The sequence below is a fragment of the Pseudomonas sp. ZS1P83 genome (assembly GCF_054897825.1).
The window spans coordinates 5,999,456-6,057,126 of record NZ_CM142706.1 but is presented as its reverse complement, the minus strand read 5'-3'; the positions used below and the strand labels follow the sequence as shown (position 1 = coordinate 6,057,126).

The 57,671-nt window shown below is 59.2% G+C and carries 45 protein-coding genes, 1 tRNA gene and 1 pseudogene (1 of these 47 cut by a window edge); 30 read left to right on the top strand and 17 right to left on the bottom strand.

Annotated elements, in window-relative coordinates:
• From dnaG to ACYZT0_RS28370, 4 genes are all read left to right on the top strand, one after another.
• On the top strand, positions 1-1,126 hold the 3' portion of the coding sequence (gene dnaG / locus ACYZT0_RS28385; protein WP_462043972.1) for a DNA primase. It extends 854 nt beyond the left edge of the window; only the last 1,126 of its 1,980 coding nucleotides appear in the window; the start codon falls outside the window, past its left edge; its stop codon occupies positions 1,124-1,126.
• 67 nt (positions 1,127-1,193) lie between these two features.
• A complete protein-coding gene (gene rpoD, locus ACYZT0_RS28380; protein WP_282381437.1) occupies positions 1,194-3,044 on the top strand; it encodes an RNA polymerase sigma factor RpoD in 1,851 nt (616 codons plus the stop codon).
• Between the two features lie 122 nt (positions 3,045-3,166).
• Positions 3,167-6,913: an EAL domain-containing protein gene (locus ACYZT0_RS28375; RefSeq protein WP_462043971.1), complete on the top strand. Its 3,747-nt coding sequence runs from the start codon at positions 3,167-3,169 to the stop codon at positions 6,911-6,913.
• Positions 6,914-6,928: 15 nt separating this feature from the next.
• Positions 6,929-7,005, top strand: a tRNA-Ile gene (locus tag ACYZT0_RS28370).
• Between the two features lie 437 nt (positions 7,006-7,442).
• Here ACYZT0_RS28370 and ACYZT0_RS28365 read toward each other — a convergent pair.
• Positions 7,443-8,069 (bottom strand): peptidase M41, encoded by a 627-nt coding sequence (locus ACYZT0_RS28365; RefSeq protein WP_462046652.1) that lies wholly within the window; start codon positions 8,067-8,069, stop codon positions 7,443-7,445.
• 287 nt (positions 8,070-8,356) lie between these two features.
• Between ACYZT0_RS28365 and ACYZT0_RS28360 the strand changes: the two genes are divergently transcribed.
• The 10 genes from ACYZT0_RS28360 to ACYZT0_RS28315 all read left to right on the top strand — a co-directional run bounded on the left by ACYZT0_RS28360 (position 8,357) and on the right by ACYZT0_RS28315 (position 19,270).
• Complete coding sequence (locus ACYZT0_RS28360) at positions 8,357-8,818, top strand: Lrp/AsnC family transcriptional regulator (protein ID WP_462043970.1); 462 nt, start codon at positions 8,357-8,359, stop codon at positions 8,816-8,818.
• Between the two features lie 156 nt (positions 8,819-8,974).
• A complete protein-coding gene (locus ACYZT0_RS28355; RefSeq protein ID WP_462043969.1) occupies positions 8,975-10,657 on the top strand; it encodes a flavin monoamine oxidase family protein in 1,683 nt (560 codons plus the stop codon).
• 12 nt (positions 10,658-10,669) lie between these two features.
• Entirely contained in the window at positions 10,670-11,464 is a 795-nt protein-coding gene (locus tag ACYZT0_RS28350) for a carbon-nitrogen hydrolase family protein (RefSeq protein WP_462043968.1), read from the top strand.
• Positions 11,465-11,502: 38 nt separating this feature from the next.
• Positions 11,503-13,935: a pyrroloquinoline quinone biosynthesis protein PqqF gene (pqqF, locus tag ACYZT0_RS28345; protein ID WP_462043967.1), complete on the top strand. Its 2,433-nt coding sequence runs from the start codon at positions 11,503-11,505 to the stop codon at positions 13,933-13,935.
• 155 nt (positions 13,936-14,090) lie between these two features.
• Entirely contained in the window at positions 14,091-14,165 is a 75-nt protein-coding gene (gene pqqA / locus ACYZT0_RS28340; RefSeq protein ID WP_009045898.1) for a pyrroloquinoline quinone precursor peptide PqqA, read from the top strand.
• Positions 14,166-14,251: 86 nt separating this feature from the next.
• Positions 14,252-15,163: a pyrroloquinoline quinone biosynthesis protein PqqB gene (pqqB, locus tag ACYZT0_RS28335; RefSeq protein WP_462043966.1), complete on the top strand. Its 912-nt coding sequence runs from the start codon at positions 14,252-14,254 to the stop codon at positions 15,161-15,163.
• Positions 15,164-15,306: 143 nt separating this feature from the next.
• Positions 15,307-16,059 carry a pyrroloquinoline-quinone synthase PqqC gene (pqqC, locus tag ACYZT0_RS28330; protein ID WP_462043965.1) on the top strand — a complete coding sequence of 251 codons (753 nt, stop codon included), beginning with the start codon at positions 15,307-15,309 and terminating at the stop codon, positions 16,057-16,059.
• Entirely contained in the window at positions 16,056-16,331 is a 276-nt protein-coding gene (pqqD, locus tag ACYZT0_RS28325; RefSeq protein WP_462043964.1) for a pyrroloquinoline quinone biosynthesis peptide chaperone PqqD, read from the top strand. Before pqqC ends, pqqD begins: the two co-directional genes overlap by 4 nt.
• Before the next feature lie 4 nt (positions 16,332-16,335).
• Positions 16,336-17,478: a pyrroloquinoline quinone biosynthesis protein PqqE gene (gene pqqE, locus ACYZT0_RS28320; RefSeq protein ID WP_462046651.1), complete on the top strand. Its 1,143-nt coding sequence runs from the start codon at positions 16,336-16,338 to the stop codon at positions 17,476-17,478.
• The gene (locus ACYZT0_RS28315) at positions 17,444-19,270 is read left to right on the top strand and encodes a S9 family peptidase (RefSeq protein ID WP_462043963.1); all 1,827 of its coding nucleotides are present in this window, start codon (positions 17,444-17,446) and stop codon (positions 19,268-19,270) included. The genes pqqE and ACYZT0_RS28315 overlap by 35 nt, the downstream gene beginning before the upstream one ends.
• Positions 19,271-19,335: 65 nt before the next feature.
• Here ACYZT0_RS28315 and ACYZT0_RS28310 read toward each other — a convergent pair whose 3' ends face one another.
• The 3 genes from ACYZT0_RS28310 to ACYZT0_RS28300 form a co-directional block, all read right to left on the bottom strand.
• Positions 19,336-19,494 carry a YqaE/Pmp3 family membrane protein gene (locus ACYZT0_RS28310; protein ID WP_007904205.1) on the bottom strand — a complete coding sequence of 53 codons (159 nt, stop codon included), beginning with the start codon at positions 19,492-19,494 and terminating at the stop codon, positions 19,336-19,338.
• An 83-nt stretch (positions 19,495-19,577) separates the two neighbouring features.
• Entirely contained in the window at positions 19,578-19,898 is a 321-nt protein-coding gene (locus ACYZT0_RS28305; protein ID WP_309674434.1) for a helix-turn-helix domain-containing protein, read from the bottom strand.
• Positions 19,891-20,247 carry a type II toxin-antitoxin system RelE/ParE family toxin gene (locus ACYZT0_RS28300; protein ID WP_462046650.1) on the bottom strand — a complete coding sequence of 119 codons (357 nt, stop codon included), beginning with the start codon at positions 20,245-20,247 and terminating at the stop codon, positions 19,891-19,893. The genes ACYZT0_RS28305 and ACYZT0_RS28300 overlap by 8 nt, the downstream gene beginning before the upstream one ends.
• A 277-nt stretch (positions 20,248-20,524) precedes the next feature.
• Here ACYZT0_RS28300 and ACYZT0_RS28295 point away from each other — a divergent pair.
• Positions 20,525-20,679: pseudogene (locus ACYZT0_RS28295) on the top strand (LysR family transcriptional regulator); the annotation flags it as partial.
• Positions 20,680-20,906: 227 nt separating this feature from the next.
• On the opposite strand, the gene ACYZT0_RS28290 reads toward ACYZT0_RS28295, so the two are convergent.
• The 4 genes from ACYZT0_RS28290 to ACYZT0_RS28275 all read right to left on the bottom strand — a co-directional run bounded on the left by ACYZT0_RS28290 (position 20,907) and on the right by ACYZT0_RS28275 (position 28,349).
• A complete protein-coding gene (locus ACYZT0_RS28290) occupies positions 20,907-22,685 on the bottom strand; it encodes an acyl-CoA dehydrogenase C-terminal domain-containing protein (RefSeq protein WP_462043962.1) in 1,779 nt (592 codons plus the stop codon).
• A gap of 187 nt (positions 22,686-22,872) precedes the next feature.
• Positions 22,873-24,669 carry an acyl-CoA dehydrogenase C-terminal domain-containing protein gene (locus ACYZT0_RS28285; RefSeq protein WP_462043961.1) on the bottom strand — a complete coding sequence of 599 codons (1,797 nt, stop codon included), beginning with the start codon at positions 24,667-24,669 and terminating at the stop codon, positions 22,873-22,875.
• 90 nt (positions 24,670-24,759) lie between these two features.
• The gene (locus ACYZT0_RS28280; protein ID WP_462043960.1) at positions 24,760-26,049 is read right to left on the bottom strand and encodes a GGDEF domain-containing protein; all 1,290 of its coding nucleotides are present in this window, start codon (positions 26,047-26,049) and stop codon (positions 24,760-24,762) included.
• A gap of 158 nt (positions 26,050-26,207) precedes the next feature.
• Positions 26,208-28,349 carry a cytochrome-c peroxidase gene (locus ACYZT0_RS28275; protein ID WP_462043959.1) on the bottom strand — a complete coding sequence of 714 codons (2,142 nt, stop codon included), beginning with the start codon at positions 28,347-28,349 and terminating at the stop codon, positions 26,208-26,210.
• 1,128 nt (positions 28,350-29,477) lie between these two features.
• Between ACYZT0_RS28275 and ACYZT0_RS28270 the strand changes: the two genes are divergently transcribed.
• Positions 29,478-31,229 (top strand): hypothetical protein, encoded by a 1,752-nt coding sequence (locus tag ACYZT0_RS28270; RefSeq protein ID WP_462043958.1) that lies wholly within the window; start codon positions 29,478-29,480, stop codon positions 31,227-31,229.
• Positions 31,230-31,313: 84 nt separating this feature from the next.
• Here the strand turns inward: ACYZT0_RS28270 and ACYZT0_RS28265 are convergent, their stop codons facing one another.
• From ACYZT0_RS28265 to bioB, 7 genes are all read right to left on the bottom strand, one after another.
• A complete protein-coding gene (locus ACYZT0_RS28265) occupies positions 31,314-33,119 on the bottom strand; it encodes a phenylacyl-CoA dehydrogenase (protein WP_462043957.1) in 1,806 nt (601 codons plus the stop codon).
• A 277-nt stretch (positions 33,120-33,396) separates the two neighbouring features.
• The gene (locus ACYZT0_RS28260) at positions 33,397-33,693 is read right to left on the bottom strand and encodes a pyrroloquinoline quinone biosynthesis protein PqqE (protein WP_462043956.1); all 297 of its coding nucleotides are present in this window, start codon (positions 33,691-33,693) and stop codon (positions 33,397-33,399) included.
• 121 nt (positions 33,694-33,814) lie between these two features.
• A complete protein-coding gene (bioD, locus tag ACYZT0_RS28255) occupies positions 33,815-34,495 on the bottom strand; it encodes a dethiobiotin synthase (RefSeq protein ID WP_462043955.1) in 681 nt (226 codons plus the stop codon).
• Complete coding sequence (gene bioC / locus ACYZT0_RS28250; protein ID WP_462043954.1) at positions 34,495-35,304, bottom strand: malonyl-ACP O-methyltransferase BioC; 810 nt, start codon at positions 35,302-35,304, stop codon at positions 34,495-34,497. Before bioC ends, bioD begins: the two co-directional genes overlap by 1 nt.
• On the bottom strand, positions 35,297-36,028 hold the full coding sequence (locus ACYZT0_RS28245; RefSeq protein WP_462043953.1) for an alpha/beta fold hydrolase: 732 nt from the start codon (positions 36,026-36,028) through the stop codon (positions 35,297-35,299). Before ACYZT0_RS28245 ends, bioC begins: the two co-directional genes overlap by 8 nt.
• Entirely contained in the window at positions 36,021-37,199 is a 1,179-nt protein-coding gene (gene bioF / locus ACYZT0_RS28240) for an 8-amino-7-oxononanoate synthase (RefSeq protein WP_462043952.1), read from the bottom strand. Before bioF ends, ACYZT0_RS28245 begins: the two co-directional genes overlap by 8 nt.
• Before the next feature lie 137 nt (positions 37,200-37,336).
• On the bottom strand, positions 37,337-38,392 hold the full coding sequence (bioB, locus tag ACYZT0_RS28235) for a biotin synthase BioB (RefSeq protein ID WP_462043951.1): 1,056 nt from the start codon (positions 38,390-38,392) through the stop codon (positions 37,337-37,339).
• Between the two features lie 91 nt (positions 38,393-38,483).
• On the opposite strand from bioB, the gene ACYZT0_RS28230 reads away from it, so the two are divergent.
• The 5 genes from ACYZT0_RS28230 (at position 38,484) to rarD (ending at position 44,179) form a co-directional block, all read left to right on the top strand.
• On the top strand, positions 38,484-39,224 hold the full coding sequence (locus tag ACYZT0_RS28230; protein WP_462043950.1) for a double zinc ribbon domain-containing protein: 741 nt from the start codon (positions 38,484-38,486) through the stop codon (positions 39,222-39,224).
• Between the two features lie 63 nt (positions 39,225-39,287).
• On the top strand, positions 39,288-40,052 hold the full coding sequence (locus ACYZT0_RS28225; RefSeq protein ID WP_462043949.1) for a TOBE domain-containing protein: 765 nt from the start codon (positions 39,288-39,290) through the stop codon (positions 40,050-40,052).
• 57 nt (positions 40,053-40,109) lie between these two features.
• Positions 40,110-42,011, top strand: coding sequence for a PhoX family protein (locus tag ACYZT0_RS28220; protein WP_462043948.1), 1,902 nt, complete (start codon positions 40,110-40,112; stop codon positions 42,009-42,011).
• 118 nt (positions 42,012-42,129) lie between these two features.
• Positions 42,130-43,104, top strand: a complete 975-nt coding sequence (locus tag ACYZT0_RS28215; protein ID WP_461974931.1) for a serine/threonine protein kinase — start codon at positions 42,130-42,132, stop codon at positions 43,102-43,104.
• A gap of 187 nt (positions 43,105-43,291) precedes the next feature.
• Positions 43,292-44,179, top strand: a complete 888-nt coding sequence (gene rarD, locus ACYZT0_RS28210) for an EamA family transporter RarD (RefSeq protein WP_462043947.1) — start codon at positions 43,292-43,294, stop codon at positions 44,177-44,179.
• A gap of 214 nt (positions 44,180-44,393) precedes the next feature.
• Here rarD and ACYZT0_RS28205 read toward each other — a convergent pair whose 3' ends face one another.
• Positions 44,394-44,912 carry a glycine cleavage system transcriptional repressor gene (locus ACYZT0_RS28205; RefSeq protein WP_282381376.1) on the bottom strand — a complete coding sequence of 173 codons (519 nt, stop codon included), beginning with the start codon at positions 44,910-44,912 and terminating at the stop codon, positions 44,394-44,396.
• 479 nt (positions 44,913-45,391) lie between these two features.
• Between ACYZT0_RS28205 and ACYZT0_RS28200 the strand changes: the two genes are divergently transcribed.
• Complete coding sequence (locus ACYZT0_RS28200; protein WP_462043946.1) at positions 45,392-47,569, top strand: malate synthase G; 2,178 nt, start codon at positions 45,392-45,394, stop codon at positions 47,567-47,569.
• A 69-nt stretch (positions 47,570-47,638) separates the two neighbouring features.
• Here ACYZT0_RS28200 and ACYZT0_RS28195 read toward each other — a convergent pair whose 3' ends face one another.
• Positions 47,639-48,085, bottom strand: a complete 447-nt coding sequence (locus ACYZT0_RS28195; RefSeq protein WP_462043945.1) for a response regulator — start codon at positions 48,083-48,085, stop codon at positions 47,639-47,641.
• A 259-nt stretch (positions 48,086-48,344) separates the two neighbouring features.
• On the opposite strand from ACYZT0_RS28195, the gene ACYZT0_RS28190 reads away from it, so the two are divergent.
• From ACYZT0_RS28190 to ACYZT0_RS28155, 8 genes are all read left to right on the top strand, one after another.
• Complete coding sequence (locus ACYZT0_RS28190) at positions 48,345-50,279, top strand: putative nucleotidyltransferase substrate binding domain-containing protein (protein ID WP_462043944.1); 1,935 nt, start codon at positions 48,345-48,347, stop codon at positions 50,277-50,279.
• Positions 50,276-50,983, top strand: a complete 708-nt coding sequence (locus ACYZT0_RS28185; RefSeq protein WP_462043943.1) for a 3'-5' exonuclease — start codon at positions 50,276-50,278, stop codon at positions 50,981-50,983. The genes ACYZT0_RS28190 and ACYZT0_RS28185 overlap by 4 nt, the downstream gene beginning before the upstream one ends.
• Positions 50,984-51,182: 199 nt before the next feature.
• A complete protein-coding gene (locus ACYZT0_RS28180) occupies positions 51,183-51,701 on the top strand; it encodes an RNA polymerase sigma factor (RefSeq protein ID WP_462043942.1) in 519 nt (172 codons plus the stop codon).
• Entirely contained in the window at positions 51,698-52,669 is a 972-nt protein-coding gene (locus ACYZT0_RS28175) for a FecR domain-containing protein (protein ID WP_462043941.1), read from the top strand. The genes ACYZT0_RS28180 and ACYZT0_RS28175 overlap by 4 nt, the downstream gene beginning before the upstream one ends.
• A 223-nt stretch (positions 52,670-52,892) precedes the next feature.
• Positions 52,893-55,322, top strand: coding sequence for a TonB-dependent siderophore receptor (locus ACYZT0_RS28170; RefSeq protein WP_462043940.1), 2,430 nt, complete (start codon positions 52,893-52,895; stop codon positions 55,320-55,322).
• 72 nt (positions 55,323-55,394) lie between these two features.
• A complete protein-coding gene (locus ACYZT0_RS28165; RefSeq protein WP_462043939.1) occupies positions 55,395-56,525 on the top strand; it encodes a PepSY-associated TM helix domain-containing protein in 1,131 nt (376 codons plus the stop codon).
• Positions 56,522-56,701, top strand: coding sequence for a hypothetical protein (locus tag ACYZT0_RS28160; RefSeq protein ID WP_462043938.1), 180 nt, complete (start codon positions 56,522-56,524; stop codon positions 56,699-56,701). The genes ACYZT0_RS28165 and ACYZT0_RS28160 overlap by 4 nt, the downstream gene beginning before the upstream one ends.
• A 155-nt stretch (positions 56,702-56,856) precedes the next feature.
• Entirely contained in the window at positions 56,857-57,486 is a 630-nt protein-coding gene (locus tag ACYZT0_RS28155; protein WP_462031113.1) for a glutathione S-transferase, read from the top strand.
• The last annotated feature ends 185 nt before the right edge of the window (positions 57,487-57,671 follow it).

The window sequence follows — 57,671 nt, the reverse complement described above, 5'->3', positions numbered from 1 at the left end:
GACCTTGGGCACCGCCACCAGTGAAGAGCACTTGAAGCGGCTGTTTCGCGTCGTGCCCAACGTGCTGTTCTGTTTCGACGGAGATCAGGCAGGCAGAAATGCCGCCTGGCGGGCATTGGAGGCGGCACTGCCAAGCCTGCAGGATGGGCGGCGCGCACGCTTTCTGTTCCTGCCCGAAGGCGAAGACCCGGACACGCTGGTCCGCTCCGAAGGCACTGACGCCTTCCGTGCACGGATTAACCAGCACGCCCAACCGTTAGCAGATTATTTTTTTCAACAGCTGACCGAGGAATCGGACCCTCGCTCGCTCGAAGGCAAGGCCCATATGGCCACCCTCGCCGCGCCGCTGATCGACAAAGTCCCGGGCGCCAACCTGCGAATCCTGATGCGTCAGCGCCTGACCGAAATTACCGGCCTGAGCGGTGAGGCCGTGAGCCAACTGGTGCACAGCGCGCCTCAGGAAGCGCCACCGGCTTACGATCCGGGTATCAATTACGACGCCATGCCGGATTACAGCGATTACCATCAGCCGCAGGCACAAGAGATGTACGTGCCGCAGCAGGACTGGATGCCGAAGAAACCAGGTGCGGGCGGCAAGAAGTGGGACAAGAAACCGTGGGACAAGAACGGTAAACGCGGCGGTGATCGCGACCAACACAGCGCCCCACGCACACCGATTGCAGTCGAAGCTCCAACGCTAATAGCGCTGCGCACCCTCATTCATCATCCGGAGCTGGCGGGCAAGGTAGAAACCGCCGATCACTTCGCGAATGAGAGCAACACGTACGCGCAACTGCTGGTAGCCCTCATCGGGGCCGTACAGAAAAATCCTAAGCTAAACTCTATCCAGCTAATGGCGCGCTGGCATGGGACTGAACAGGGGCGCCTGCTTAAGGCTTTAGCGGAAAAGGAGTGGCTGATTGAAGGCGACAACCTTGAACAACAGTTTTTAGACACCATTAATAGGTTATCGGCAAGTCAACACACAGATAGCCTGGAAGTACTTATCAGAAAAGCAAGGCAGCCAGGATTGACTGCGGAGGAAGCAATTCAGATCGCAAATCAGATGCGCGACCTATTAAAACGCAATATGGCTGTATCAGACCCGACCTCAACTGGCGCGTGAGGTCATAGCTCAGGTATAATCCTCGGCTTGTTTTTTGCCCGCCAAGACCTTCAGTGGATAGGGTGTTATGTCCGGAAAAGCGCAACAGCAGTCTCGTATCAAAGAGTTGATCACACTTGGTCGTGAGCAGGGCTACCTGACTTACGCGGAGGTCAACGACCACCTGCCGGAGGATATTTCAGATCCGGAACAGGTGGAAGACATCATCCGCATGATCAATGACATGGGGATCAACGTATTCGAGGTTGCGCCAGATAAGGATTCCCTTATGCTGGCCGACGCCGATACCGACGAAGCCGCGGCCGAAGAGGCAGCAGCAGCGTTGGCAGCGGTCGAGACCGACATTGGTCGCACCACCGACCCAGTGCGCATGTACATGCGTGAAATGGGTACGGTAGAGCTCCTCACACGTGAAGGCGAAATCGAAATCGCCAAACGTATTGAAGAGGGCATCCGTGAAGTGATGGGCGCAATCGCGCACTTCCCTGGCACGGTTGACCATATTCTCTCCGAGTACACTCGCGTCACCACCGAAGGTGGCCGCCTGTCCGACGTCCTGAGCGGTTATATCGACCCGGACGACGGCATTGCGCCGCCTGCAGCGGAAGTGCCACCGCCTGTCGATCCGAAAGCCGTGAAAGCGGACGACGACACCGAAGACGATGACGCCGAAGCGACGACTGATGACGAAGAAGAAGCCGAAAGCGGTCCGGATCCGGTCATCGCTGCACAGCGCTTTGGTGCTGTCTCCGATCAGATGGAAGTCACCCGCAAGGCGCTGAAAAAGCACGGTCGTGGCAACAAGCTGGCAATTGCCGAGCTAGTGCTCCTGGCTGAGCTGTTCATGCCGATCAAACTGGTTCCGAAGCAATTCGAAGGCCTGGTCGAGCGTGTTCGCAGTGCCCTGGATCGTCTGCGTCAGCAAGAGCGCGCGATCATGCAACTTTGCGTTCGTGATGCTCGTATGCCGCGTGCCGACTTCCTGCGCCAGTTCCCGGGCAATGAAGTCGACGAAAGCTGGACCGACGCACTGGCCAAAGGCAAAAGCAAATACGCTGAAGCCATTGGTCGCCTGCAACCGGACATCATTCGTTGCCAGCAGAAGCTGACCGCGCTGCAAACCGAAACCGGTTTGACGATCGCCGAGATCAAGGACATCAACCGTCGCATGTCGATCGGTGAGGCCAAGGCCCGCCGCGCGAAGAAAGAGATGGTAGAAGCGAACTTGCGTCTGGTGATCTCCATCGCCAAGAAGTACACCAACCGTGGGCTGCAATTCCTCGATCTGATCCAGGAAGGCAACATCGGCTTGATGAAAGCGGTAGACAAGTTCGAATACCGCCGTGGCTACAAATTCTCGACTTATGCAACCTGGTGGATCCGTCAGGCGATCACTCGCTCGATCGCCGACCAGGCCCGCACCATCCGTATTCCGGTGCACATGATCGAGACGATCAACAAGCTCAACCGCATTTCCCGCCAGATGTTGCAGGAAATGGGTCGCGAACCGACCCCGGAAGAGCTGGGCGAACGCATGGAGATGCCTGAGGACAAAATCCGCAAGGTATTGAAGATCGCTAAAGAGCCGATCTCCATGGAAACCCCGATCGGTGATGACGAAGACTCCCACCTGGGTGACTTCATCGAAGACTCGACCATGCAGTCGCCAATCGATGTCGCCACCGTTGAGAGCCTTAAAGAAGCGACTCGCGAAGTTCTGTCCGGCCTCACTGCCCGTGAAGCCAAGGTTCTGCGCATGCGCTTCGGTATCGACATGAATACCGACCACACCCTCGAGGAGGTTGGTAAGCAGTTCGACGTGACCCGTGAACGGATTCGTCAGATCGAAGCCAAGGCGTTGCGCAAACTGCGCCACCCGACGAGAAGCGAGCATTTGCGCTCCTTCCTCGACGAGTAACAACTAAACCCCCGGCCCAGGCCGGGGGTTTTGCTTTATGCAGATAATATCCCCCGCACTTCGCTCCCGCCGAATTGCCCGTCTACACTCGAACCATTCCCCCGAGCCATAACGAGACCGTTATGCCCAGACTGCCGACCGTGCTTTTTTTGCTGTCGCTACTGACCTGGACCGCAACGGCTGGCGCGCTGACGCTGACCGACGAAGAACGTAGCTGGCTGGCGGCACACCCGGATTTACGCCTTGGAGTCGATGCCTCATGGCCTCCCTTCGAGTTTCGCGACGATCAGGGCCGCTATCAGGGCCTTGCGGCAGACTATATCGACCTGATTCGCCAACGCCTGGCCATCAAGCTGACGCCCATCGAGCCCGTTAGCTGGACAGTCGTCCTGGAACAGGCCAAACAAGCCAAGCTGGACTTGTTGCCGGGCATCATGTCGACCCCGGAGCGCCAGGCTTACCTGTCATTCACCCGCCCCTACCTGGACTTTCCGATTGTCATCCTTGCCCATGTCGGAGGCCGCCAACCACGCAATCTCGAAGACCTGTATGGCCTGAAAGTCGCCGTGGTGGAAAACTACGCCCCCCACGAGCTGTTGCGCACCCACAATCCCGACCTGAATCTGGTGGCGATGCCCAATGTCAGCTCAGCGCTGCAAGCGCTGGCAACCGATGAAGTGGACGCAGTGGTAGGCGATCTCGCCTCCAGCGTCTGGAGCCTGCGCCAGCTCAAGCTCGACGGGCTCTACGTCAGCGGCGAAACCCCCTATCGCTACCAACTGGCTATGGGCGTGCCTCAGGACAACAAAATGCTGGTCGGCATTCTGGATAAAGTCCTGGCCGACATGACCTCGGACGAAATCAATGCCATTCAGGAGCACTGGGTCGGTAACGTCCTCGATCATCGAACCTTCTGGACCGATCTGCTGGTTTACGGTCTACCGGGGTTGCTGGTGCTCATCATCGTGCTGGCGGTGGTTATCCAGATCAACCGCCGACTGAGTTCAGAAATTGCCCGCCGGGTCGATCTTGAACAAGAACTGCGCAGCAGCGAATACCACTACCGCGGGCTGGTGGAGAGCCTTTCGGCCATCGCCTGGGAAGCGCGGATCAGCGATTTCACTTACAGCTATGTGTCACCCCATGCCGAGGATCTACTCGGCTACCCCCTGTCTCATTGGCTGATTCCGGGCTTCTGGCGCAACATTATCCACCCGGCCGACCTGACCCGCGCCCAGACCTTCTGCGATCACGAAGTACTGGCCGGGCGCGATCACAGCCTCGATTACCGGGTCATCACCGCCGATGGCCGCTGCATTTGGGTACGCGATATCGTCAGCCTGATTGAGCATGGGCATGAACCGGTGATGCGCGGGCTGATGATCGACATCAGCGAAGCCAAGCGCACTGAAGAGGCGTTGCGCCTGTCGGAACAGAAGTTCGCCTCGGTGTTCCAGCAATGCCCGGACATTCTGGTCATCGCGCGGCTCTCCGACGGCTGCCTGCTGGAGGTCAACGAAGCGTTCGAAGAACAGATCGGCCTCAAGGCCGAAGACGTCATCGGCCAGACGGCCACCGACCTGAATATCTGGGGCATACCCGGCGTCGGGCCGGGTTTGTTGCAGCGGTTGCAGGCCGGCAGCATCCGTAACCTGGAGATGCCCTTTTGCCGCAACAATGGCCAAGCGTTTACCGGCCTGATCTCCGCGGAACCGTTCGACCTCGATACAACCCCTGCGCTGGTGGTGGTGGTGCGGGACATCAGCCAGCTAAAGGAAACCCAGAAACAGCTGCAGACCTCCGAAGAGAAATTCGCCAAGGCCTTCCATGCTTCCCCCGACGGCTTGCTATTGTCCCGGCAGAGCGACGGTTTACTGCTTGAAGTCAACGAGGGTTTCAGTCGCATTACCGGTTTCAATAGCGCGATGTCCGTGGATCGCTCCGTCCTCGAGCTGGGGATCTGGGTCAATCTCAACGAACGCAAACAGATGCTCGATTTGCTTCACCGGGACGGTTTCGTCCGCGACTTCAGTTGCCATATACGCCGCAGCGACGGGCAGATCCGCCTCTGCGAGGTGTCCAGCCGTCCGCTGCCGATCGGCGATGAAGACTGCATGCTGACCATCGCCCGGGACATCACCGAGCGACACCTGATGCAGGAGAAACTGCAACAGGCCGCCACAGTATTCGAGAGCACCGCCGAGGGTGTATTGATCACCGACACTCAACAGCACATCAGCGCGGTCAATCGTGCGTTTACCGAAATCACCGGCTACAGCGAAAGCGAAGCATTGGGTCACACCCCTCGCCTGCTCGCCTCAGGCCTGCATGACAGCGCGTTCTACGCCGCCATGTGGCATCAGCTGACCGCCGAAGGTCATTGGCAGGGCGAAATTTCGAACCGGCGCAAGAATGGCGAGCTCTACCCGAGCTGGCTGACCATCAGTGCGGTGCGCAACAGGGACAAATTCGTCACCCACTTTGTCGCGGTGTTCGCGGACATTTCCAGCCTCAAACACGCCCAGGCCAAGCTCGATTACCAGGCACACCACGACCCGCTGACCGGCCTGCCGAATCGCACGCTGTTCGAGAGCCGATTGCTGACCGCGCTCAACAACCAGCAGGAAAACGGTGGCCAGGGCGCGGTGCTGTTCCTGGACCTGGACCGTTTCAAACACATCAACGACAGCCTGGGTCACCCGGTCGGCGACCTGCTGCTCAAGGGCATTGCCGTGCGCCTCAAGGAACAGTTGCGTGACATCGACACCGTGGCGCGACTGGGCGGCGACGAATTCATCATCCTGCTGCCGGGGCTGCAGCAATCCAGTGACGCCGACAACATCGCGGCCAAGTTGCTCAATTGTTTCGCCGCACCGTTCCAGGCCGGCGAACATGAGTTTTTTATCAGCGCCAGTATCGGCACCAGCCTGTATCCCAAGGATGGCTGCGACGTCGCCACGCTGGTCAAGAACGCCGATGCGGCGATGTACCGCTCCAAGGCCAAGGGTCGCAACCGGGTCGAAAGCTACACCCGCGACCTCACCGCTCAAGCCAGCGAGCGAGTGGCACTGGAACATGAACTGCGACGCGCGATCGAGCGCAATGAGCTGCACCTTCATTATCAACCGAAGATCAGCTTGGGCGACCATCGCCTGGTCGGCGCAGAAGCGCTCATTCGCTGGCGCCACCCGACCTTCGGCGATGTGCCGCCGGAGCACTTCATTCCGCTGGCCGAAGAAAACGGCATGATCCTGCAAATCGGCGATTGGGTTCTCGAAACCGCCTGCCGGCAGATGTTCGAGTGGAATCGGGTGTACGAACCAGTCGGCCCGCTGTCGGTCAACCTCGCGGGAGCTCAGTTGCGTCAGCCGAACCTGCTTGGCCGGATCGAACAATTGCTCAAGGACAACCGCCTCAAACCCGGTTTCCTGCAACTGGAAATCACCGAAAACTTCATCATGAGCCAGGCTGAAGAAGCACTGGCAGTACTGCACCAACTCAAACACCTGGGTGTGCAACTGGCGATCGACGACTTCGGCACCGGTTACTCGTCCTTGAGTTACCTCAAACGTCTGCCGTTGGACATTCTCAAGATCGACCAGTCTTTCGTCCGTGGCCTGCCAGATGATCCCCACGATGCAGCCATCGTTCGCGCCATCATTGCCCTGGGCCGCAGCATGCAATTCACCATCATTGCCGAAGGCGTCGAAACCCTCGCGCAGCAGCAATTCCTGGCTGCCGAAGGCTGTGAACAGATCCAGGGCTACATCGTCAGCCTGCCCTTGCCACCCGACGAATTTTCCGCGACGTTTCTTCGTATAGCCATTTCAGACTTTTCGGATAGCACAGCGGAGAAACCGTCGCTATAATCCGCGGCCTACTGAGGGCCTATAGCTCAGTTGGTTAGAGCAGAGGACTCATAATCCTTTGGTCCACGGTTCAAGTCCGTGTGGGCCCACCAAACAAAAAAGCCGCGCAATGCGCGGCTTTTTCGTACCTGATGTTTAATTCAGTTTGCTTCGTGCCATGTTGTGCTTTTCTTCGACGGGATATTCTCCGGACGTCGCTGACCATTCAGCGATCGGGCTTGGAAACCCGACGAGCGAATCGCAACAACGCGCCCAACATGACCGCAGACGTTTTACGGCTGCAATCGCTGTGTCATGGCGGCTGTGCGTGGGACGTCTTCGGACGTGCCGGTTTCCTAGGCTCCCGGTTTCCAACCTGCGCACAGCTGCCACCCATTCGCCTGGAAACGAACGTGGCAGCTCCTCAAGCTTAGGAGATACACCATGAGCAAAACAGACTCGTCCCAACTTCAGAACTGAAACCATCGGCTTCACCCCTTTGATTTATCGCTCGAACCAAGCGCTATTCAACGTCCGCGTCGCGCCCCTATCAGCTAGCCTGCACGGGCCACATCCGTTCAAGCATTTCCCCCGTCAACACGACCTCATACGTATCCGCCGCCCTACCCCACTGCTCCACGATGACCATGCCGTCCACCAGTGCTCCTGCCAATCCGGTAATCGTATCGGCCAATTCCTCTACGATTTCTTGAGTCCGAAACCACACGCGATCGGTAATCTCTTTCAGCTCAGCCGTTACGCGGTCAGACGAAGCCGGAACCGTGTCGGGGTAGGCGATATTGCGCAGCAAGTGCCGTAACTCCCTTATTTTTGCGTAGTCCTGTTCTGCCCCCAGCTCTCCTTTCAGGATGGTTGCCGCTTTCGACTTATCGACGCGTTTTTCGGCCGAATGTTTTGAAGGCAATGTCTGCCCCATAGCGCCAGCAAGGAGGACCATCATCCGGGCTTCCAAATGCTCCTTCATCGCGTCTATCGACGAAATGGATCGCGCCAAGGTGATGGAAGCGCCCCCGTTATGTCTTAAGTCCATGGTCACTGTCAGGGTCACGCCGCCCGTTGCAAACCCCAGAGCTCGGGCCATGACGTAATGCCCCATTTCGTGATGCGCAATCTGCATTGCATGGTCCCGTATAGCGGGAGGCATCTTGTTCGTCATTTCCATCACCTCGCATCCCTCGATTTCGCATTCGACTACGAGTGACTGTTGCTGTCCATCCTATCGTCCTGTTGATGGCGTAGCGCTAAGCTATCGCCATGGGAAGTACAGACGGGTCAGTTCGCTCAGCCAAAAAAGTCGCGCAATTGCGCGGCTTTTTCGTACCTGCGTTTCAGACTTTACTTCGGCAACGCGTACGCAATCACGTAGTCACCCCGCCCACGAGCGCTGCGCGGGATGTGCCTGTAACATGCCAACCCATTGATCTGTGCTGCTGGAGACGACCTTTGCCTGACACTCGCCCACCCGTTCTTGACGAAATCGACCGCCAATTGATCGCAGCCCTGCAAATCAATGCCCGGGAGAGCGTGGCCATGCTCGCGCGACAATTGAGCATCGCTCGCACCACCGTCACTTCGCGATTGGCTCGGCTGGAAAAGGCCAAAGTAATCACCGGTTACGGCGTGCGTTTAGGTCAACGTTTCGTGGATGGCGGCTTGCAGGCGTATGTCGGGATCACGGTGCAACCACGCTCGGGCAAGGAAGTGTTGCGACGTCTCAGCGCGATGGCTCAGGTGCAGCAGTTGTGCGCGGTCAGTGGCGAATTTGATTACGTGGCGTGGTTACGCACCGACTCACCTGAGCAACTGGATCAGTTGCTCGATCAAATTGGCAGCGTGGATGGCGTGGAGAAGACCACGACCTCGATCATTCTCAGCAGCAAGATTGATCGCGGCCAGCCGGTTTAATCCAAATTGTTCGTAGTGCTCGTCTAATTGCAGTGTTAACAAGCAAAACGACGACACATTGCGTCTTATTAACGTGTTCTACGCTCTCTAGAATGGCTGCCATCTTTTCCTATACTCAGACGCGCATCCCGCGTCGGGTCGCCAGCAAGGTCAGCCATGAACAAGAACAATCGCCATCCTGCAGACGGTAAAAAACCAGTCACCATCTTTGGTCCGGACTTTCCCTTCGCCTTTGACGACTGGATCGAGCACCCGGCCGGCCTTGGCAGCATCCCTGCGCACAACCATGGCGCCGAGGTAGCGATCGTCGGCGCCGGTATCGCCGGTCTGGTGGCGGCGTACGAATTGATGAAACTGGGCCTCAAACCCGTCGTCTACGAAGCCTCGAAAATGGGCGGCCGTCTGCGCTCCCAGGCATTCAACGGTGCTGAAGGCATCGTCGCCGAGCTCGGCGGCATGCGCTTCCCAGTGTCGTCCACCGCGTTTTATCACTACGTCGACAAGCTGGGCCTGCAAACCAAACCCTTCCCGAACCCGCTGACACCTGCCTCGGGCAGCACGGTGATCGACCTCGAAGGCCAGACCCATTACGCACAGAAACTGGCGGATCTTCCTGCACTGTTCCAGGAAGTCGCCGATGCCTGGGCCGATGCACTGGAAGCCGGTTCGCAGTTCGCTGACATCCAGCAAGCAATCCGCGACCGCGATGTACCGCGCCTCAAAGACCTGTGGAACACCCTCGTTCCGCTGTGGGACGACCGCACCTTCTACGACTTCGTTGCCACTTCCAAAGCCTTCGCCAAGCTCTCTTTTCATCATCGCGAAGTGTTCGGCCAGGTCGGTTTCGGTACCGGCGGCTGGGACTCGGACTTCCCGAACTCGATGCTGGAAATCTTCCGCGTGGTCATGACCAACTGCGACGACCACCAGCACTTGGTGGTCGGCGGCGTGGAACAAGTGCCGCTGGGCATCTGGCGCCATGTGCCGGAGCGTTGCGTGCACTGGCCTGAAGGCACCAGCCTCAGTTCGCTGCACAGCGGCGCACCACGTTCCGGTGTGAAAAAAATCGCCCACGCACCGAACGGCCGTTTTACGGTCACTGACAACTACGGCGACACACGCGAATATGCGGCGGTGCTGACCACCTGCCAGAGCTGGCTGCTGACCACCCAGATCGAATGCGACGAAACCTTGTTCTCGCAAAAGATGTGGATGGCCCTGGACCGCACCCGCTACATGCAATCGTCGAAAACCTTCGTGATGGTCGACCGGCCATTCTGGAAGGACAAGGATCCGGAAACCGGTCGCGACCTGATGAGCATGACCCTCACCGATCGCTTGACCCGCGGCACTTACCTGTTCGACAACGGCGACGACAAGCCCGGCGTGATTTGCCTGTCGTACTCGTGGATGAGCGACGCGTTGAAAATGCTCCCGCACCCGGTGGAAAAGCGCGTGAAGCTGGCACTGGACGCGTTGAAAAAGATCTACCCGAAAGTCGACATCGCCGCGCGGATCATCGGCGATCCAATCACCGTGTCCTGGGAAGCCGACCCGCATTTCCTCGGTGCTTTCAAAGGCGCCCTGCCCGGCCACTACCGCTACAACCAGCGCATGTACGCGCACTTCATGCAGGCCGACATGCCGGCCGAGCAACGCGGCATCTTCATCGCCGGCGACGACGTTTCGTGGACGCCAGCCTGGGTCGAAGGCGCGGTGCAGACCTCGCTCAATGCGGTGTGGGGCATCATGAAACACTTCGGCGGTGAAACTCACGCCGAGAACCTGGGTCCAGGAGATGTGTTCAACGAGATCGGTCCGATCGCCTTGCCCGAGTAAGAGGAATCCGAAATGCGCGTAGCCCTTTACCAATGTCCACCGCTACCCCTGGAGGTTGCTGGCAACCTGCAACGCCTGCATCAATTGGCGCTGGAAGCCAAGGGTGCAGACTTGCTGGTGCTGCCGGAGATGTTCCTGACCGGCTACAACATCGGCCTCGACGCGGTCAGCGTGCTGGCGGAGGTGTACAACGGTGAGTCGGCGCAACAGATCGCGCGCATTGCCAAGACGGCCGGGATCGCCATTTTGTATGGCTACCCCGAGCGCGCCGAGGACGGGCAGATCTACAACGCCGTGCAGTTGATCGATGCCAATGGTGAGCGCTTGTGCAACTACCGCAAGACTCACCTGTTCGGCGACCTCGATCACTCTATGTTCAGCGCCGGAGGGGATGATTTCCCGCTGGTCGAGCTCAATGGCTGGAAGCTCGGTTTCCTGATCTGTTACGACATGGAGTTCCCGGAAAACGCCCGACGCCTGGCCCTGGCCGGTGCCGAGCTGATTTTGGTGCCGACGGCGAACATGATTCCCTTCGATTTTGTTGCCGATGTCACCGTCCGTGCCCGGGCCTTCGAAAACCAATGTTATGTGGCTTACGCCAACTACTGCGGCCACGAAGGCGACATCCATTACTGCGGCCAAAGCAGCATCGCCGCGCCGGATGGCAGCCGTATCGCCCAGGCCGGGCTGGATGAAGCGTTGATTGTGGGCGAGCTGGATCGACAGTTGATGGTCAATTCCCGCGCTGCCAATCGCTATCTGCTCGATCGCCGCCCCGAGCTTTACAGCGAGCTGAACAAGCGCTGATCCGCTAGCATTAGCGCTTCTCTGTTCTGGAAGTGCTCATGCCTGCGCTGAACCACCCCCATCTTCACACTGAAACCCTGGCCAACGGTCTGCGGGTGACGTTGCGTCATGTGCCCGATTTGAAGCGCAGTGCTGCTGCGTTGCGAGTCGCTGCTGGCAGCCATGACGTGCCACTGGCATGGCCCGGGCTGGCGCACTTTCTCGAACACCTGCTGTTTCTCGGTACAGAGAGCTTTCCCGCTGGCCTTGGGCTGATGGCCTACGTCCAGGGTCATGGCGGTCAGGTGAATGCCAAGACCAGCGAACGCACCACGGACTACTTTTTCGAATTACCGCCTCAGGCGTTTTCCGGGGGACTGGAGCGCCTGTCGGACATGCTCGCTCATCCGCGTATGACTACGGACGATCAGCGGCGGGAACGGGAAGTGCTGCACGCAGAATTTGTCGCATGGTTTCGGGATACGGCCGCTCAGCAGCAATTTGCACTCTTCGATGGCCTTTCAGCGGCGCACCCACTGCGAGGGTTTCACGCCGGCAACCGTGACAGCCTGCCGGTGGGGCAACCGGAGTTTCAGCAATCCCTGCAGGATTTCTATCAGCGGTTTTACCAGACCGGGCAGATGACCTTGAGCCTGGCCGGGCCGCAGAGTCTGGATGAGTTGAAAGGCATGGCCCACGCATTCGCGGCCGTCATTACCGAGGGCAAAACAGTCCCGCAACAAACGCCTACGCCGCTGAGGGAATCTTCGGACAATAGTTATCAACAGTCTGGAGAGCGTCGGTTAGACCTGCTTTTCACTTTTGAAGCGCTACCAGAGGTATCGCCCGAAGCGTTGGCGTTCCTGTGCCATTGGTTGAACGCTGCGAAACCCGGTGGTCTGCTGGCGCAATTGCGTGAGCGCGGGCTGGCTGACAGCCTGAGAGCCGCGCCGCTGTATCAATTCGCCGACCAGGCCTTATTGCACATCGAATTCACGGTGCCTGCCAAGGCGACTCCCACTGGGATCCGCGAGCAACTACTGGATTGGCTTGGATTCTTTGCCTCACAGCAACCCTGGACGGGGTTGCGCGAAGAATACGCCACCCTGCTGCAACGCCAGCAGCACGTCAGCGGTGCCCTGCAACTGGCCCGGCTGGACTGCGAGCAGCGTGAAACAGGGTTATCCGAATCGAGCGTTACAGCGCTCAAGGAAATACTGAAACAAATCGGCGCTGTGGATAACTTCACCGGCCAATGGCAACTGCCAACACCCAATCCGTTTTTGCGCGCCGAGGCTCCGGCCCCGAGCGCCGGACTTATCCGCGGCCAGACCAGCAAACACCGAGGCCTGCGGACCTTTGCCCAGGATCGTTCGCGAGGCCGTCGCGAACGTTCGCCCATGCAGTTCAGTCAGGCGTTGCCGGATAACACTGCCGAAGGTGCCGTTTACCTGCGCTGGCGTCTGGACTCGGCACCTCGTAGCAACCTTCAGGCAAGCCTGGAAAACCGTCTGCAGCCATTGCGTGAAGACGCTCATCAGGCAGGTGTCGACTTTTCCTTCAGCGCATCAGGCAATGAATGGCTGCTGAAAATGACCGGGCTACAGGAGCCGATGCCGGTAATCCTGGAACATGCACTGACAGAGCTGACAAAGCCTGATGCCGGTTTCTCACAAGAAACACCCACGAGCGTTGCGTTGATACCGATTCGACAGCTGCTTAAAGCGCTGCCCGATCACCTCCTTGAGTGCACCGCTGACTCGGACGACCTTACGCAACTTTGGTCAAGTGCGCGCTGGGATGGTCTGGCGACCGGTCTGTCCGCCCAGACACAAGCGGCGATGGGCTTTGCCTTGAGTCGTGTGCCCGGCACTGCGGGCAATCAACTGACGCCACCCTCCCCGATAAGCGCGCGGCGTCTCTGGAGCGCTGTCGATACCGGGTCCAGTGAACACGCGCTGTTACTCTTCTGTCCGACCGCAACCCGGGACATCGCTGACGAAGCCGCCTGGCGCTTGCTCGCTCATCTCTGCCAGACGCCGTTTTACCAACGCCTGCGGGTCGAGCTTCAGCTCGGTTATGCGGTGTTCAGTGCCCTGCGGCAGATCCATGGGCAGACGGGGCTGCTGTTCGGCGTGCAATCGCCCAGTGTCGCCCCTCAGGATCTGCTGGAACACATCGAACATTTCCTGAGCGGATTGGCCGGGATGATCAACGACATTGATGACGTGACCTTCATCGACCAGCGCCAGGCATTGGCCGATCAATTCGATCACGCGGCGCTACCCGATACGCAGGGCGCTGAACTGCTCTGGCAAAGCAAACTGGCTGGCCACTCGTCGGATTACCTGGAGCTTCTGCCTCAGACGATTCTGATGATCGACCGTGAAATGTTACTGGCCGCAGCCCATCGACTGAATCAGGCAGAAGGTGGTTGGCGCTGTCTGGCCAGCGGACCTTGCCCGGCCTCGCCTTGGCAAGCGGCAAAATGATCATTACCAGTGCTGCAATTAGCTTTCTCAAAGATTCCCGGCCAATCGACCTGAAATTTTGAGTAACATAGCCACCTAACTATCTGAACATCTCCAGCTGGAGGTGGACTATATGTATAGATCTAAACTGTCCCATCACCTGAAGGAGCGCTTCTATGTCCTGGTCCAAACCTGCTTACACCGACCTGCGTATCGGCTTTGAAGTCACCATGTATTTCGCAAGCCGCTAAGTTCTGCCGTTTAGGTAGAACGCTTGGTTCAGCGCCTCGGTTTGCCGAGGCGTTTTTGTTTTCAGCGTTGAAATGATGGAGCACCCATGTTCGTCCAGATTCTAGGTTCCGCCGCCGGGGGCGGTTTCCCCCAGTGGAACTGCAACTGTGTGAATTGCGCAGGTTTTCGCAACGGCAGCCTGCGGGCCAAGGCGCGGACCCAGTCGTCCATCGCGATTTCCGATAACGGCGTGAACTGGGTGTTGTGCAACGCATCGCCGGACATCCGCGCCCAGCTCCAGAGCTTCGTCCCGATGCAACCAGGCCGCGCCCTGCGCGATACCGGCATCAACGCGATCATCCTGATGGACAGCCAGATCGACCACACCACCGGCCTGCTCAGTCTGCGCGAGGGTTGCCCGCACCAGGTCTGGTGCACCGACATGGTCCACGAAGACCTGAGCACCGGTTTCCCGCTGTTCACCATGCTGACCCACTGGAACGGCGGGCTGACCTGGAACTGCATCGAACTTGACCAAAGCTTCACCATCCCGGCCTGTCCGAGCCTGCGCTTCACCCCCTTGCCGCTGCGCAGCGCCGCACCGCCGTACTCGCCGCACCGCTTCGACCCACACCCGGGCGACAACATCGGCCTGATCGTCGAAGACCTCAATACCGGTGGCAAACTGTTCTACGCACCGGGCCTGGGCAAGGTCGACGCACCGCTGCTGGAGATCATGGCCAGCAGCGATTGCCTACTGGTGGACGGCACGATGTGGGATGACGATGAAATGCAGCGTCGTGGCGTTGGCACTCGCACCGGTAGGGAAATGGGCCACTTGGCACAGAACGGCCCCGGCGGCATGCTGGAGGTGCTGGAACAACTGCCCAAGCAGCGCAAAGTGCTTATCCACATCAACAACACCAACCCGATTCTTGATGAGGATTCGCCTGAGCGTGCAGAACTGGCTCGACGCGATGTTGAAGTGGCCTACGACGGCATGAGTATTGTGCTGTAGCGGATGGCCCCTTCGCGGGCAAGTCGGACCGCCGCACCGCTCGCTCCTACAGTTGATCGCATCCCCCTGTAGGAGCAGAGCTTGCTCGCGAAGGCGTCCGAACTGACACCTCAGAAACCACCGGTTGTTCCCGGAGAACCGAAATGACTGACACAGCAATGTCCCCCGCCGAATTCGAAGCGGCCCTGCGAGCCAAGGGCGCCTACTACCACATCCATCACCCGTATCACGTGGCGATGTATGAAGGCCGGGCAACGCGCGAGCAAATCCAGGGCTGGGTCGCCAACCGTTTCTATTATCAGGTGAACATTCCACTCAAGGACGCCGCGATCCTCGCCAACTGCCCGGACCGCGAGATTCGTCGTGAGTGGATTCAACGCTTGCTGGACCATGACGGTGCCCCAGGCGAAGAAGGCGGCATCGAAGCCTGGCTGCGCCTGGGCCAGGCCGTTGGCCTCAACCCGGATCAGCTGCGCTCTCAGGAATTGGTACTGCCCGGCGTGCGTTTTGCCGTGGACGCTTACGTCAACTTCGCCCGCCGGGCCTGTTGGCAAGAAGCCGCCAGCAGCTCATTGACCGAACTGTTCGCGCCGCAGATCCACCAGTCGCGCCTGGACAGCTGGCCGGAGCATTACCCGTGGATCGATCCGGCCGGTTACGAATATTTCCGCACGCGCCTGGGCCAGGCGCGCCGCGACGTGGAACACGGCTTGGCGATCACTTTGCAGCACTACACGACGCGGGTCGGCCAAGAGCGCATGCTGGAAATTCTCCAGTTCAAACTCGACATTCTTTGGAGCATGCTCGATGCCATGAGCATGGCCTACGAATTGAATCGCCCGCCGTACCACAGCGTGACCGAGCAACGGGTTTGGCACAAAGGAATCACCTTATGAGTTTTGATCGCAGCAAGACCCCGATCTGGCGTCAGGGCTACCGCTACCAGTACGAACCGGCGCAAAAAGGTCATGTGCTGCTCTACCCGGAAGGCATGATCAAACTCAACGAAAGCGCTGCGCTTATTGGCGGCTTGATCGATGGCGAGCGTGATGTCGCGGCGATCATCGCCGAACTGGACGCGCAGTTCCCCGGCGTGCCCGAGCTCGGTGACGACATCGAGCAATTCATGGAGGTCGCCCGTGCTCAGCACTGGATCGAACTTGCCTGACGCCTTGTCAGTCAAGTTGCCGCCAAAACCGGAAATCGGCCTGCCGCTGTGGCTACTGGCCGAGCTGACCTATCGCTGCCCGCTGCAATGCCCGTACTGCTCCAATCCGCTGGACTTCGCCGAGCAAGGTAAAGAACTGAGCACCGAGCAGTGGATCAAGGTATTGCGCGAAGCGCGGGAAATGGGCGCAGCCCAGTTGGGCTTTTCCGGTGGTGAACCGCTGGTGCGCCAGGACCTCGCGGAGCTGATTGCCGAGGCGCGCAAGCTGGGTTTCTATACCAACCTGATCACCTCGGGCATCGGCCTGACCGAGCAGAAAATCAGCGACTTCAAGAAGGCCGGCCTGGACCACATTCAGATCAGCTTTCAGGCCAGCGACGAACAAGTGAACAACTTGCTGGCCGGCTCGAAAAAGGCCTTCGCCCAGAAGCTGGAAATGGCTCGCGCGGTGAAAGCCCACGGCTATCCGATGGTGCTGAATTTCGTGACCCATCGGCACAACATCGACAAGATCGACCGGATCATTGAGTTGTGCATCGCCCTTGAGGCGGACTTTGTGGAACTCGCCACTTGCCAGTTTTACGGTTGGGCGCAGCTCAATCGGGTCGGTCTGTTGCCGACCAAGGAACAACTGGTCCGCGCCGAACGCATCACCAACGAATACCGCGCCAAACTGGAATCCGAAGGGCATCCGTGCAAACTGATTTTCGTCACCCCGGACTATTACGAAGAGCGCCCGAAAGCCTGCATGAACGGCTGGGGCAGCATCTTTCTTACCGTCACACCGGACGGAACCGCCCTGCCCTGTCACGGCGCCCGACAGATGCCGGTGCAGTTTCCCAACGTGCGCGACCACAGCATGCAGCACATCTGGTACGACTCATTCGGCTTCAACCGCTTCCGCGGTTACGACTGGATGCCCGAGCCGTGCCGCTCCTGCGACGAGAAAGAAAAAGACTTCGGCGGCTGTCGCTGCCAGGCATTCATGCTCACGGGGGACGCGAGCAATGCCGACCCGGTGTGCAGCAAGTCGGAACATCACGGCGTGATCCTCAAGGCTCGCGAAGAAGCCGAGCACGCGACCCAGACCATCGAACAACTGGCGTTTCGCAATGAACGAAATTCACGACTCATCGCTAAAAGCTGAACCCTTCAGCGCTGCCAGGGCTGTCGCGGCCGGCATCGACTTCGCCGAGTTGCAGGTCGGCCGGCAAGGTTTGTTCTGGAACGAGTACCGACCCGAGGATGCCGCCTGCCGGATCTGGCATTGGCGTGATGGCCAGGCGCATTGCCTGACACCAGTGGGCTTCAGTGCGCGCAGTCGCGTGTACGAATATGGCGGCGGCGCATTCTGTCTGACCGATGACGCAATCGTGTTCGTCAACGAGGCGGACCAACAGCTGTATCGGCAGTCGCTGGCAGGCGAGATGCCTGAGTTACTGAGCTCAGGCGAATGCCGATACGGCGATCTGCAGTTCGCTAATGGGCAGGTATTGGCGGTTGAAGAAAACCGCGATCGGCATCGTCTGGTGGCTATTGATGTGGCTGACGGCGTACGTCATCTGCTGGCCGAAGGCGCCGACTTCTATGCCGCGCCAACGTTGAGTCCCGATGCGCAACGACTGGCGTGGATCGAGTGGAGTCGTCCGGATCAACCATGGACCGCGACTCGCCTGATGGTTGCCGAACGCCAGGACGATGGCAGTTTTACTCTGCCGCGTTGCGTGGCTGGCGAAGACGCTGAGGAATCGCTGCAACAACCGAAGTTCGATGCAAGTAGCCGCCTGTTTTGCCTGACTGATCGCGGCGGCTACTGGCAGCCTTGGGTGGAATCGGCAGACGGCCTGAGACCGCTGCCGAGTGCCGTTGCCGATCATGGACCAGCGCCATGGCAGCTGGGTGGCAGCACCTGGTTGCCGCTGAGCGAAGGCAGCTATCTGGCAAGCTGGACCGAAAACGGGTTTGGCAGACTGGGCCTTTGTGGTGACTCCCGTGAAGATTTCACTGGCGATTACAGCCGGTTCCGCCATCTCGCGCTGGATGAGCGGTTCATTTACTGCATCGCCGCCTCGCCAATCAGTTCGTCGGCAGTCATTGCTATCGACCGCCAAACCCGGCAGGTCAAAACATTGGCTGGCGCAATTGCACCGTTGCCCGCCGAACAGATCAGCGTCCCGCAAACCCTGCGCTACCCGAGCGGTTCGGGCGAGGCACACGGCTTTTTCTATCCAGCGATGACCGGTGAAGCAAAACCGCCGCTGGTGGTGTTTATCCACGGTGGCCCGACTTCGGCCTGCTACCCCATGCTCGATCCGCGCATCCAGTACTGGGCGCAACGCGGCTTCGCCGTGGCCGACCTCAACTACCGCGGCAGCAGTGGCTATGGCCGGGCTTATCGACAAGCGCTGCACTTGAGTTGGGGCGAAGTGGATGTGGAGGATGCCTGCGCAGTCGTCGCTCATCTTGCCGAACGCGGACTGATCGACGGCAACAAGGCGTTTATTCGCGGTGGCAGTGCCGGCGGCTACACCACACTGTGTGCGCTGGCCTTTCACACAGTCTTCCGCGCCGGCGCCAGCCTGTATGGCGTTAGTGATCCGGCGGCACTGGGCCGGACGACCCATAAGTTCGAAGGCGATTATCTGGATTGGCTGATCGGCGACCCGGTGCAGGATGCCGAACGCTACGCTGCACGAACACCGCTACTGCATGCGGGCAACATCAGTGTGCCGGTGATTTTCTTTCAGGGTGAGCTGGACGCTGTGGTGGTTCCTCAACAGACCCGCGACATGGTCACGGCGTTGCAGGACAACGGCATTCTGGTTGAAGCGCATTACTACGCTGACGAACGCCATGGCTTTCGCAAGGCAGGTAATCAGGCCCACGCGCTGGAGCAGGAGTGGTTGTTTTATCGAAGGGTGATGGCGCTGGCGGACTGAAATCGCAGCGCTCCATTCGCGGGCAAGCCTTGCCCGCGAAAGCGATCTATCTGACGCCGAGAAACTCAGCGCTTGGCGATGATGTACACCGCATGCACGATCCCGGGGATGTAACCGCACAACGTCAGCAGGATATTCAGCCAGAACGCGCCGGCGAAACCGACTTGCAGAAACACACCCAGTGGCGGCAACAGAATGGCGATGATGATGCGAATAAAGTCCATGGGGCAGCTCCTGATTTAAAGTTGGCTCGTGTGAGCCTACAGCTAATCGACCTGTACCGTTCGTCAGGGTTCAGTGCGGTTCTTCAGGCCAGTATCTCAAGACCGTGTTTCTGAACGATGCTCAGCAACTTCAGCGCCATGCCGCTGGGGTGCTTGTCTCCCGCTTCCCATTGTTTAACCGTCGAGGCGCTGGTGTTCAGATAACGCGCGAACACCGGTTGGCTGACATTGTTGCGCTCGCGCAGCGCTTTGATCTGCTCAGCGGGGATCGCGTCTGGAACTGTTGCAAGGCACGACTCATCGAATTCGCGCATGGTTGCCTTGCTGATTGCACCGATGGCAAATAAGGCACTGGCCGATTCGTGTATCGATTCAAATACTTCACTTTTGAATTTTTTACTCATGGGATAGCTCCACAAACTCCTTAGCGTCCAGCAAGTGCTGGACTTGCATCTCGGTCAATGCGCCATAAACCTTGGCTAAACCGCGCAATTCTGTCAGCTCCGCAAAATTGATATTGCTCCGATCCTTCTTTGCAAACAGCAACTGATAAATCCAGTAATGCCCACCCCTTGCCAGAACAATCGATCGATGGCGATTGGCATTCAAGCGCTTCTTCCAGACCTCGCCGCCGAGATTGTCCGCCTGGCCATTGAGCATTTCGGTGAATGCCTCCCGAAGCTCATCATCACCGACCCAGGCCTTTCCGGCCTGCATCGCAAAACGCGTTGTCTTGAATAACCTTGGTGGCATCGGCATCCCTTCCAGAAACATACCACTCAGTGGTATAGAACTCAAAGCCAGTTCCACAACAATGTTGTTTCACCGGCACCGGCATTCCTTGCCGGTCCTTTTAAAAAACCATTGATCCCGCTACCGCTCAAGCACTGAAATGCGTTTGGCAAAACGCAGAGACAAAAAAACGCCCCACGCCAAAAGAGTCAGGCATGGGGCGATGCGTTGTACCGCGAGACGGTTCGGGAATTCGTGTAGGACGGGTCTGATCAGACGGCAATCCCTTTGCGGCACTGCCGAGCCGAGGGTGCCGCTGAAAGTCGGATTGGTGTGTCGGGATGTGCAGCGACAACAAGCCTCGCTGGCCTTATGGCGTACGCTGCTGGAAGAAGTGATGAATGGCTCGGAGGGCGTTTGAGCAGCCCGGCAACGCTAGATGAAATGAGCTGAGCACTTTCTGCAGGACAAAAGAAAACCCCGCCGAAGCGGGGCTTTGCAGACTGTTTCCCTGACATCCATTTCACTCCGCCGTCCTGGCAGAATCCTACGTGTCCGTGTTGTTGCTTTGCGCTTCCTGCGCGACGTCCATGTGAAGTAGATTAGCTGTGGATCCAATCTTCATCTATGGGAGAAGAGCAGCACGTCATGTAAGAAAATGCTTACACGACGCTTCATTGTCAGAACTGTCCTGCGTCCAGCAGGAACAACGACTCGCTGCCGGCCTTGACCGACGCGCTCAATGAGTGAATACGCGGCAGCAAGCGTGCGAAATAGAACCGCGCCGTGCCCAGCTTGCTTGCGTAGAAATCGTCCTGCGCTTCTTTGCCCAAGGCAGCCTTGGCCATCAGTGCCCACATGTAGGCGTAGGCCACATAACCGAAGGCTTGCAGGTACTCGACCGAGGCCGCACCGATTTCGTTCGGGTTGTTTTTCGCCCGGTCGAGCAACCAGGCGGTCAGTTCGTCGAGGGTGGTCACCGCATCGTTCAGCGGTTTGGTGAACTCCACCAGGTCTGCGCTGGCGGTCGCGGTGAAATGACGGATCTCGTCAGCGAACAGGTTGTAGAACGCCCCGCCGGTGCCGACGATCTTGCGTCCTACAAGGTCCAGCGCTTGAATGCCGTTGGTACCTTCGTAGATCTGGGTGATGCGCACGTCGCGCACCAGTTGCTCCTGACCCCACTCACGGATGTAACCGTGACCGCCGAAAATCTGCTGTCCATGAATCGTAGTTTCCAGACCGAGGTCGGTGAGGAACGCCTTGGCCACTGGAGTCAGCAGTGCAACCAGATCCTCCGCGCGTTTGCGGGTGGTCGCGTCTTCACTGAATTTGGCGGTGTCCAGTTGCATGGCCACGTAGGTCGAGAAGGCGCGACCGCCTTCGTTCGAGGCTTTCATGGTCAGCAGCATGCGACGCACGTCCGGGTGGACGATGATCGGGTCAGCGACTTTGTCCTTGTTCTGCGCGCCGGTCGGCGAACGGCTTTGCAGACGGTCGCGGGCGTACTCGACGGCGTTCTGGTACGAGCGCTCGCCGGTGGCCAGGCCTTGGATACCAACACCCAGACGCTCGTAGTTCATCATGGTGAACATCGCCGCCAGGCCTTTGTTCGGCTCGCCGACCAGGTAACCCACGGCCTCGTCGAAGTTCATCACGCAGGTCGCGGACGCCTGGATGCCCATCTTGTGCTCGATCGAACCGCAGTTAGCTGGGTTGCGCGCGCCCAGGCTGCCGTCGGCATTGACCATGAACTTCGGCACCAGGAACAACGAGATGCCTTTCGGGCCTGCGGGTGCATCCGGCAGTTTGGCCAGCACCAAATGGATGATGTTTTCGGTCAGATCGTGCTCACCACCCGTGATGAAGATCTTGGTGCCGCTGACTTTGTAGGAACCGTCGGCCTGAGGATCAGCCTTGGTGCGGATGATGCCCAGGTCAGTACCGGCGTGCGGTTCGGTCAGGCACATGGAGCCGGCCCAGACGCCGGCGTACATGTTCGGCAGGTACGCGGCTTTCAGCGCTTCGCTGGCGTGGGCATTGATCGACAGGCAGGCACCCGCGGTCAGCATCGGGTACAGACCGAACGACAGGCTAGCGGAGTTGACCATTTCTTCGACCTGAGCCGAAACAGCCTTGGGCATGCCCATGCCGCCGTAGGTCGGATCGCCACCGACACCGACCCAACCGCCTTCAGCGTAAGTCTGATAAGCCTGTGGGAAACCTGCCGGCGTGGTGACGGCACCGTCCGCCCAATGGCAACCCTCTTCGTCAGCCGCACGGCTCAGGGGCGCGATGCTTTTGCTGGTGACCTTGCCGGCCTCTTCGAGAATGGCTTCGACCGTTTCAGCATCGACAGTCTCGGCGAGCGCAGGCAGTTCGGCCCAGAGTTTGGCGACCTCGAAAACTTCATTGAGGACGAAGCGCATATCGCGCAGGGGCGCTTTGTAGTCAGCCATGGCAAACCTCGCAAGATCTAAACAGGTGATTCGTAGGAGTGATACTTTCGTTGGGTTCGAGTGTAACCCAACAACTTTTACGACACATAGGGTCAGCACGTGACCGTTTTGTTATTTATAGTCACAAACAATCCAACCAATAAAGAAGCCCGCAACCAGGCGGGCTCTTTTCCGACGATTTGAAAAACTATAGCGCAAACAGCTCCGCAGGCAGCTTCATCAGGCAATCGCTGCCCGCCTCGATGGCCGCGCGATGGGCAGCCGTACGTGGCAGCAAACGTTTGAAGTAAAACTCGCTGGTTGCCAGTTTTGCCTGGCAGTAATCGGCATCGCCACTGCCCGAATCGAGCTGAGCCTGAGCGACCAACGCCATGCGCAGCCACAGATAGCCGAGGATGATGTAACCGCTGTACATCAGGTAATCCACCGAAGCCGCGCCCACTTCATCCGGATTATTCATCGCGGCCATACCGACCTTGGTGGTCACCTCTCCCCACTGCTGATTCAGGTCGTTGAGCTGCGCCACGTAGCTGGCGAGTTGCGGATGTCCGGCGTTTGCCGCACAGAACTTGTGGACGATTTTGGTGAAGCCGCGCAGCAATTTCCCTTGGCTGCCGAGGACTTTTCTTCCAAGCAAGTCCAGCGCCTGAATACCGTTGGTGCCTTCATAGATCGGTGCGATCCGGCAGTCACGAACCAACTGCTCCATGCCCCACTCGCGGATGAATCCGTGACCACCAAACACCTGCATGCCGTGGTTGGTCACTTCCAGCCCGGTATCGGTCATGAAGGCTTTGCAGATCGGCGTGAGGAACGCCAGCAGGTCTTCGGCCTCCTGGCGCGCCGTTTCATCCGGGCTCAGATGCGCCGCGTCCAGCAACTGCGCGGTGAAATAAGTCAGCGCCCGGTTGCCTTCGTTGAAGGCCTTCATGGTCAGCAACATCCTGCGCACGTCAGGATGAACAATGATCGGATCGGCGGCTTTTTCGGGCGCTTTCGGGCCGGTCAGCGAGCGCATCTGCAGGCGGTCGTTGGCGTACTTGATCGCGCCCTGAAAGCTTGCCTCCCCCAGACACAATCCCTGCATGCCGGTGCCCAGCCGTGCATGGTTCATCATGGTAAACATGCAGTTCAGGCCCTTGTTCGGCTCACCGATCAAGAAGCCCTTGGCGTCGTCGAAGTTCAGTACGCAGGTGGCTGAAGCCTTGATGCCCATTTTGTGTTCGATCGAGCCGCAGGAAACGCCGTTGCGCTCTCCCGCCTCACCCTCGTCATTAGGTAGGAATTTAGGGACAATAAACAGCGAAATGCCCTTGGTGCCGGCTGGAGCGTCCGGCAGTTTCGCCAGCACCAGGTGAATGATGTTGTCGCTCATGTCGTGCTCGCCGGCGGAGATGAAAATCTTGCTGCCAGAGATCGCGTAACTGCCATCGGCCGCAGGTACCGAGCGGGTTCGGATGATGCCCAAGTCGGTGCCGCAATGGGCTTCGGTCAGGCACATGGTGCCGGTCCATTGGCCGGCGGTGAGTTTGCTCAGGTAAGTCTGTTTTTGTTCTTCAGTGCCATGGGCGTGGATTGCCGACATCGCGCCGTGGGTCAGGCCGGGGTACATGCCCCAGGAGGTGTTGCTGGAGCCGACCATTTCGCTGATGACCAGCCCCAGTGAACTCGGCAAACCCTGGCCACCGTAAACCGGATCAGCCGCCAGGCCATGCCAGCCGCCTTCAACGTATTGTGCGAATGCCTGCTTGAAGCCTGTAGGCGTCGTGACCACGCCATTGTCGAAATGGCAGCCTTCTTCGTCGCCGCTGCGGTTCAGCGGTGCGAGAACGTTCTCACAGAACTTTGCACCTTCTTCGAGAATCGCATTGACCATGTCCGGGCTGGCATCGGTGGCGCCCAGCGCGGCGTAGTTGCTGTGAAAATCGAAGACGTGGTCGATCAAAAAGCGCATGTCGCGCAGGGGGGCTTTGTACTCAGGCATAGTCATTTCTCCGGCAGCAGATTCCCCAAACCTACTGCCGCGCCCCCGCCCTCACAATCACAGTCCAGACGCTGAATGCGTCATCATCACTCAATCACTAGCGGCGTCCATGCGCACCGCGCCGCGACGGTTCTGACCGAACGCCACCACGCAGTTTCGCCCCGCACCCTTGGCGCTGTAGAGCGCCTCGTCAGCGGATTTGAGCACTTTTTCGGGGGTACGCTGCTCCAGTCGTTCGGCGACACCAATACTGACGGTGACCGACACACTTGAGGCGCCCGAACCTGCCCGGCGCTGGCGACCTTGCTGGTCGTCCTGGGGGCGGCTGTCCTGATTGCGCAGCTGAATGTTGTAGGTGGCGATGGATTCGCGGATGACTTCCAGGTGCGGCATGCACTCTTCTAGGGTCTTGCCCGCGAACACCAGGGCGAATTCCTCACCGCCGTAGCGATATGCCCTACCGCCTCCGCCGATTTTCGACAGTTTGCTGGCGACAAGTCGCAGCACCTGGTCGCCGACATCGTGGCCGTGGGTGTCGTTGAATTTCTTGAAGTGATCGACGTCGCTCATCGCCAGCACGTAATTGCGCCCCAACCGCTGCATCCGCTCGTTCAAGGCGCGGCGGCCCGGCAGACCGGTAAGCTCGTCGCGGAAGGCCATTTGATAGGCCTCATGGGCGACCGCTGCGGCAATCATCAACATCACCTGACTGCACATGATGTTCAGGGTGAACGGCAGGATGAACGTTTTCGGCAACATCCAGAACAACCCAAGCAAACCCACCAGTTGGGCAGCATGCAAGGGTCTCGGGTTGCGCCAGTATTGCCAGGCCAGCAGCACGAAAGAGGCGATGAACACGGGATAAGACAACTGGATCAGGCTCATCCAGGCGCCATGCAACGCTGGCCAGCGGATCTCCGACAGCCACATCAACAGCGCCTGTGGGTAACTTTGTTCCAGCCCCAACGCTACGCTACCGAAGGCCATCAATACCGCGAAGCGCGCCACCATGTCCTGGAACAGGTGGGTGCGCTCCTGCCAGGCGGCGAACAAGCCAAAGAGCAGCGGCAGCAACAGGCAACACAGATGGAAGACCACCGCGGCGTCTTCACGGACTTTGCCATTGTCGCGGTAGTAATCAGTCTGGGTGTCGAGCAGGAAGTAGGCGATGTACACCGTGACCATCAGAAACAGCTCACGTTGACGTCGGTAAACCGCGCAGTAAGCACCGCCGAGCAACAAGACCAGCGTTGGCAGTACGTTGAACAGCGAGGTGAAAAAGACGTTCAGATCCTTCACGTACGCAGCCGCAAGCCCCGCAAGCAAAAGCACTAATGACGGCAGGAAATGGCTGAAACGCACAGCGGAAGAACGCGGCAAGGGTAAAGCTCCGACCCGTCATATCAATAGATGGCATTGTGCCAACCTACTGTAACGGCAGAAACGCTGACTTGCTGAGTGATTTGCCAAGGTTTTTTTTGAAGTTGCGTTACTGGCCACAAGCAGGGCGGCCAGTAACACAGGTTAGATTTATCCCATCAAAGGTCGTTGTAGAACGGCTGCAACGGCCCCTCTTCAACTTTGCGACCTTCTGCACCAACGGGTTTGAGCGTAATTAGCGCATCCGCCGCCTGTCGGGTGGTTATCTTCGGACTGACTGGCCGTAACGTCACGGAGTTTTCGTCACCCACCTCGCCTTGTGGAATGACCAGCGATGGATGATCGAACGGCGCCTGCTCCCAGGCGACTCGCGGATCGGTCAACCCGACCTCCATGAACTTGACCAGAGCATCCACTTCATCGGGCGTCAAGTTCAGCGCTGTCATGTCCGGATCGAGGTTCGATGTGTTGTGCTGATTCACACTCGGATGATCGAATCCGCTGGTGTTGTTCGCCTCCGAGCCACGCCGGTCGCCGCCTCGGTTGTAGAACTCCATGACCTGTTTGAGCGTCGCCCGGCTGCCATTGTGGAAATAGGGTCCGGTCAACGCGATGTTGCGCAGAGTCGGTGTCTTGAACGCTCCGTCGATAGCATCGTGGAAGCCGACATTGGGTTTGAGCGTCGGGTCGCAAGGCAATCCCGCGCTCAACAGCACCTCAAAGGTGCACACGTCGACATCCAGCGGGTCAGGCACATTGCCGCCCTGCAGCTGGGTGTTGTATTGACGAGTGAATGACAGCGGATTGCCCCAGGCGTCCGTCCCGCCGAGTGCCAGGTCCTCTGACGTCGGACGCACACCCGTGTTGTAGAAGCCGTTGTCATAAAGCGCGGTCAGGTTGTCAGCCATCAACATACGTTCGATGCGCTCACGGGGATGGAACAGCAATCGGCTGGCGGCGTTGGTCAATTCCGCGCCGCCGTGACAACTGATGCACTTGCCTTTGCCGAGGAACAGGTTCATCCCCTGGACTTGCTGGGCATTCATTGCCTGTTTATTACCCTGCAGGTAGGCATCCAGCGGTGCCTGATCCGAGACCAGGGTGGCTTCGTACATCTGAATCGCCAGCCCGAAGAACAGCGGGAAGTTGGCTTCCATCTGGGTATACGGTGCGCCGCCCAGCGAAACCTGCTGCGTGGCGTTCCACAGCCGTGGGTGAAAGGCTGCCTTGATCAGTTCACGGTAGGTCGGGCGACGCGCACCGGATACCGGGGCCAGCACCGAATCGGTGGATGAAATCCGCTGCTGCTTGAGCATCAACGTGTCGAGCATGCGCCGACCGATGTCCGCGAAGGTGCGCCCGCCGCAGGACATTTCAACCGGGCTGCCGGGTGGTCCCACGGCCTGCGAAGCGGCAGAAGCATCGTTGAGTGCCAGCCGCACCTTGGTCGCCACCCCGCTGCGATCGCTGGTGACGAAAATCCCGGCATCGGGATCGCGATTGCCGAACGGCGAGAAGCCATTGAAGACGTTGTTGGCCCGGCCATCCCAGAAGTTGCGCACGTTGAAAACGGCGTTGATCACCGTCGGTGCGTTGCGCCCGGTACTGCGACGAACATTGATGCCACCCACCTGAAAGATACCGTCCGGCTGCTGTGTGCATTTGTCGAAACGCGGTTGACGCGGCTTGACGAAGTTGGCGTCGAACACGCCTTGCGAGCCGACCACATCGTCGGTCGAATAAAGGATTGGTGAATTGCGATCGAGTGGATCAGCCAGCACATGGGTCGGGAAGTCGGTTTTTTTCAGCGTGTAGTTCGGGCCGCCCTTGCCAGTGGACAGGGTTGCGTAGGAGGCCACGTCCCCCGGAATGCCGGACGCTACAAACGGCTTGTTGAAGATCGACGCGACGTTCGCATTGGTATTCGCCTGACCAGGGTTGATCTGGTTGGTGATCCGGTGATCGACCCCGGCGTGAAAGTGGCACGTCGCGCACGCGGTGGAGCCATCGCTGCCGATCTCCATGTCCCAGAAAAGGGCCTTGCCCAACAGAACCACCGCCCCGCGATTGAGGACGTAGTCGGTCATCAGGTCGACTTTGCGCCCGCCTTCTGTTCCCGAGGGGTCGGGCGGTGTCATGCCATGCAGCGACTGCAGGCTGGGCACATCAAGAGGGGGCGTGACAATCCCTGGCGCTGTAGCGGCAAGAGCACTGTTGCAAGCCAGACTGACTGCGATAAGGTTGCCCGCTATCGCGCAGGCAAAGCGGGAAGTACGAAGGATGCTCAAGGGCTTCACCATGATGACATTCTCGATTCAGTACGGAGTAGCCGGGCTCCGGGATTTTCCTGTTACGAGATGAACTCATGGCCATGAATCGTGCTACTCGCACGGGCCATAACACCAACATGAAGTTAGGTACGACGCGGCGAAGCCGAATTGGCAAAGTTACTCTCTTGGCTCAGGCTTTATTGAAATGCTATTTTGTCCCGTCGTGAGGGCGCTTAATCCAACTCTAGCTGTAACAAGAAATTTCAACAGCCGAAATACAATATTTTTTTATCGTGCTCAGACAGGAGTCGTAGCGACTACACGCAACCCTCAATTCCGGTGTACTTCCCCCCCCACTACTGGGTCCTATTCCCCAACAGGGCCCGTACGCTGCTCATAAAAAAACAGCAGACGCCTGTATTTAAAGGGATTCATTATCTTTTACATAGGTGATCAGAAGGCTGGCAGAGGAATTGCTTATTCATTACATACAGCGGCAGCAGCAGCAGGTAGTTGAAATGCCGTTTAATGATCAAAATAAATAGCTGCAGTCCATCTCATCAATGACAGAAATTAAATCTGTGCGCAGCGCGTACGCGCACACGTTTTTGCCTTTAATTAATATCGGAACTATAAAAATAATGGTAATGCCCTCGACGCACGCCAGCCCGCCTTCTCATTAACAATTAGAGATCCGTAGTGCGTACGCCGTTATTGAGGTCGCGGCACTAGAAAATTACGCTGCCTTCAACTTTTCGCCCCCACCCACGAGTATGGGGATATATCCCCCCCTACATTGGCGCATATGAACTCGCCAGAGTTGTGTGCAACACCATCAACGATAGCGAAGCCAACATTTCTGCGGGCTAGCGGCTGACTGTGCCAATCCGGCACGACAACTGCTTTGCAGGCTTCCAGGCTCAGGGAAATGTCTCTCGCGATTGTGTCCAGAACCGGCCAACACAACGCAGGTTGCAAGCATCTGAAGGGTGAGTGTCGATCTGTACCGACCGTACACGTCACAGCCACTTTCTCCTCCGGATCGAGCCCCAATTCGACGCTCAGGCCTTTGCGTCTCTTTTGCGCGGGATTCAGCGCATCAGCAGGTCTGCGAGTCGATTGGCCGGCAACTGGTCCTGCAAGATTTTGGAGAAAACCATGAGCTTGTCCGTACACGCGAAAACGCTCGCCACACCGCCACTCCACAAACGATTCAACGACGTCTTCAGTCGCCACGCACTGCTCGCCGGTGCCGTTGCCTGCGCACTGGCCGTTGGAGTGGCGAGTCATGCATTTGCCCAAGGCGGGACGGCCAAGCCCGTCAAGGGCGCACCTTCGCCGTTCTCGACACCCACCTTGCCCAATCCGGTATTCACGAACCCGGATGCGATTCATGGCTTCGACGTGACGGGCTTTATCCAGAACATGACCCTGGACCCTACTAACGCAAGCTGCCCTAATACCAGTGACCCCAGCCGCTTTGGGGGGACAGTCCAACTGAACGGCGTGACGATTACAGTCCCTTGTAATACGGTTCTCCAGATGCCGGCCAATACCCTGACCTGGGCCGATTTTGTCAGGGGCGGGACACTGGCGCTCAATAAAGCGCCGTCTTCTTACCCATCGTTTGAGATCCACGTGGTTGGCAATACCGTCACCAACAAGCAAATTGCCGGGCTGATTTTTGTCTCCCAGCAATCAGCCAACGCCGGCAGCGGCTACATCACCAGGATCGACTACACCACGGGCAATATCGAAGTTGACAGCGGCAACCCGGTGCAACCGACGATCCTCCAGATCAATGATCCGAGTGGACGCTTTGGCCGCCCCCAAAGCCCCGACCCTCGCTTCTCCGTTGATGACGCCAACCCAACTATCCACGCCGCCACCGGCTACCCGATGTGCGTGCCTCGCACGGTATCCGGCGACGATGCACTCTGCCCGCAGAAAAACCGGCCAAAAGTGGTGACCCCGACCACCACCAACAACTGCCGGAACTTCAGCCAGGCCGGCGTAACACCTCCGGCCAGCGGAGAGCTTTCCCCCCCAGTTCCGGGTCAAGTCTATTGCAGCCAGTTCGTCATGAAGAGATTCAGTGATGCTGCACGCACGGCGGCGGACCCCGACCCTATGCAACAGGTACCGTTCGAAGTCGGCGACTTCATCAGCTACGCTGGCACACTGTTCAAATCGACGACAGCGGGCACCCCGGACTACATCTCTGCGCACACGATTGAGGCCAACATCGGGATCTACACCCAGCCGGGGTCGCAGCCTAGCTACCTGTCTATCGGGGGATTTGGCATCGGCACCGCCGACCCGGCGGCAACGGCCATCAACGGAGTAGCGCAGGAGACGCAAGATCGGCTGTTCCTTGAAGCATCGACAACCGACGTCAAGACGCCGGTCGACATTTATTTGATAGATGTCAATCCTTCGACGGGCGTACAAACCAATCGCTGGGTTACACCCTATGAGATGACGGGCGAATGCAACCCTGCACAGTCCCTTGCAACGGGTTGCTTTGGTGTCTCGGGTGGCATCACGACCCAGAACATTGGTCCTCAGCCACAACGTGCAAGGATCCGGGCAACCAAGGCACCGACCGGGCTTCTCAGCCAGCCGACGCGTACATTGCGTGTTGTTGCGCGTTCACTTTGCGTTCCACAGATGACCGCTTCCCAGACCGCCGTGGACAGTTGCATTCAAAATGCCAGCCGGCTAACCGTTGCCAATGGCCTGATCGCAGGACAGTACGTGGCACCGGTGTTTGAATTCATATTCCCGGAAGGCGTCAAACCCGGCGATCCAGTCGTGCCGAACGATTTCTGGCACCTGCCGTTCCTGCGCAATGGAGAAGGTGTTAGCACCCCGACCGGTGTTGGCCCTCTAGACCCGACGCCTTGGTAGGTAAAGTCTGAATAGTCTGGGTGGAACAAAAAAAACCGCCGCTCCCGAAGGAGCGGCGGTTTTTTTGAAGTACTGCGCTAAGGCTTAGTAGCCCAGCGCGAAGTGCTCTTCTTTCATGTCCATCAGGTTGTTGGCGCCCGACAACATGGTGACAACATGAGTGCGAGTACGCGGCAGGATGCGCTGGAAGTAGAAGCGCGCAGTCTGCAGTTTAGCGGTGTAGAACGCCTCTTCGGAGGTACCGGCAGCCAGTTTCTCGGCAGCCAGACGCGCCATGTCAGCCCAGAAGTAAGCCAGGCAGGCGTAACCGGAGTACATCAGGTAGTCCACCGACGCCGCCCCGACTTCTTCGCGGTCTTTCATGGCCGCCATCCCAACCTTCATGGTCAGCTCGCCCCACTCTTTGTTCAGCGCAGCCAATGGCTCGACGAACTCTTTGACCGCTTCGTTGCCTTCGTTGGTCTGGCAGAATTTGTGGACGATCTTGGTGAAGCTTTTCAGAGCCTCGCCTTGAGTCATCAGCACTTTACGGCCCAGCAGGTCGAGTGCCTGGATACCGGTGGTGCCTTCGTACAGCATCGAAATGCGGCTGTCGCGAACGTTCTGCTCCATGCCCCACTCGGCGATGAAGCCGTGGCCGCCATAGATTTGTACGCCGTGGTTGGCAGACTCGAAGCCGACTTCAGTCATGAAGGCTTTGGCGATTGGCGTCATGAACGCCAGCAATGCGTCGGCTTTCTTTTTCTCTTCTTCGTCAACGCCATATTTAACGATGTCGACTTGCTTGGCAGTGAAGTAAACCATCGCACGGTTGCCTTCGGCGAAGGCCTTCATGGTCAACAGCATGCGACGTACATCAGGGTGCACGATGATCGGGTCAGCGGCTTTTTCGGGTGCTTTCGGGCCGGTCAGCGAGCGCATTTGCAGACGATCGCGAGCGTATTTCAGGCCGCCCTGGAAGCCGATCTCAGCGTGAGCCAGACCTTGCAGCGCAGTCCCCAGGCGTGCGGTGTTCATGAAGGTGAACATGCAGTTCAGGCCTTTGTTCGCCGGGCCGATGAGGAAACCGGTGGCCGCGTCGAAGTTCATCACGCAGGTGGCGTTACCGTGGATGCCCATCTTGTGTTCCAGAGAGCCACAGGTCACCGCGTTACGAGCGCCGATCGAGCCGTCTGCGTTCGGCATGAACTTGGGAACGATGAACAGCGAAATGCCTTTGGTGCCAGCCGGTGCATCCGGCAGGCGTGCCAGCACGATGTGGACGATGTTGTCGGCCATGTCGTGTTCACCGGCCGAGATGAAGATCTTGGTGCCGGAAACTTTGTAGGAACCGTCGGCCTGAGGTTCAGCCTTGGTGCGCAGCATGCCCAGGTCGGTGCCGCAGTGCGGTTCGGTCAGGCACATGGTGCCGGTCCACTCGCCGGACACCAGTTTGGTCAGGTAAGCCTCTTGCTGCTCAGGCGTGCCGTGCTCGGAAATGGTGTTCATCGCGCCATGGGACAAGCCTGGGTACATGCCCCACGACCAGTTGGCTTCGCCAACCATTTCGCTGACGGCCAGACCGAGAGACTCCGGCAGGCCCTGGCCGCCGTGCTCTACGTCGTGGGCCAAGCTTGGCCAGCCGCCTTCGACGAATTGTTTGTAGGCTTCTTTGAAGCCCGTCGGGGTTTTAACGCCGGACTCGCTCCAGGTGCAGCCTTCGGTGTCACCCACGCGGTTCAGCGGAGCCAGCACCTGCTCACAAAACTTGGCGCCTTCTTCGAGAATGGCGTCAACCATGTCTGGAGTTGCGTCATGGCAAGCCGGAAGGCTCTGATAGTGCGCTTCGTAGCCGAGCAGTTCGTCACGAACGAAGCGAATATCACGCAAGGGGGCCTTGTAGTCAGGCATAGCGATAAACCTCTGCTGATGTAACCGGGAATGAACGACCGCGTTGATTTGTTGTGGCGGTCAAACAGTTGTTTGAAACATACGTTTACGCCTAAATCTTGTCAAGCGCCGATCTTTTGCCATTCGTCATCACGCCATGGAAATACCAGGCACAGCGCAGGGCAACACCGTTGACTGAGCAACACGCTGTGCAGGAAAGATTAGTTGAGCGAGAAAGACTTACGCGGAAAAACGCCGCGAAAAGTCGCGGCGTCGAAGAAGCGGATTGAGCGAGGGATCAGGCGAACGTATCGATCAACGTACCGAGCACTTCGTCGGATGCCTTGGCGACTTTGGCACCCAGCTCAACCTGAAATTTGCCCTGGGACATCTCGACCACGTTACTGGCCAGGTCTGACTGCTGACTGCGATCTACTGAACGCAAACGATCAACCTGAGCCTCGGAAGACTGGCTGGTCACCGAACGCTCGATCGTAGTGTTGGCGATCTGGCCAGAGGCTTGATCGACACGGTTCTGCCCTGTCTGAATAGTGCTCAGACCGGCATAAAAAGCGGTGTTTCCTGAGATTTCCATGGAGAACTTGTCCTTACAAAGGATCAACAGCGGCCATTGAACCAGACCCACCAGCAAAAGGCCCGACAAAAACACTAATGGCACAGTGCCTTGTCATAGTTAAAGCCCCAGCCAAAAAACTTCAGTCCAGCAAATCCAGTTGAAGATGCTCGGCCACCGCCTCAGCGGTAACCAACTTGAGTTTCGGCACCCGACCCAGGCACGGTGCCGGGATTCGCTCGGCCAGGGTCGCAAGGTTTTCTTCCAGGCGTGAAGTCTTCGCATCGATGATATTGGCCACCCACCCCGCCAACTGCAAACCGTCCTGAGCAATCGCCTCGGCCGTCAGCAGCGCATGGTTGATGCAACCCAGGCGCACACCCACCACCAGGATCACCGGCAGATCCAGGGCCATCGCCAAGTCCGACAGATTGTCCTGATCTGCCAATGGCACCCGCCAGCCTCCAGCACCTTCGATCAAGGTGAAATCTGCCTGCATATCGAGAATTTCCCGCATGGGTGCCAACAATGATTGCACCGTCAATGTCACACCGGCCTCCCGTGCCGCCAGATGCGGAGCGATGGCGGGCTCGAACGCCATAGGGTTGACCTGTGCATAAGTCAAAGGCACCGAGCACTCCGCCAGCAACGCCAATGCATCGGCGTTGCGCAAGCCCTTGGGCGTCACATCGCAACCGGAGGCGACCGGCTTGCCCGCCGCCGTACTCAATCCCGCCAATCGCGCGGCATGCAGCAAACCTGCGGCAACCGTGGTCTTGCCAACATCGGTGTCCGTACCGGTGATGAAATACGCTGCGCTCATTAGTGTTTCTCCAAAACGGCGTACACCACTTGATAAGTCGCCGGCAGACCTTCGGCCTGACGAAATTGCTCATAAGCCTCGATCAAGCCGAGGATCCGCGCCCTGCCGGTCAAACCACCCGGCCGACCGGGGTTCAGGTTGTGCGCGCCCAATGCCTTGAGTTCATGGGTCAAGCTGCGCACATCCGGGTAATGCAACACGTGCGGTCGGGTTTCCAGGCTCGCGGCGCTCAAACCGCTGGCCGCGCACAGCTGTTGATAAACCCCGAACTCACGGAAGCGATTAACGTGCACCATGCCATCCACTTGGCGCCAGCTGTCACGCAATTCGTACAACGTGCCCACACACAGACTAGCAAACGCGAAAATTCCGCCCGGTTTCAGTACCCGATGCGCCTCACTGAGCACCGAGGCGAAGTCTGCACACCACTGCACTGCAAGGCTGGAGAAGATCAAATCGCAGGTCGAGTCCTGCAACGGCAACCGCTCTGCGTCACCTGCGATGAAATGCGTTGCACCGCCCAATGGTCGGGCGTGATTGAGCATGCCTTCGGCGATATCCAATGCCAGTCCGTTACTGGCAGGAAATCGCTCGCCCAATGCACGGCTGAAATGCCCGGTGCCGCAGCCCAGATCCAACCAGACACCCGGCACAAAGTCCGCTGGCAAACGACTCGACAATTCACTGCCAACATCGCGCTGCAATTCGGCCACGCTGTCGTAGCTTGCCGCTGCACGAGAAAAGGATGCCGCCACCTGGCGTTTATCGGGCAAACCGCCTGGGAGGTTGCGAAGGGCCAAATCAGTCATCACCGAACTCATGAAAAAAGGCCTGAATCGCCCCCGCCACACCGTGAGGGTCTTCCAGAAGAAACGCGTGGCTGGCCTGTTCAATCAGACCGATTTCGACGTCCGGCAGCAATGCCAGCAGGTCCCCCGCCGCTTCGGCTGGAACCAGCCCGTCGAGGCCGGCAAACAAGTGCAATTGCGGACCGCGGAATGCTTGTAATGCCTCGCGGGTATCCAGTTGTGCGAGCAGTTCCAGGCCGCTCATCAGCACATCGGGCGACGTGTGTGGCGCGCCACCGAGCAACAGCCGCGACAACCCGCGTGGATCTTCAGCGCCCTGGGCACAGAGCAGCGAAAAGCGTTTCAACGTTATGCGCGGATCGGTGTGACAAACCGCCAGAAACGCATCGAAGGTCTCACCGGGCATCGCGCTCGGCCATTCCTCATGGGCGACAAAAGAAGGATTGCTCGCCAGCGTCAGCAAGCCGCAGCAACGATCGCCGCGCCGGGCCGCCAGCTCGGAAGCGAGCATGCCGCCGAGCGACCAGCCGCCGAGCCAGACATCCTGAGGCACCGTCGAATCGAGTTCATCGAGCCATTCTTCAAGCGTGCTCGACACCAACTCTGGCAACGGTTCGATCTCGACCCGCAAGCGTTCATCCAGCCCTTGTAACGCTGCCGCCAAGGGCTCCAGGGGAGAAATTCCGAGGCCCCAGCCAGGCAGCAGAATCAAACGATTACGCATGGCTTGGCTCCGGTCCAAGTTGTTGAAAACAATCGGCCAGTCCATTTAACAATAGCTGAACCTGCGCCTCGCTGTGGGCAGCGGTCAGGGTCACGCGCAGACGAGCGCTGCCGGCGGGAACGGTCGGCGGACGGATCGCGGTCACCATCAGCCCGCGCTCGCGCAGCATTTGCGACAGTCGAACCGCACGCCCGGCATCGCCGATCATGATCGGCTGGATCGGCGTGAAACTGTCCATCAACTCCAGGCCGATCTGCTCGGCACCGTGGCGGAATTGGCGGATCAGCGTTCTCAGATGCTCACGTCGCCAGTGCTCGCTACGTAGCAGCTCAAGGCTTTTCAGCGTCGCGCAGGCCAGCGCCGGCGGCTGACTGGTGGTGTAAATGTAGGGACGGGCGAACTGGATCAAGCTCTCGATCAGTTCCTCGCTGCCAGCCACAAAGGCCCCGGCCGTACCGAACGCCTTGCCGAGGGTGCCGACCAATACCGGCACGTCTTCCTGACTCAGGCCGAAATGCTCGACGATCCCGCCGCCATTGGCCCCCAGCGGACCAAACCCGTGAGCGTCATCGACCATCAACCATGCCCCTTTGGCTTTTGCCTCCCGAGCCAGCGCCGGCAGGTCGGCGATGTCGCCGTCCATGCTGAACACGCCGTCGGTGACGACCAGGGTGTTGCCGGTCGCCTTCTCGAGACGCTTGGCCAGACTCGCCGCGTCGTTGTGCAGGTAGCGATTGAAGCGCGCTCCGGACAACAGACCCGCATCCAGCAAGGACGCGTGATTGAGCCGGTCTTCCAGCACCGTATCGCCCTGCCCGACCAGCGCAGTGACCGCGCCGAGGTTAGCCATGTAACCCGTGGTGAATAGCAACGCACGCGGACGTCCGGTCAGATCAGCCAAAGCTTCTTCCAGCGCGTGATGCGGGCCGCTGTGGCCGATGACCAAGTGCGACGCCCCGCCGCCGACGCCCCAACGGATTGCCCCGGCGCGCCAGGCTTCGATCACTTGCGGGTGATTGGCCAAGCCCAGGTAGTCGTTGTTACAGAACGCCAGCAACGGCTGACCATCAACCACCACTTCCGGGCCTTGAGGGCTTTGGAGCAATGGGCGATGGCGATAAAGATTTTCGGCACGACGGGCAGCAAGGCGTGCGGCGAGATCGAAAGACATACAGGCCTCACGAGTAAGAAAAAACACACGATCCTTGTAGGAGCGAGGCTTGCCCGCGAAGGGATCGCTGCGGTCATTCAGTCAGACCGAGGCGTTCCCTTCGCGGGCAAGCCTCGCTCCTACAGGGCGGGGAGAAATCAAACAGCAGCGTTGTAGAACTGCTCGCTGCTCTTCTGCTCAACCAGCGCTTGTTCGATCGCGGCCTGATGGACTTCGTCAGCGTGCTCTTCGCGCGCTTCCGGCAGGATCCCTAAGCGCCCGAACAGTTGCATGTCCTTGTCGGCCTGCGGGTTGGCGGTGGTCAGCAATTTATCGCCGTAGAAAATCGAGTTGGCACCGGCGAAGAACGCCAGGGCCTGCATCTGCTCGTTCATCGCTTCGCGGCCGGCGGACAGGCGCACGTGGGACTGCGGCATCAGGATGCGGGCGACAGCGAGCATGCGGATGAAGTCGAACGGGTCGATATCGTCGGCGTTTTCAAGCGGCGTACCGGCGACTTTCACCAGCATGTTGATTGGCACCGACTCAGGATGCTCTGGCAGGTTGGCCAGCTGGATCAGCAGATTGGCGCGGTCATCAAGCGACTCGCCCATGCCGAGGATCCCACCGGAGCAGATCTTCATTCCCGAATCACGCACGTAGGCCAGGGTTTGCAGGCGCTCGCTATAAGTACGGGTGGTAATGATGCTGCCGTAGAATTCCGGCGAGGTATCGAGGTTGTGGTTGTAGTAGTCGAGACCAGCCTGAGCCAGGGCGACGGTCTGGTCCTGATCGAGACGACCGAGGGTCATGCAGGTTTCCAGGCCCATGGCTTTCACGCCTTTGACCATTTCCAGCACGTACGGCATGTCTTTGGCCGACGGGTGTTTCCATGCCGCGCCCATGCAGAAACGGGTCGAACCGATGGCCTTGGCGCGAGCGGCCTCTTCGAGGACCTTCTGCACTTCCATCAGTTTTTCTTTTTCCAGACCGGTGTTGTAGTGACCGGACTGCGGACAATATTTGCAATCTTCCGGGCAGGCACCGGTTTTGATCGACAGCAGAGTCGACACCTGAACCCGATTAGCGTCGAAATACGCGCGGTGCACCGTCTGCGCCTGAAACAACAGGTCGTTGAATGGCTGAACGAAGAGTGCTTTGACTTCGGCCAAAGACCAGTCATGACGCAGGGTTGCAGTGGTGCTGGCGCTCATGGGCGTTTCCTTGTTTTATGCATGGCTTGCGGCTGGGGAATGGAATACCCACAGACGCGACACGGATGTTCGGCATATTTAAGGAAGAGTGATGCGCTGTCAACCACGATACGTAGGACCGGTTTACATCTGGTTAAACAATGATCAACGTTGTTTACTCTGCAGCGAAGCAACCGAAGGACCCACGCCCATTTGCATGGCGTGCGAAACCGACCTGCCCTGGCTTGGCGAGCACTGCCAAACCTGCGCTCTGCCGTTGTACGCGGCTGGCCTGATCTGCGGCCAATGTCTTAAACAACCGCCAGCCTTCGAGCGAGTTGCCGCGCCATGGACTTACAGCTTTCCGGTGGACACATTGGTCATGCGCTTCAAACATTCTGCAAAATGGCCGTTTGGCCGCCTGCTCGCCGAACTTCTCGGGCAATACCTACAAAATCGCTTCGATGAGGACCTAGAACGGCCCCACACTCTGGTCCCGGTACCGCTGGCCGCCAGGCGCCTGCGCCAACGGGGTTTCAATCAGGCCGCGATGCTGGCCCGCTGGCTCAGCGCCAGCCTCGACATTCCTTGTGATGAAACGCTGCTGTTGAGGATTCAGGACACCCGCGCGCAACAGGAACTGAATGCCGACGCCCGTAAAAAAAACCTGCGCAATGCCTTCACTCTTACGCCCGATGCGTCCATCAAGGGTCGACATTTGGCAGTGGTCGACGACGTGCTCACCACCGGCGCCACAGCCCAGGCCCTCGCTCGGCTGTTGATGGACGCCGGTGCCGCGCGGGTGGACGTCTATTGCCTGGCCCGCACACCCAAACCCGGCGATGCGCCCTGACTTGACTCCCGGGCCCCAAGCCGCCAACGTCCTTCCCATCGCCACAGCCCAAAGCGTCTTGCCATGTCATTGCCTACGTTGTTGTCCCAGCACATCGTCCGTCGCCCCCAGCGCATCGCGTTACTGCAGCACATCGCCGAACAGGGCTCGATCACCCGCGCCGCCAAAAGCGCGGGCCTGAGTTACAAAGCGGCCTGGGACGCCATCGATGAGTTGAACAACCTCGCGCAAAAGCCTTTGGTGGAGCGCAGTGTTGGCGGCAAGGGTGGCGGCGGCGCCAAACTTTCAAGCGAGGGCGAGCGCGTATTGCGCCTGTATCAAAAGCTGCAAGCCTTGCAGGCTCAGGTGCTGGAAGCCGCCGAAGATGCCAGCGATCTGGACTTGCTCGGTCGGCTGATGCTCAGAACCAGCGCGCGCAATCAATTGCATGGAAAGGTTGTGGCGATCGAAGCCCATGGACGCAACGACTGCATTCGGCTTGAACTGGCTGAAGGCTTGAGCATCGATGCGCAGATCACTCACGACAGCACCTTGCGCCTGGAACTCGAAACCGGCACGGAAGTGGTCGCACTGATCAAGGCCGGTTGGCTTGAGTTGTTGGCCAACGATCAAGCGGCAACACCCGGCAATAATTGCCTGAAGGGCATCATCGAAGAAGTTCTCGACGCCGAGGACGGCCCCAGCGAAGTGCGCATCGGCCTGCCCAACGGCCAGACGTTGTGCGCGCTGGCCGAACCGCTGCACTTGAAAACCCTCGGCCTCGCCGCCGATAAACCGGTGCGGGTGCAGTTCGCGCCGTCCAACATCTTGCTCGGCACACCGCTCTGAAACATTAGTGTCATTAACGCTCATTAAGGTGACTGCAAAACCCGCAGGGAGCCTGATGTGAGCCTATTAGAAGACAACCAATCCACCGACCTCGAGAAGATGGTCGGCCTCAGCCGTCGAGGCTTCATCAGCGCCGGCGCCCTTTGTGGTGCAGCGATGTTCCTGGGTGGCAACCTGTTGAGCCGCAGCGTGCTGGCCGCCAGCGTCAGTGCCGGCTCCAGCAAACTGTTGGGTTTTGACAGTATTCCCGCCGCCACCAGCGACGCCATCAGCCTGCCGCCAGGCTACAAATCTTCGGTGTTGATCAGCTGGGGCCAACCTCTGCAGAAGAACGGCCCGGCGTTCGACCCGAGTGGCAACGGTTCGGCCGAACATCAGGAAGTCCAGTTCGGCGACAACAACGACGGCATGAGCCTGTTCGAATTTCCCGGTGACCACAACCGGGCGCTGATGGCGATCAACAACGAATACACCAACTATCGCTACCTCTACGCTCACGGCGGCATGCCGCAATCGGCTGCGGACGTGCGCAAGGCGTTGGCCTGTGAAGGCGTGTCAGTGATCGAAGTGCAGCGCAAGAACGGCCAGTGGCATTTTGTCCAGGGCTCGCGTTACAACCGGCGCATTCACGGCAACGCGCCGATCAGTCTGAGCGGCCCGGCCGCCGGCCACGAACTGTTGAAAACCAGCTCCGACCCACACGGCAAGAACGTCCTTGGCACCTTCCAGAACTGCGCCAACGGCAAGACGCCGTGGGGCACGTATCTGACCTGCGAAGAAAACTTCACCGACTGTTTCGGCAGCAGCAATGCCGAGCAAACATTCGACGCCGCGCAGAAACGCTACGGCGCGGTGGCGGCCAGCAAAGAGATCAACTGGCACCCGCACGACGAGCGCTTCGACCTGGCGAAAAACCCCAACGAACTCAACCGTCACGGCTGGGTGGTGGAAATCGACCCCTTCGACCCGCAATCGACGCCAGTCAAACGCACCGCGCTGGGTCGTTTCAAACATGAAAACGCCGCCCTTGCCGAAACCAATGACGGTCACGCCGTGGTGTACATGGGCGACGACGAGCGCGGCGAGTTCATCTATAAATTCGTCAGCCGCGACAAGATCAACCACAAAACCCCCAAGGCCAACCGCGACCTGTTGGACCACGGCACCTTGTACGTGGCGCGTTTCGACGCGGGTGACGGCAATGCCGATCACCCAAAAGGCCAGGGCGAGTGGATCGAGCTGAGCTACGGCAAAAACGGCCTTGACGCCAGCAGCGGTTTTGCCAGTCAGGCCGAAGTGCTGATTCACGCGCGCCTCGCGGCCACGGTGGTGAAAGCCACGCGTATGGACCGTCCGGAGTGGATCGTCGTCAGCCCCAAGGATGGCCAGGTGTATTGCACGCTGACCAACAACGCCAAGCGTGGCGAGGATGGCCAGCCGGTGGGCGGACCCAACCCGCGCGAGAAAAACGTCTATGGGCAGATTCTGCGCTGGCGCACCGACCGTGACGATCACGGCGCCAAAAGCTTTTCCTGGGACCTGTTTGTGGTCGCCGGCAACCCGGGCGTCCACGCCGGCACGCCGAAGGGCGGTTCGTCGAACATCACGCCACAGAACATGTTCAACAGCCCGGATGGCTTGGGGTTCGACAAGGCTGGGCGTCTATGGATTCTCACCGATGGGGACTCAAGCAATGCCGGTGATTTCGCGGGCATGGGCAACAATCAGATGCTCTGCGCCGACCCGGTAACCGGGGAAATTCGGCGCTTCATGGTCGGGCCGGTGGGCTGTGAGGTGACGGGGATCAGCTTCTCGCCTGACCAGAAGACCTTGTTTGTCGGGATTCAGCATCCGGGGGAGAACGGCGGGTCGACGTTCCCTGAGCATCTGCCGAATGGCAAGCCGCGGTCTTCGGTGATGGCGATTTCCCGGGAAGATGGCGGGATCGTCGGCGCCTGATCGGCGTTCCCCCTAATGATCGTTCCCACGCTCTGGTGGGAACGATCCCACTAAAGAACCCCCGTCTGCGCTACCATGCTTGGCCGGACGCGGCAGCCTGCTGCGCGCAGGAGTCAGCATGGCCCACCCGTTTGCAACCCTCACCCCAGACCTCGTGCTCGATGCCGTCGAAAGCATCGGCTTTCTCAGCGACGCGCGCATTCTGGCGCTCAACAGCTATGAGAACCGTGTCTATCAGGTCGGCATCGAAGACTCCGAGCCGCTGATCGCCAAGTTCTACCGCCCGCAGCGCTGGACCAACGAAGCGATTCTCGAAGAGCACCAATTCACCTTCGAACTCGCCGAGTGCGACGTGCCGGTGGTCGCGCCGATGATTCACAACGGTGTCAGCCTGCACGAACACGCCGGTTTCCGTTTCACCCTGTTTCCTCGTCGTGGCGGCCGTGCGCCGGAGCCTGGCAATCTCGATCAGCTGTATCGCCTGGGGCAACTGCTCGGTCGCCTGCACGCCGTCGGCGCTACAAAGCCGTTCGAACACCGCGAAGCGCTGGGCGTGAAGAACTTCGGTCATGACTCGCTGACGACATTGCTCGAAGGCAATTTCATACCGCGCAGTTTGCTGCCAGCCTACGAGTCGGTGGCCCGGGACCTGCTCAAGCGTGTGGAAGAGGTTTACAACGTCACGCCGCACAAGAACATCCGCATGCACGGCGACTGCCACCCCGGCAACATGATGTGCCGCGACGAGATGTTCCATATCGTCGACCTGGACGACTGTCGCATGGGCCCGGCGGTGCAGGACATCTGGATGATGCTCGCCGGTGATCGTCAGGAATGTCTCGGTCAGTTGTCGGAATTGATGGACGGCTACAGTGAGTTCCACGACTTCGATCCACGGGAACTGGCGTTGATCGAACCGCTGCGCGCCTTGCGCCTGATGCACTACAGCGCCTGGCTCGCCCGTCGCTGGGACGACCCGGCGTTCCCGCACAGTTTTCCGTGGTTCGGCACGGAGCGGTATTGGGGCGATCAAGTGTTGGCGTTGCGTGAACAACTGGCCGCACTGAATGAAGAACCATTAAAACTTTTCTGACAACCGCATCTCCTGTAGGAGCGAGGGTGATCGCGAAGAACGATAACGCGGACTGCCTGATATACCGCGTTATCCTTCTTCGCGGGCAAGTCGGATCGCCGCCCGCTCGCTCCTACAAGGGATCAGCACATCGCGATAAATCTCCCTACAATCCCCTCTTTGTTAGCTGCCTAAGCAAGGATTCTGCATGCAAGCCGCCAACCCGCGTCGCGGGTACATCCTGGGCCTGAGTGCCTACATCATCTGGGGACTTTTCCCGCTCTACTTCAAAGCCATCGCCAACGTGCCTGCCGTGGAGATCATCATCCACCGAGTGCTCTGGTCCGCGCTGTTCGGCGCCTTGCTGCTGATGGTGTGGAAACATCCGGGCTGGTGGCGCGAGTTGCGTGACAACCCGAAACGCCTGGCGATCCTGGCCCTGAGCGGCACGCTGATTGCGGCCAACTGGCTGACCTACGTCTGGTCGGTGAACAACGGGCGCATGCTCGAGGCCAGCCTCGGTTACTACATCAACCCGCTGGTGAACGTGCTGTTGGGCATGCTGATCCTTGGCGAACGGCTGCGGCGCATGCAATGGCTGGCGGTTGGCCTCGCGGCGGTCGGCGTCGCGCAACAGGTCTGGCACGTCGGCAGCCTGCCGTGGGTATCCTTGGTACTGGCGCTGACCTTCGGTTTCTACGGGTTGATCCGCAAGCAGGCACCGGTCAAAGCGTTACCTGGACTGGTGGTGGAAACCTGGATGCTGGTACCGATTGCCGTCGCGTGGTTGCTGTTCAACCCCACCGCGAGCAGCGCTCAAGCCGAATTCTGGACCACGTCCGAAGCCTGGTGGCTGGTGGCCGCCGGTCCGGTGACGTTGGTGCCGCTGGTGTGTTTTAACGCCGCTGCACGGCATTTGCCCTACACGACGTTGGGATTCCTTCAGTACCTGGCGCCGACCCTAGTGCTGATGCAAGCCGTTCTGCTGTTTGGCGAACATTTGTCATCCAGCACACTGGTCGCGTTCATCTTTATCTGGGCAGGCTTGGCGGTTTACAGCGTCGACGCCTGGGTCAGCCTGCGCCGCCGCCGCTGATCAAAAAACACACAAACCTCTGCAGGCCACGATTCCCGTGGCCTGTACCAATCCTTCCCAAGGTTATCCACAGCGTGATCCCCGGCGCTTGTGCGCAAGCCCCTGAAACTGTTGGTTTTTTGATCAGATTCTGAAGAGCCCCGGCCGACGTGGCCTGGCGGGCTGTCTCTACAGGTTATCCACAGGCAGGTGCACGTATAACTTGGATAACCTTTCAGGATTCACTGCGCAGTACCAATTCGACCATCAAATCGTCCGCCAGGGTTTCCAGTCGCGATTGCAGTACGTCCAGGGACAGCGTCAGCGGCACGGCGAGAATTGCTTCAGCATGGAACAAAGGCTCGCTGCTCATCGGCGCTGGACGTACTTCGGTCACCAGACGCTCCAGGTTCACCCCCTGCTCACTCAGCAGACGCGTGATGTCGCGTACGATCCCAGGGCGGTCATTGCCCACCAATTCCATGGCAATCGGTTTCCAGGTGCACGATTGCTCGATGCCGCTTTCGGCAATCAGCACGCGAATGCCATGGGCGGACAACGCCTGTAGGGCATCCACCAGTTCATCGTAGGCCTCTGCCGGTACGCCCACACGAAGAATCCCGGCGAACTGCCCGGCCATACGTGACATGCGACTTTCCAGCCAGTTACCGCCGTGCTCGGCAATGCACTGGGCGATGCGCTCGACCTGCCCTGGCTTGTCTGGAGCGAATACAGTGAGTACGAGGTGGTCCATGGCGCAGCCCTCTTGTCATGACTTTTGTTATAGAAGACCAAGTATAGGCAAGGGTCGGGAATCGGCTCGGGACCTCGGAAAACCAAAGCTCCATAGCAGTGAACCGAAGATTATGTGTACAAGTTTTTATATTTAACTGGAACAATCTAATGGTTTTTTGAGAACATCCCGCTCCCCAACGTGACCGCAATGCGTCATGGGGTCGCAGTACGACGTAATTGGTCTAATTTTCACAACCGCAATTCATCATGTAGTATGCCGCAGCGCGCACTACATAACGTTGGATCGATGTCTGCCACAGGCACAGTCGCAACCCTGAAAGCCCCGTCAGCAAGGCATCCAAGCCGTTGATTGGACCGAACCCAGCCGCCCGAACGGGCATGTACTGGCAGACGGGTTTGTGGTTTAAATGGCCAGAGGCTTCATTGTCAAAATTGAAGAGCTGAAAAGCGAAATAGCTGAGCAGAGTGAGGCAAGCAATGACTGAACACGTTCAAGTCGGTGGCCTGCAGGTCGCCAAAGTCCTGTTCGACTTCGTGAACAACGAAGCCATTCCCGGTACCGGCCTCACCGCCGATAAGTTCTGGGCCGGTGCCGACAAGGTCATTCATGACCTGGCGCCGAAGAACAAAGCCCTACTCGCCAAACGCGGTGATATCCAGGCTCGTATCGATGGCTGGCACCAATCCCGTGCCGGTCAACCACACGACGCCGTGGCCTATAAAGCCTTTTTGCAAGACATCGGTTATCTGCTGCCAGAAGCGGCTGATTTCCAGGCAACGACGCAAAACGTCGATGACGAAATCGCCCGCATGGCCGGTCCACAGCTCGTGGTTCCGGTGATGAACGCCCGCTTCGCGATTAATGCCTCGAACGCCCGCTGGGGTTCGCTGTATGACGCGCTCTACGGCACCGACGCCATCAGCGAGGCTGACGGCGCGGATAAAGGCAAAGGCTACAACAAGGTTCGCGGTGACAAGGTCATCGCCTTCGCCCGCGCCTTCCTCGATGAAGCGGCGCCATTGGCTGCCGGCACTCACGTCGATTCCATCGGCTACAAGATCGTTGACGGCAAACTGGTGGTCGCCCTTAAAGGCGGCAGCAACACCGGCCTGCGCGACGATGCCCAACTGATCGGTTTCCACGGCGATGCAGCTGCACCGACCGCGATCCTGCTGAAGAACAACGGCCTGCACTTCGAAATCCAGGTCGACGCCAGCACCCCGGTCGGCCAGACCGACGCTGCCGGTGTCAAAGACATCCTGATGGAAGCCGCGCTGACCACCATCATGGACTGCGAAGACTCGGTCGCCGCCGTCGATGCCGATGACAAAGTGGTGATCTACCGCAACTGGCTCGGCCTGATGAAGGGCAATCTGTCGGAAGAAGTCTCCAAGGGCGGTCAGACCTTTACTCGCACCATGAACGCCGACCGCACTTATACCGGTGTCGATGGTAAAGAACTGAGCCTGCACGGTCGTTCGCTGTTGTTCGTGCGTAACGTTGGTCACCTGATGACCATCGATGCGATCCTCGATAAGGAGGGCAACGAAGTGCCGGAAGGCATTCTTGACGGCCTGGTCACCAGCCTGGCAGCGATCCACAGCCTCACCGGCAATAACTCGCGCAAGAACAGCCGCACTGGCTCGGTCTATATCGTGAAGCCAAAGATGCACGGCCCGGAAGAAGCCGCGTTCACCAACGAGCTGTTCGGCCGCATCGAAGAAGTACTCGGTCTGCCGCGCAACACGCTGAAAGTCGGGATCATGGACGAGGAGCGCCGTACCACGATCAACCTCAAGGCCTGCATCAAGGCAGCCAGCGAGCGTGTAGTGTTCATCAACACCGGTTTCCTCGACCGTACCGGCGATGAAATCCACACCTCCATGGAAGCCGGCCCGATGGTGCGCAAGTCGGACATGAAGGCTGAGAAGTGGATCGACGCCTACGAGAACTGGAACGTCGATATCGGTTTGAGTACCGGCCTGCAAGGTCGCGCCCAGATCGGTAAAGGCATGTGGGCCATGCCGGACCTGATGGCAGCGATGCTGGAACAGAAAATCACTCACCCGATGGCCGGCGCCAACACCGCTTGGGTTCCATCGCCGACCGCTGCTGCGCTGCACGCGCTGCACTACCACAAAGTCGACGTGTTCGCCCGTCAGGCCGAACTGGCCAAACGTGCGCGCGCTTCGGTGGATGACATCCTGACCATCCCGTTGGCCGTCAATCCAGACTGGACTGCAGAGCAGATCAAGAACGAACTGGACAACAACGCCCAGGGCATTCTCGGTTACGTGGTGCGCTGGATCGACCAGGGCGTGGGTTGCTCGAAGGTGCCGGACATCAACGACGTCGGCCTGATGGAAGACCGTGCGACGCTGCGGATTTCCAGCCAGCACATCGCCAACTGGCTGCGTCACGGCATCGTCACCGAAGATCAGGTCATGGAAAGCCTTAAGCGCATGGCGCCAGTGGTTGACCGGCAGAACGCCAATGACCCGCTGTATCGTCCGCTGGCACCGAACTTCGACAGCAACATCGCCTTCCAGGCGGCGGTCGAACTGGTGGTCGAAGGCACGCAGCAGCCGAACGGCTACACCGAGCCGGTTCTGCACCGTCGTCGCCGCGAGTTCAAGGCTGCCAATGGCCTGTAACTGAGCGCTGACGCGGGACAAAAAAAGCCCTGATCGAAAGATCAGGGCTTTTTTGTTTCAATTCGATGACTACACATCCATTCCCAACTCATGCTTGACCAGCGCCACCAGCTTGCCGGTATCGACAGGCTTGAGCAGGAAGTCGACCACGCTTAAATGCATCGCAGCGATCGCATCTTTCACGTCCGCGTCACCGGAAACAATGATGATCGGCATTGCCGCCCGAACCGACTCACGCACCTGGCGGATCAGGTCCAGGCCCCCGACAGTTCCCATCCGCAGATCGGTAATCACCAGGCCAATCGATGGCTTCTCGTCCAACATCTTGAGTGCAGTTTCACCACTGGCGGCGGTCATGCAGCGCACCCCGTCCAGCGCCAGAATCTCCGACAGCAACTCACGCGCGTCTTTATCGTCATCGACGATCAGCACCCGCTGCGGCGGCAGGTCAGGTTCCTGCATGACCGCAATCAGCGCCTCGCGCTCGGCGTCACTCAAAATATCGTGGTCGGACATAGCTTTCTCTGCGTTTTCAATTCAATTGCCTATTACTTCCGTGTGACATCACCCAGCAGACCTTCAGGGTGCACTTCGTCGGAAAGTTTTCCTATAACCAATGCAGAGGGTTTTTCCCACAGTTGCGTCAGACATTTCCCAAATGCCGACAGCTTCACTGCCTACCTAGACTTACGTCCAATGGGCACCCTGCACGCAGGGGCCGACCATGAGTGAGTCATCCGACAACAACAATTCAAAAAAGACTGCGGTAATAGTTATGAGTAAAGCGGACGCCTTCACACAGGCAGGGAAAACCGCGGTGTTGCAGAACATCCAGGGCACTTTGCAATTCCTTCAGCGCTTCCCGCCCTTCAATCAAATGGAACACGCCCACCTGGCGTACCTGGTCGAGCAATGTCAGCTGCGTTTTTATGCCCCCGGCGAGAGCATCATCAAGCCCGCCGACGGCCCGGTTGAACATTTCTACATCGTCAAACAAGGCCGGGTCGTGGGTGAACGTCCCCACACGGCCAAGGGCGGGACCGAAACCACCTTCGAAATCACCACCGGAGAGTGTTTCCCCCTCGCCGCGCTGCTGGGGGAGCGTGCAACCCGCACCGAACACCTCGCGGCCGAAGACACCTTTTGCCTACAGCTGAACAAGCTGGCGTTCATCAAATTGTTCGCGCTTTCCAATGCGTTTCGCGACTTTTCCCTACGCGGCGTGAGCAGCCTGCTGGATCAGGTTAACCAGCAAGTCCAGCAAAAAGCCGTGGAAACCCTCGGCACCCAGTACTCGCTTAATACCCGACTGGGCGAATTGGCCATGCGCCACCCGGTGACCTGCAGCCCAGCCACGCCGTTGCGTGAAGCCGTGACCCTGATGCACGAGCAGCAGGTCGGTAGCATCGTGGTCGTCGACGAGCAGAAAGCGCCGCTGGGGATTTTCACCCTGCGCGACCTGCGCCATGTGGTGGCCGACGGCACTAACGACTTCAACGAAGCCATCGAACGGCACATGACCCAGGCGCCGTTTTTCCTGTCGCCGGACCACAGCGCCTTTGATGCGGCGATTGCCATGACCGAGCGGCACATCGCCCACGTCTGCCTGGTGAAGGATCATCGCCTGTGCGGTGTGGTCTCGGAACGTGATTTGTTTTCCCTGCAACGGGTCGACCTGGTGCATCTGGCGCGGACCATCCGCAGCGCCCAGCGCGTAGAAAACCTGGTGGCGATGCGCGGTGAAATCGGCCAACTGGTGGAGCGCATGCTGGCCCACGGCGCGTCGTCGACCCAGATCACCCACATCATCACCCTGCTCAACGACCACACGGTGTGCCGGGTGATCGAACTGACACTCGCCGAGAAAGGCGACCCAGGTGTGCCGTTCAGCTGGCTGTGCTTCGGCAGCGAAGGCCGCCGCGAACAGACACTGCACACCGATCAGGACAACGGCATTCTGTTCGAAGCCCGGGACGCGGCCCATGCCGCCGAGATTCGCGGCAAGTTGTTGCCCATTGCCCAGCAGATCAATCAAAGCCTGGCGCTCTGCGGTTTCACCCTGTGCAAGGGCAACATCATGGCCGGCAACCCTGAGCTGTGTCTGTCCCGGGCCGAATGGTCGCGGCGTTTTGCGGCGTTTATCCGCGAGGCAACGCCAGAGAACCTGCTGGGTTCGAGCATTTATTTCGACTTGCGGGTGGTCTGGGGTGACGAGCAAGGCTGCGAGCAACTGCGCCGGGGCATTCTCGATCAGGTGAATGACAACCGGCTGTTCCAACGGATGATGGCCGAGAACGCCCTGCGCAACCGTCCACCCGTAGGACGTTTCCGTGAGTTCGTACTGGCTCGCAAGAATGGCGAGAAAGCCACCCTGGACTTGAAAGTTCAAGGGCTGACGCCTTTTGTGGACGGTGCCCGACTGCTCGCGTTGGCTCATGGAATCGAGGCAAACAACACGCAGGAGCGCTTTCGCCAACTGGTGGCCAAAGACGTCATCGAGCGGCTGGACGGTGCGGCGTACGAAGAGGCCTATCACTTCATCCAGCAAACCCGCATGCAGCAACATCAGCTACAGACCCGGGAGAACTTGCCCTACTCCAACCGGGTCGACCCTGACAGCCTCAATCATCTTGATCGACGGATCCTGCGTGAGTCCCTGCGCCAGGCACAACGCCTGCAAAGCAGCCTGGCCCTGCGGTATCAGCTATGAGCCTGTTTTCATGGCTGCGCCCGACAGGTCCGAGCCTTCCCGGCGAACTTCAACAACGTTTGCAACGCTTGCCCTTGGCGGCAGAGCTCGGCGAATGCAGCCTGCGCGAACAGCGCTGGGTAGTACTCGACCTGGAAACCACCGGGCTGAACCTGAACAAGGATCGGGTGTTGTCCATCGGCGCGGTGGTGATCGAGGACGGCGCGATCGATTTCAGCCAGCAGTTCGAACGCACGTTGCAATGCGCCGACATGAAGTTGGCGCCCAGCGTGTTGATCCATGGCCTGGGGCCAAGTGCGATTGCCGCTGGCAGCGATCCGGCTCAGGCCCTGGTCGAATTCATGGAGTTCCTCGGCGACAGCCCGGTACTGGCGTTTCATGCGCCGTTCGATCAGCACATGCTCGGGCGCGCGCTGAAAGACCATCTGGGCTACAAGTTGCAGCATCCGTTTCTGGATGTAGCAGACATCGCGCCGCTGCTTTGCCCTCAGGCGCACATTCGCGATGCCGGGCTGGATGAGTGGATCGACTGGTTCAAACTGGAAGTGTTCGAACGCCACAATGCCAGTGCCGATGCGTTGGCCACCGCTGAGCTGGCGTTGATTTTGTTCAGCCGGGCGCGTCAGTTGCAGATTCATAGCCCGTTGAATCTGCAGCAGCGGATGAATCAGTGGAAGCGGCGGCAGCGAGCGCCTTCCTTTTAGATCCGCTGCGCCTGTTCCGGCCCCTTCGCGGGCAAGTCTCGCTCCTACAGGATTTACGCAAGCTCTTTGTAGGAGCGAGGCTTGCCCGCGATGAACGATGACGCGGTCACCCGACCAGCGCCAATTGCTTACCTCCCCCACCTCTGCCACAATCGCGAACAATTCTCGTTAGTTAACACTTCCCAATCGGTGATGCTGCGTGTCGTCAGTCCAAAGCCCTCAAAGTGAGCTCGTTGGTGCGTTATATCGCGACCATCGCGGTTGGCTATTGGCTTGGCTGCGACGCAACGTGGCCTGTCCGCAACGGGCCGAAGACCTGAGTCAGGACACTTTCGTGCGCTTGCTGGGTCGTGAAGAGCTGAAGGAACCACGCGAGCCACGCGCGTTTTTGGTGGCGATTGCCAAGGGTCTGCTGTTCGACTATTTCCGCCGCGCAGCGCTGGAGCAAGCCTACCTCACGGAACTGATGCTGATCCCGGAAGGCGAACAACCGTCGGTGGAGGAACAGCAAATGATCCTCGAAGACCTCAAAGCCATCGACCGTCTGCTCGGCAAGCTCTCAAGCAAGGCCCGGGCGGCGTTTCTCTATAACCGTCTCGACGGCCTCGGCCACTCAGAAATCGCCGAGCGTTTAAGTGTGTCAGTGCCGCGAGTTCGTCAGTACCTGGCCCAGGGCATTCGTCAGTGCTACATCGCTTTGTACGGTGAGCCGATATGAGTCCCGTCAGCTCCAAACCCGTCTCGGCGCAGGTGCTGGATGCCGCGATTGCCTGGCAATTGTCCCTGGACTCCGGCAACCCGGTGGAGCGCGAAGAGTTCGCCAAATGGCATGCCGCCCACGAAGAACATGCGCGGGCATGGCGCCAACTGGGCATGCTCGACCAGCGCTTCAGCGTTGCCAGCGGCCCGGCACGCACCGCGTTACTGCAATCGCGGGAGAGCATCCGCCGTCGAGTGCGCAAACTCGGCAGCGGCGTGGCCAGCACCGTTGCGGTGATCGGGTTGGCGCTGTTCGCCGGTGATCGTTACCTGCCGATCGACTATTGGCTGGCCGACCAGCGCACCGCCACCGGTGAGCAACGCACCTTGCGCCTGACCGACGGCACGCTGATCAACCTCAATACCCACAGTGCCGTTGACGTGCGTTTCGATGAAAAGCAGCGACTGATCATCCTCCAGGAAGGGGAAATCCTCGTCGAAACTGGCCATGGCGACGCCCGGCCGTTTATCGTCGAAACCCACGAAGGCAGCCTGCGCGCACTGGGGACAAGGTTTCTGGTCAAGCGCGAAGAACAAGGTACGCGCTTGAGCGTGCTGAAATCGGCAGTGGCGGCTCATCCCGAGTCGAGTCCTGAAGAACAGGTTCTGCGTGAAGGCCAGCAAGTCCTGATGCGCAGCAATGGCCTCGGGCCGATCGTCGCGCTCAACCTCGGCCCCGATGCCTGGACCCGCGGCATGCTGGTGGTGGACAACGCACGGCTGGAAGACTTGGTCCATGAACTCGGTCGCTATCGCCGCGGGCATTTGGGTGTTGCACCCGAGATTGCCGACCTGCGAATCACCGGCAGCTTCCCGCTGCATGACACCGACAAGGCCCTGAGCGCGCTGTTGCCGACCCTGCCGGTGCAGATCGAACAGCACACGCCGTGGTGGGTGACGGTGACGGCGAAGACTGAGGCTAAATGATCGTTCCCACGCTCTGCGTGGGAATGCAGCCCGTGACGCTCCGCGTCACATGCCGAAGCGGACGCAGAGCGTCCATTGAGGCATTCCCACGCAGAGCGTGGGAACGATCCATCCATCAATATTTGTTTACTGAATCGAAATTATTTTCAATCAGCCCTATCACTTTTGAATTCTCGTTCGGCACCTAGGCAATTGAGAAATATTTCCATTCAGGAACCCCCGTATGTCCCGCTTGCTAGACACCTTGTTGCGCCCCAGTTTGCTGGCAGTCGCCATTGCCCTTTGCGCCCCTCTGGCCAGCAGCCAGCTGATCGCCGCTGAACAGGCGTCCAGCGTTCGCGCCTACAACCTGCCGGCCGCGCCATTGGCCAGCACCCTGAACCAGATCGCCAGCCAGGCCGACCTGGCGCTGTCGTTGAATCCGTCACTGGCGGCGGGTAAGACCTCGGCACCGGTCAAAGGCCCGTTCGACGCAGCCGGCGCCCTGCGCGAAGCCTTGCGCGGCACCGGTCTGCAACTGGAAAAGAGCAGTGCTGGCACCTACAGCCTGGTGGCCGTGCCCGAAGGCGTGATGGCCCTGCCGGAAACCGCCGTGATTGGCGTTGAAAACACCGAAAGTGCCTGGGGCCCGGTGGAGGGTTATTTGGCCACCCGCACCGCCGCCGGTACCAAGACCGATACCGCGCTGGTCGAAGCACCGCGCTCGATTTCGGTCGCCACCCGCGAGCAAATGGACGACCGCAGCGTGCATAGCCTCGATGACGCGGTGCGCTACATGCCCGGCATCGTCGCCAGCAGCTACGGCAGCGACACCCGCGCCGACTGGTTGCGCGTGCGCGGTTTCGAGCCGACTCAATTCCTCGATGGCCTGCCGCTACCAAAAGGCGTGTACGCCAACCCGAAACAGGAAACCTGGAACCTGGACCGCCTCGCCCTGCTGCGCGGCCCGGCCTCGTCGGTTTACGGCCAGACCCCGCCAGGCGGCTTGCTCGACATGGTCAGCCGTCGCCCCAGCGTCGAGTCGAGCAACGAAATACAGGTGCAATACGGCAGCGACAACCATCGCCAGATCAACGTCGCCAGCACCGGCAAGATCGACGACGAAGGCCAGTTCCTCTACGGTCTGAGCGGTGTGGTGCGCGACAGCGGCACGCAAATCGACCACGTCGACAACAAGCGCTACAACATTGCGCCGAGCCTGACCTGGAACATCGACGAAGACACCCGGTTCACCCTGCTCACCCAGTTCACCCGCGACGATACCGGCATCACCAGCCAGTTCTTGCCGGTGCAGGGCACCAAAATCCATTCGCCCCTCGGCAAGATCTCCCACCACAAGAATCTGGGCGACCCGGACTGGGAATTCTACGACCGCACCTACTACGCACTGGGCTACGCCTTTGAACATCGTTTGAACGATGTCTGGCAGTTCAAGCAGAACCTGCGTTACACAAAATCGGACCTGTCCTTCCAGGCCCTCACTCCCGGCGCTTATCCGTTCACCCAGGTCGATGCCGAGGGCAACGTGGGTCGTTCGAGCACCAGTGTCGACGAGGACATCAGCCAGTTCGCCGTGGACAACAACTTCCAGGGCGACTTCGCGACCGGTGACATCCGTCACACCTTGCTGATCGGCCTCGATCACCAGGGCACCAACACCCACTACACCTCGATCTTCGGCGACGGTCTGACCACCAACGTCAACAACCCGATCTATGGCCAACCCATCGTTCGTCCGCCACGCTCGGCGGCGTTCTACGATTACGACCAGAAGACCTACCAGACCGGTCTGTACGTCCAGGACCAGATGGCCCTCGACCAATGGCGCCTGACGCTGGGGGGTCGTGAAGACTGGGTTCACACCAGCACCCAGTTCTTCAACAAGGGCGATGCCACCAACACCGAACGGAACAAGAACTTCAGCGGCAACGCGGCGATCAGCTACGTGTTCGACTCGGGCTTCGTGCCCTACTTGTCCTACGCCGAGTCGTTCCAGCCGAACAGCAACGCCACGGCATCGCCGACCGATTCGTTCAAGCCGACTGAAGGCAAGCAATGGGAACTGGGCATCAAGTACCAACCGCCTGGCAGCGGCACCCTGCTGACTGCTGCGGTCTACGACCTGACCCAGAAAAACGTCTCCGTCGCCACGACCAACTCGAACGGTGTTTCGATCACCAGCCAGACCGGTGAAGTAAAAGTCAAAGGCCTGGAACTGGAAGCCGTCTCCGACGTGACCGAGAACCTCAAGGTCATCGCCGCTTACACCCTGGCCAAATCCGAAGTGCAGAAAGGCGACTTCAAAGGCAATCGCCTGCAACTGATACCCAACCAACAGGCTTCGCTGTGGGCCGACTACACCTGGCACAACGGCGTACTGGATGGTTTCGGCATTGGCGCTGGCGCTCGTTACACCGGCAATACCTACGGCGATCAAGGCAATACCTCGCTCGGCAAGGCTGACGCTTACACCGTGTTCGACGCCGCTGTTCATTACGACCTGGGCCGTCTGGATAACAGTCTGAAAGGCGCCTCCCTGGCACTGAACGCCACCAACCTGTTTGACAAGGATTACATCTCCACCTGTGACAGCTTCTATTGCTACTACGGTGACCAACGCAGCGTCGTCGCCAGTGCTACTTACACGTGGTAATCGCCTGACCTGACATGCCCAATGACCAAGCCGTCCTTAGTGGGCGGCTTTGGTCTTTCTGAAGGCCATGAAATGAAAAGTAAAACAATCCGCCGCTGGTCCTTCGTCCACACCTGGACCAGCCTGATCTGCACGGTCTTTCTGCTGATGCTGGCGCTGACCGGCTTGCCGTTGATCTTCCACCACGAGATCGACCACCTGCTGGGCGATGCCGCTGAATTGAAGGCAATGCCGACGAACACCCCGCAGCTGAATTTGCAGCAGTTGGTGCAGGCGGCTGAACAGCATCGTCCCGGCGACGTCATGCAGTATTTCGGCTTTGACGAAGATGAGCCCAACGCCGCGATCGCAATCATGGCGGCCACCGCCGGTACTGAACCGAACTCGTCTCACACCTTCATGCTCGACGCCCGCACCGGTGAAGCGCTGGAGATGCCGTCAGCCAACGGCGGTTTCATGATGATCATGTTGCGCCTGCACGTGGACATGTTCGCCGGTCTGCCGGGCAAGTTGCTGCTGGCGTTCATGGGCATTCTGTTCGTGGTGGCGATTGTGTCCGGGACGGTGCTGTACCTGCCGTTCATGCGCCGTTTGAAATTCGCCACCGTGCGCCAGAACAAATCCACCCGCCTGCGCTGGCTCGATCTGCACAACTTGATCGGCGTGGTGACCTTGACCTGGGCCTTGGTGGTTGGCGTCACCGGCGTTATCAGCGCGTGCGCCGACCTGTTGATCGCTGCGTGGCGCAACGACAGTCTGAGCGCGATGATCGCGCCTTACCGCGACGCGCCGCCCCTGACACAACTGGCGCCCGCGACCCGTTTACTCGATATCGCCAAGGACGTCGCACCGGGCATGCAGCCGGACTTTATCGCCTTCCCCGGCACACGATTCTCCAGCGAACACCACTACGCGGTGTTCATGAAAGGCAGCACTCACCTGACCTCGCACCTGCTGACACCGGTGCTGATCGACGCCAGCACCCTGCAAGTCACCGCCGTGGCCGAAAGGCCGTGGTACATGGACGCCATGGGCATGTCACAACCGCTGCACTTCGGTGATTACGGCGGCATGCCGATGAAGATCCTCTGGGCGACCCTGGATGGGCTGACCATCATCGTGCTCGGCAGCGGGGTTTACTTGTGGGTGGTGCGGCGCAAAGCGGCGAAACCTGTGCTCGAGAACGCGGAGAGCCCAGCATGAGGCCACGCCAGTCGAGTTTCTGGAGGGTCTTCTCCACCCCCACCGTTATCGCCCTGCTTAGCGCTGCGGGGCTGTTCGCCGCATTGCTGGGCGATGGCGTGTGGGACGCATTGAGCTGGCTTGGCTTGGGCGTTCCCGCAATCCTCGCCCTGCGCGGCCTGCTGCAACGCCGCTAACAATTCGTAGGAGCGAAGCTTGCTCGCGAAGACGGCTTTCCTGCCGCAAGAAATCTGCCGGATGTACCGGCCTCTTCGCGAGCAAGCTTCGCTCCTACAAGTTGCGTGATCCACGCGCTATGCTGCCCAGCACTGCCCCACACCGAGACGCTGCCATGTCCGCCCCCAGCATGACCCTGTTCCACAACCCTTTGTCGCCCTTCGTTCGCAAAGTCATGGTGCTGTTGCACGAAACCGGTCAACAGGACCGCGTGGCGCTGCAAACCAGCGTGCTCACGCCGGTCAGCCCGGACCTTACCCTCAACGAAGACAACCCGCTGGGTAAAATCCCGGCCCTGCGCCTGGCCGATGGCAACGTCATCCATGACAGCCGGGTGATCCTCGATTACCTCGATCACCAGCACGTCGGCAACCCGCTGATACCGCGCGACGGCTCGGCCCGCTGGCGGCGGCTGACCCTGGCCTCCCTGGCCGACGGGATCATGGACGCTGCGGTGCTGATTCGTTATGAAGTCGCGCTGCGCGCCCCGGAAAAACACTGGGACGAGTGGCTTGATGGCCAACGCGACAAGATTCGTCGCGGCCTGGCAGTGCTGGAAGCCGACGCGATTGCCGAGCTGACCAGCCACTTCGATGTGGCGGCAATCAGTGTGGCCTGTGCTTTGGGCTACCTGGATTTGCGCCATCCGGACCTGGAATGGCGCACGGCGAATCCGAAGCTGGCCGAGTGGTTTTTCGAGGTGAGCCAGCGGGCTTCGATGCTGGCGACGATGCCGAAGGTTTAATTTTTTGCGGTGACGATGCGGCCGCCTCCGCGGGCAAGTCGGATCGCCGCACCGCTCGCTCCAGGTCTAGGTGATCTGTAGGAGCGAGGCTTGCCCGCGAAGGGATCGCCCCAATCCGGAGAAAACAAATTAGCTATCCGCATCGCCAGTAATTCGCCCTCCCGCTGATCCTCACGCAACCCCAA

Bases quoted from the DNA above. Each gene is read 5' to 3' on its own strand.
- rpoD (WP_282381437.1), top strand. From the start codon at position 1,194: ATGTCCGGAAAAGCGCAACAGCAGTCTCGTATCAAAGAGTTGATCACA.
- ACYZT0_RS28375 (WP_462043971.1), top strand. From the start codon at position 3,167: ATGCCCAGACTGCCGACCGTGCTTTTTTTGCTGTCGCTACTGACCTGG.
- ACYZT0_RS28365 (WP_462046652.1), bottom strand. From the start codon at position 8,069: ATGACGAACAAGATGCCTCCCGCTATACGGGACCATGCAATGCAGATT.
- ACYZT0_RS28355 (WP_462043969.1), top strand. From the start codon at position 8,975: ATGAACAAGAACAATCGCCATCCTGCAGACGGTAAAAAACCAGTCACC.
- ACYZT0_RS28350 (WP_462043968.1), top strand. From the start codon at position 10,670: ATGCGCGTAGCCCTTTACCAATGTCCACCGCTACCCCTGGAGGTTGCT.
- pqqF (WP_462043967.1), top strand. From the start codon at position 11,503: ATGCCTGCGCTGAACCACCCCCATCTTCACACTGAAACCCTGGCCAAC.
- pqqB (WP_462043966.1), top strand. From the start codon at position 14,252: ATGTTCGTCCAGATTCTAGGTTCCGCCGCCGGGGGCGGTTTCCCCCAG.
- pqqC (WP_462043965.1), top strand. From the start codon at position 15,307: ATGACTGACACAGCAATGTCCCCCGCCGAATTCGAAGCGGCCCTGCGA.
- pqqD (WP_462043964.1), top strand. From the start codon at position 16,056: ATGAGTTTTGATCGCAGCAAGACCCCGATCTGGCGTCAGGGCTACCGC.
- ACYZT0_RS28315 (WP_462043963.1), top strand. From the start codon at position 17,444: ATGAACGAAATTCACGACTCATCGCTAAAAGCTGAACCCTTCAGCGCT.
- ACYZT0_RS28310 (WP_007904205.1), bottom strand. From the start codon at position 19,494: ATGGACTTTATTCGCATCATCATCGCCATTCTGTTGCCGCCACTGGGT.
- ACYZT0_RS28305 (WP_309674434.1), bottom strand. From the start codon at position 19,898: ATGAGTAAAAAATTCAAAAGTGAAGTATTTGAATCGATACACGAATCG.
- ACYZT0_RS28300 (WP_462046650.1), bottom strand. From the start codon at position 20,247: ATGCCACCAAGGTTATTCAAGACAACGCGTTTTGCGATGCAGGCCGGA.
- ACYZT0_RS28290 (WP_462043962.1), bottom strand. From the start codon at position 22,685: ATGGCTGACTACAAAGCGCCCCTGCGCGATATGCGCTTCGTCCTCAAT.
- ACYZT0_RS28285 (WP_462043961.1), bottom strand. From the start codon at position 24,669: ATGCCTGAGTACAAAGCCCCCCTGCGCGACATGCGCTTTTTGATCGAC.
- ACYZT0_RS28275 (WP_462043959.1), bottom strand. From the start codon at position 28,349: ATGGTGAAGCCCTTGAGCATCCTTCGTACTTCCCGCTTTGCCTGCGCG.
- ACYZT0_RS28270 (WP_462043958.1), top strand. From the start codon at position 29,478: ATGAGCTTGTCCGTACACGCGAAAACGCTCGCCACACCGCCACTCCAC.
- ACYZT0_RS28265 (WP_462043957.1), bottom strand. From the start codon at position 33,119: ATGCCTGACTACAAGGCCCCCTTGCGTGATATTCGCTTCGTTCGTGAC.
- ACYZT0_RS28260 (WP_462043956.1), bottom strand. From the start codon at position 33,693: ATGGAAATCTCAGGAAACACCGCTTTTTATGCCGGTCTGAGCACTATT.
- bioD (WP_462043955.1), bottom strand. From the start codon at position 34,495: ATGAGCGCAGCGTATTTCATCACCGGTACGGACACCGATGTTGGCAAG.
- bioC (WP_462043954.1), bottom strand. From the start codon at position 35,304: ATGACTGATTTGGCCCTTCGCAACCTCCCAGGCGGTTTGCCCGATAAA.
- ACYZT0_RS28245 (WP_462043953.1), bottom strand. From the start codon at position 36,028: ATGCGTAATCGTTTGATTCTGCTGCCTGGCTGGGGCCTCGGAATTTCT.
- bioF (WP_462043952.1), bottom strand. From the start codon at position 37,199: ATGTCTTTCGATCTCGCCGCACGCCTTGCTGCCCGTCGTGCCGAAAAT.
- bioB (WP_462043951.1), bottom strand. From the start codon at position 38,392: ATGAGCGCCAGCACCACTGCAACCCTGCGTCATGACTGGTCTTTGGCC.
- ACYZT0_RS28230 (WP_462043950.1), top strand. From the start codon at position 38,484: ATGCGCTGTCAACCACGATACGTAGGACCGGTTTACATCTGGTTAAAC.
- ACYZT0_RS28225 (WP_462043949.1), top strand. From the start codon at position 39,288: ATGTCATTGCCTACGTTGTTGTCCCAGCACATCGTCCGTCGCCCCCAG.
- ACYZT0_RS28215 (WP_461974931.1), top strand. From the start codon at position 42,130: ATGGCCCACCCGTTTGCAACCCTCACCCCAGACCTCGTGCTCGATGCC.
- rarD (WP_462043947.1), top strand. From the start codon at position 43,292: ATGCAAGCCGCCAACCCGCGTCGCGGGTACATCCTGGGCCTGAGTGCC.
- ACYZT0_RS28205 (WP_282381376.1), bottom strand. From the start codon at position 44,912: ATGGACCACCTCGTACTCACTGTATTCGCTCCAGACAAGCCAGGGCAG.
- ACYZT0_RS28200 (WP_462043946.1), top strand. From the start codon at position 45,392: ATGACTGAACACGTTCAAGTCGGTGGCCTGCAGGTCGCCAAAGTCCTG.
- ACYZT0_RS28195 (WP_462043945.1), bottom strand. From the start codon at position 48,085: ATGTCCGACCACGATATTTTGAGTGACGCCGAGCGCGAGGCGCTGATT.
- ACYZT0_RS28190 (WP_462043944.1), top strand. From the start codon at position 48,345: ATGAGTAAAGCGGACGCCTTCACACAGGCAGGGAAAACCGCGGTGTTG.
- ACYZT0_RS28185 (WP_462043943.1), top strand. From the start codon at position 50,276: ATGAGCCTGTTTTCATGGCTGCGCCCGACAGGTCCGAGCCTTCCCGGC.
- ACYZT0_RS28175 (WP_462043941.1), top strand. From the start codon at position 51,698: ATGAGTCCCGTCAGCTCCAAACCCGTCTCGGCGCAGGTGCTGGATGCC.
- ACYZT0_RS28170 (WP_462043940.1), top strand. From the start codon at position 52,893: ATGTCCCGCTTGCTAGACACCTTGTTGCGCCCCAGTTTGCTGGCAGTC.
- ACYZT0_RS28165 (WP_462043939.1), top strand. From the start codon at position 55,395: ATGAAAAGTAAAACAATCCGCCGCTGGTCCTTCGTCCACACCTGGACC.
- ACYZT0_RS28160 (WP_462043938.1), top strand. From the start codon at position 56,522: ATGAGGCCACGCCAGTCGAGTTTCTGGAGGGTCTTCTCCACCCCCACC.
- ACYZT0_RS28155 (WP_462031113.1), top strand. From the start codon at position 56,857: ATGTCCGCCCCCAGCATGACCCTGTTCCACAACCCTTTGTCGCCCTTC.